Annotated in this window: 50 protein-coding genes (1 of these 50 running past the window's edge); 25 read left to right on the top strand and 25 right to left on the bottom strand. The window is 35.9% G+C overall.

Annotation, left to right across the window (positions count from 1 at the left end; genetic code table 11):
- The 6 genes from H6W53_RS12130 to H6W53_RS12105 form a co-directional block, all read right to left on the bottom strand.
- Positions 1–165: the beginning of a sugar 3,4-ketoisomerase gene (locus H6W53_RS12130; RefSeq protein ID WP_185207131.1), read on the bottom strand. It extends 237 nt beyond the left edge of the window; 165 of the gene's 402 nt are visible here — the first part of the coding sequence; the start codon lies at positions 163–165; its stop codon lies beyond the left edge, outside the window.
- Positions 166–238: 73 nt separating this feature from the next.
- Positions 239–1,495, bottom strand: a complete 1,257-nt coding sequence (locus H6W53_RS12125) for an ABC transporter ATP-binding protein (protein WP_185207130.1) — start codon at positions 1,493–1,495, stop codon at positions 239–241.
- Between the two features lie 17 nt (positions 1,496–1,512).
- The gene (locus H6W53_RS12120) at positions 1,513–2,361 is read right to left on the bottom strand and encodes an ABC transporter permease (RefSeq protein ID WP_185207128.1); all 849 of its coding nucleotides are present in this window, start codon (positions 2,359–2,361) and stop codon (positions 1,513–1,515) included.
- 176 nt (positions 2,362–2,537) lie between these two features.
- On the bottom strand, positions 2,538–3,401 hold the full coding sequence (gene rfbA / locus H6W53_RS12115; RefSeq protein WP_185207126.1) for a glucose-1-phosphate thymidylyltransferase RfbA: 864 nt from the start codon (positions 3,399–3,401) through the stop codon (positions 2,538–2,540).
- A gap of 21 nt (positions 3,402–3,422) precedes the next feature.
- Entirely contained in the window at positions 3,423–4,502 is a 1,080-nt protein-coding gene (rfbB, locus tag H6W53_RS12110) for a dTDP-glucose 4,6-dehydratase (RefSeq protein WP_185207124.1), read from the bottom strand.
- Positions 4,503–4,506: 4 nt separating this feature from the next.
- Entirely contained in the window at positions 4,507–5,820 is a 1,314-nt protein-coding gene (locus H6W53_RS12105; protein WP_185207122.1) for a UDP-glucose dehydrogenase family protein, read from the bottom strand.
- Between the two features lie 218 nt (positions 5,821–6,038).
- On the opposite strand from H6W53_RS12105, the gene rimP reads away from it, so the two are divergent.
- From rimP to infB, 3 genes are all read left to right on the top strand, one after another.
- The gene (rimP, locus tag H6W53_RS12100; protein WP_185207120.1) at positions 6,039–6,506 is read left to right on the top strand and encodes a ribosome assembly cofactor RimP; all 468 of its coding nucleotides are present in this window, start codon (positions 6,039–6,041) and stop codon (positions 6,504–6,506) included.
- Positions 6,507–6,521: 15 nt separating this feature from the next.
- The gene (nusA, locus tag H6W53_RS12095; RefSeq protein WP_076391760.1) at positions 6,522–7,757 is read left to right on the top strand and encodes a transcription termination factor NusA; all 1,236 of its coding nucleotides are present in this window, start codon (positions 6,522–6,524) and stop codon (positions 7,755–7,757) included.
- A gap of 79 nt (positions 7,758–7,836) precedes the next feature.
- Positions 7,837–10,857, top strand: coding sequence for a translation initiation factor IF-2 (infB, locus tag H6W53_RS12090; RefSeq protein ID WP_185207118.1), 3,021 nt, complete (start codon positions 7,837–7,839; stop codon positions 10,855–10,857).
- Between the two features lie 29 nt (positions 10,858–10,886).
- Here the strand turns inward: infB and H6W53_RS12085 are convergent, their stop codons facing one another.
- From H6W53_RS12085 to H6W53_RS12065, 5 genes are all read right to left on the bottom strand, one after another.
- Positions 10,887–11,396, bottom strand: coding sequence for a transposase (locus H6W53_RS12085; RefSeq protein WP_228457793.1), 510 nt, complete (start codon positions 11,394–11,396; stop codon positions 10,887–10,889).
- Positions 11,397–12,247: 851 nt separating this feature from the next.
- Positions 12,248–13,516 carry an ABC transporter permease gene (locus tag H6W53_RS12080; protein ID WP_185207116.1) on the bottom strand — a complete coding sequence of 423 codons (1,269 nt, stop codon included), beginning with the start codon at positions 13,514–13,516 and terminating at the stop codon, positions 12,248–12,250.
- A complete protein-coding gene (locus H6W53_RS12075) occupies positions 13,503–14,258 on the bottom strand; it encodes an ABC transporter ATP-binding protein (RefSeq protein ID WP_185207114.1) in 756 nt (251 codons plus the stop codon). Before H6W53_RS12075 ends, H6W53_RS12080 begins: the two co-directional genes overlap by 14 nt.
- Position 14,259: 1 nt before the next feature.
- Complete coding sequence (locus H6W53_RS12070; RefSeq protein ID WP_185207112.1) at positions 14,260–15,255, bottom strand: BtrH N-terminal domain-containing protein; 996 nt, start codon at positions 15,253–15,255, stop codon at positions 14,260–14,262.
- 106 nt (positions 15,256–15,361) lie between these two features.
- Positions 15,362–15,763, bottom strand: coding sequence for a hypothetical protein (locus tag H6W53_RS12065; protein ID WP_076396310.1), 402 nt, complete (start codon positions 15,761–15,763; stop codon positions 15,362–15,364).
- 194 nt (positions 15,764–15,957) lie between these two features.
- Here H6W53_RS12065 and H6W53_RS12060 point away from each other — a divergent pair, with 194 nt between their 5' ends.
- Positions 15,958–16,770, top strand: a complete 813-nt coding sequence (locus H6W53_RS12060) for a peptidoglycan-binding domain-containing protein (protein ID WP_185207110.1) — start codon at positions 15,958–15,960, stop codon at positions 16,768–16,770.
- A 57-nt stretch (positions 16,771–16,827) separates the two neighbouring features.
- On the opposite strand, the gene H6W53_RS12055 is transcribed toward H6W53_RS12060, so the two are convergent.
- The 6 genes from H6W53_RS12055 to H6W53_RS21525 form a co-directional block, all read right to left on the bottom strand.
- Complete coding sequence (locus tag H6W53_RS12055; RefSeq protein WP_116099676.1) at positions 16,828–17,271, bottom strand: ABC transporter permease; 444 nt, start codon at positions 17,269–17,271, stop codon at positions 16,828–16,830.
- Positions 17,272–17,339: 68 nt separating this feature from the next.
- The gene (locus H6W53_RS12050; RefSeq protein WP_185207108.1) at positions 17,340–17,771 is read right to left on the bottom strand and encodes a hypothetical protein; all 432 of its coding nucleotides are present in this window, start codon (positions 17,769–17,771) and stop codon (positions 17,340–17,342) included.
- Positions 17,771–18,910: a beta-ketoacyl-ACP synthase III gene (locus tag H6W53_RS12045; RefSeq protein ID WP_185207106.1), complete on the bottom strand. Its 1,140-nt coding sequence runs from the start codon at positions 18,908–18,910 to the stop codon at positions 17,771–17,773. Before H6W53_RS12045 ends, H6W53_RS12050 begins: the two co-directional genes overlap by 1 nt.
- Position 18,911: 1 nt before the next feature.
- A complete protein-coding gene (locus H6W53_RS12040; RefSeq protein ID WP_185207104.1) occupies positions 18,912–19,826 on the bottom strand; it encodes a dialkylrecorsinol condensing enzyme DarA in 915 nt (304 codons plus the stop codon).
- A gap of 40 nt (positions 19,827–19,866) precedes the next feature.
- Complete coding sequence (locus H6W53_RS21530; RefSeq protein WP_228457792.1) at positions 19,867–21,609, bottom strand: lysophospholipid acyltransferase family protein; 1,743 nt, start codon at positions 21,607–21,609, stop codon at positions 19,867–19,869.
- A 149-nt stretch (positions 21,610–21,758) separates the two neighbouring features.
- Entirely contained in the window at positions 21,759–23,522 is a 1,764-nt protein-coding gene (locus tag H6W53_RS21525; protein ID WP_228457791.1) for an MMPL family transporter, read from the bottom strand.
- Positions 23,523–23,714: 192 nt separating this feature from the next.
- Here H6W53_RS21525 and H6W53_RS12030 point away from each other — a divergent pair, with 192 nt between their 5' ends.
- From H6W53_RS12030 to topA, 5 genes are all read left to right on the top strand, one after another.
- Positions 23,715–24,722, top strand: a complete 1,008-nt coding sequence (locus H6W53_RS12030; RefSeq protein WP_185207102.1) for a hypothetical protein — start codon at positions 23,715–23,717, stop codon at positions 24,720–24,722.
- On the top strand, positions 24,719–25,858 hold the full coding sequence (locus H6W53_RS12025) for an EpsG family protein (protein WP_116099670.1): 1,140 nt from the start codon (positions 24,719–24,721) through the stop codon (positions 25,856–25,858). The genes H6W53_RS12030 and H6W53_RS12025 overlap by 4 nt, the downstream gene beginning before the upstream one ends.
- Positions 25,859–26,169: 311 nt before the next feature.
- Positions 26,170–29,640, top strand: a complete 3,471-nt coding sequence (locus tag H6W53_RS12020; protein ID WP_185207100.1) for a T9SS type A sorting domain-containing protein — start codon at positions 26,170–26,172, stop codon at positions 29,638–29,640.
- 137 nt (positions 29,641–29,777) lie between these two features.
- Complete coding sequence (locus tag H6W53_RS12015; RefSeq protein ID WP_185207098.1) at positions 29,778–30,926, top strand: hypothetical protein; 1,149 nt, start codon at positions 29,778–29,780, stop codon at positions 30,924–30,926.
- 51 nt (positions 30,927–30,977) lie between these two features.
- Positions 30,978–33,554: a type I DNA topoisomerase gene (gene topA / locus H6W53_RS12010; RefSeq protein WP_185207096.1), complete on the top strand. Its 2,577-nt coding sequence runs from the start codon at positions 30,978–30,980 to the stop codon at positions 33,552–33,554.
- A 165-nt stretch (positions 33,555–33,719) separates the two neighbouring features.
- Here the strand turns inward: topA and H6W53_RS12005 are convergent, their stop codons facing one another.
- The 7 genes from H6W53_RS12005 to H6W53_RS11975 are packed head-to-tail and all read right to left on the bottom strand — an operon-like array spanning position 33,720 to position 38,783.
- Positions 33,720–34,277, bottom strand: a complete 558-nt coding sequence (locus H6W53_RS12005; RefSeq protein WP_185207094.1) for a DUF6705 family protein — start codon at positions 34,275–34,277, stop codon at positions 33,720–33,722.
- A 37-nt stretch (positions 34,278–34,314) separates the two neighbouring features.
- Positions 34,315–34,869 carry a DUF6705 family protein gene (locus tag H6W53_RS12000; RefSeq protein WP_185207092.1) on the bottom strand — a complete coding sequence of 185 codons (555 nt, stop codon included), beginning with the start codon at positions 34,867–34,869 and terminating at the stop codon, positions 34,315–34,317.
- Positions 34,869–35,438 (bottom strand): DUF6705 family protein, encoded by a 570-nt coding sequence (locus H6W53_RS11995; protein WP_185207090.1) that lies wholly within the window; start codon positions 35,436–35,438, stop codon positions 34,869–34,871. The genes H6W53_RS12000 and H6W53_RS11995 overlap by 1 nt, the downstream gene beginning before the upstream one ends.
- Positions 35,439–35,475: 37 nt before the next feature.
- Entirely contained in the window at positions 35,476–36,033 is a 558-nt protein-coding gene (locus tag H6W53_RS11990) for a DUF6705 family protein (RefSeq protein ID WP_185207088.1), read from the bottom strand.
- A 37-nt stretch (positions 36,034–36,070) separates the two neighbouring features.
- Positions 36,071–36,619 (bottom strand): DUF6705 family protein, encoded by a 549-nt coding sequence (locus H6W53_RS11985; RefSeq protein ID WP_087708389.1) that lies wholly within the window; start codon positions 36,617–36,619, stop codon positions 36,071–36,073.
- Positions 36,619–37,185 (bottom strand): DUF6705 family protein, encoded by a 567-nt coding sequence (locus H6W53_RS11980; protein ID WP_185207086.1) that lies wholly within the window; start codon positions 37,183–37,185, stop codon positions 36,619–36,621. The genes H6W53_RS11985 and H6W53_RS11980 overlap by 1 nt, the downstream gene beginning before the upstream one ends.
- 14 nt (positions 37,186–37,199) lie before the next feature.
- Complete coding sequence (locus tag H6W53_RS11975) at positions 37,200–38,783, bottom strand: hypothetical protein (protein ID WP_185207084.1); 1,584 nt, start codon at positions 38,781–38,783, stop codon at positions 37,200–37,202.
- Positions 38,784–38,968: 185 nt separating this feature from the next.
- Between H6W53_RS11975 and H6W53_RS11970 the strand changes: the two genes are divergently transcribed.
- From H6W53_RS11970 to H6W53_RS11895, 16 genes are all read left to right on the top strand, one after another.
- Entirely contained in the window at positions 38,969–39,340 is a 372-nt protein-coding gene (locus H6W53_RS11970; protein WP_185207082.1) for a helix-turn-helix domain-containing protein, read from the top strand.
- A gap of 217 nt (positions 39,341–39,557) precedes the next feature.
- Positions 39,558–40,298 carry a DUF6261 family protein gene (locus H6W53_RS11965; protein WP_185207080.1) on the top strand — a complete coding sequence of 247 codons (741 nt, stop codon included), beginning with the start codon at positions 39,558–39,560 and terminating at the stop codon, positions 40,296–40,298.
- 141 nt (positions 40,299–40,439) lie between these two features.
- On the top strand, positions 40,440–42,281 hold the full coding sequence (locus H6W53_RS11960) for a DUF262 domain-containing protein (protein WP_185207078.1): 1,842 nt from the start codon (positions 40,440–40,442) through the stop codon (positions 42,279–42,281).
- A gap of 166 nt (positions 42,282–42,447) precedes the next feature.
- Positions 42,448–43,518: a formimidoylglutamase gene (locus H6W53_RS11955; protein WP_185207076.1), complete on the top strand. Its 1,071-nt coding sequence runs from the start codon at positions 42,448–42,450 to the stop codon at positions 43,516–43,518.
- A 3-nt stretch (positions 43,519–43,521) separates the two neighbouring features.
- On the top strand, positions 43,522–44,523 hold the full coding sequence (locus H6W53_RS11950; protein WP_185207074.1) for a glycosyltransferase family 2 protein: 1,002 nt from the start codon (positions 43,522–43,524) through the stop codon (positions 44,521–44,523).
- Between the two features lie 90 nt (positions 44,524–44,613).
- Positions 44,614–45,741: a glycosyltransferase family 4 protein gene (locus H6W53_RS11945; protein ID WP_087708475.1), complete on the top strand. Its 1,128-nt coding sequence runs from the start codon at positions 44,614–44,616 to the stop codon at positions 45,739–45,741.
- Positions 45,742–45,774: 33 nt separating this feature from the next.
- Positions 45,775–46,644 carry a polysaccharide biosynthesis/export family protein gene (locus H6W53_RS11940; protein ID WP_087708477.1) on the top strand — a complete coding sequence of 290 codons (870 nt, stop codon included), beginning with the start codon at positions 45,775–45,777 and terminating at the stop codon, positions 46,642–46,644.
- Positions 46,645–46,648: 4 nt separating this feature from the next.
- On the top strand, positions 46,649–49,144 hold the full coding sequence (locus tag H6W53_RS11935; protein WP_185207072.1) for an exopolysaccharide transport family protein: 2,496 nt from the start codon (positions 46,649–46,651) through the stop codon (positions 49,142–49,144).
- 213 nt (positions 49,145–49,357) lie between these two features.
- Positions 49,358–50,251 carry a DUF6089 family protein gene (locus H6W53_RS11930; protein ID WP_087708414.1) on the top strand — a complete coding sequence of 298 codons (894 nt, stop codon included), beginning with the start codon at positions 49,358–49,360 and terminating at the stop codon, positions 50,249–50,251.
- Position 50,252: 1 nt separating this feature from the next.
- Positions 50,253–51,002: an isoprenyl transferase gene (locus tag H6W53_RS11925; protein WP_108408827.1), complete on the top strand. Its 750-nt coding sequence runs from the start codon at positions 50,253–50,255 to the stop codon at positions 51,000–51,002.
- A gap of 28 nt (positions 51,003–51,030) precedes the next feature.
- Entirely contained in the window at positions 51,031–53,568 is a 2,538-nt protein-coding gene (bamA, locus tag H6W53_RS11920) for an outer membrane protein assembly factor BamA (RefSeq protein ID WP_087708418.1), read from the top strand.
- An 8-nt stretch (positions 53,569–53,576) separates the two neighbouring features.
- Complete coding sequence (locus H6W53_RS11915; protein ID WP_185207070.1) at positions 53,577–54,122, top strand: OmpH family outer membrane protein; 546 nt, start codon at positions 53,577–53,579, stop codon at positions 54,120–54,122.
- Positions 54,123–54,184: 62 nt separating this feature from the next.
- Positions 54,185–54,688, top strand: a complete 504-nt coding sequence (locus H6W53_RS11910) for an OmpH family outer membrane protein (RefSeq protein WP_087708419.1) — start codon at positions 54,185–54,187, stop codon at positions 54,686–54,688.
- A 72-nt stretch (positions 54,689–54,760) separates the two neighbouring features.
- Positions 54,761–55,246: an acyl-CoA thioesterase gene (locus tag H6W53_RS11905; RefSeq protein ID WP_087708421.1), complete on the top strand. Its 486-nt coding sequence runs from the start codon at positions 54,761–54,763 to the stop codon at positions 55,244–55,246.
- A complete protein-coding gene (gene rfbD / locus H6W53_RS11900) occupies positions 55,246–56,106 on the top strand; it encodes a dTDP-4-dehydrorhamnose reductase (protein ID WP_185207690.1) in 861 nt (286 codons plus the stop codon). The genes H6W53_RS11905 and rfbD overlap by 1 nt, the downstream gene beginning before the upstream one ends.
- A 10-nt stretch (positions 56,107–56,116) precedes the next feature.
- Positions 56,117–56,803 carry a hypothetical protein gene (locus H6W53_RS11895; protein WP_087708423.1) on the top strand — a complete coding sequence of 229 codons (687 nt, stop codon included), beginning with the start codon at positions 56,117–56,119 and terminating at the stop codon, positions 56,801–56,803.
- 15 nt (positions 56,804–56,818) lie between these two features.
- Here H6W53_RS11895 and H6W53_RS11890 read toward each other — a convergent pair whose 3' ends face one another.
- Positions 56,819–57,067: a hypothetical protein gene (locus H6W53_RS11890; protein WP_185207068.1), complete on the bottom strand. Its 249-nt coding sequence runs from the start codon at positions 57,065–57,067 to the stop codon at positions 56,819–56,821.
- Positions 57,068–57,671: the final 604 nt, after the last annotated feature.

Raw genomic sequence — 57,671 nt, 5'->3', positions numbered from 1 at the left:
CTCTTTGTGTGCATGACCACCACGAATAACGTCCTGCGGCGTGTAATACGTCCAGTAAACTCTCTTTATTTCAAAAGGAACGTTTTTTTGTTCTTCAGCTACAGTAATATAACCCAGATCCTGAGAACCTATTTTAGAAAAATGTATAATATGAGGACTATCCATTAATGATGAATATTGTTTAATGATTCTTGTAAATGTATAAAATTATTAGCAATGATTATTTTTTTGGATCTTTTTAGATTTTTTCAACTTTATGGGTAATGCGCGGAAATAAAATACCAGGCGATTTGATGATTTCTCCAAACTGATTCTGCATTCCATTAACTTCAAAGCCGAATAACTGAGTTCTAAAAGCAATATCTTCTCTGTTAACACCCCAAAAGAAATCGAAATAATAAGAATCTTCGTTTATGGTGTAGGGAGGAATCTCAAAACTAATGGTATAATCTCCTTTTTCTGAGTTTTTATTATTGCTGATCATCAAGCCTGTACTCATCACGGTAATATCATGACTGTTTTTCAGAAAAAATGAAAGATCAATATCTACATTTTCAAGTTTAGACATAAAAGTAACCGTAATTTTAATTCCTGATTTAATATTAATAATGTCTCCGTTAATAGGTTTTGCTTCGTAAGATTTCACCAAAATCTTATCATTTTCAAGTCTTGTGTTATCTTCAGAAAAATTGTAAAAAGATCTGATATCACTATTCTTCTGATATTCAATAATACATCGGTTAATATCATCCCGTGCGATAATGCTTCCTTTCTCAAGTAAAATACCCGTATTGCATAGTTCTTTTATGGCTGTAATATTATGGCTTACAAAAAGAATTGTTCTTCCTTCTCCTTTTGTAACATCCCCCATTTTGCCCAGACATTTTTTTTGAAATTCTGCGTCACCGACAGCCAAAACTTCATCTACAATTAAAATTTCCGATTCGAGATGTGCAGCAACTGCGAAAGCCAAACGCACATACATCCCTGAAGAATATCTTTTGACAGGAGTATCTATATATCTTTCAACTCCTGAAAAATCAACTATCTCATCAAACTTTCTTGTAATTTCTTTTCTTGTCATCCCAAGAATAGCTCCGTTGAGATAGACGTTTTCGCGGCCTGTCATTTCGGGATGAAAACCGGTTCCTACTTCTAGAAGAGAGGCAATTCTGCCATTGGTGTAAATTTTTCCGGTTGTTGGCTTTGTTACTTTACTCAATAATTTCAGCAGTGTAGATTTTCCTGCACCATTTCTTCCGATAATTCCTACGGCATCACCCTGTTCAATTTCAAAATTGATATCTCGGAGAGACCATACATATTCTGAAATTCCTTTTTGAGTTCTGTCGTTGGCTTCACCAATCTTTAAATACGGGTCTTCTTTTCCTCTTACTTTATGCCAGAAACGATTAAGATCATGAGATAAAGTTCCTGTTCCGACTTGCCCAAGGCGATATTGCTTTGATATATTTTCTGCTTTTAAAGCCAGCATATTTTGTGTTTTTAATATTATACGGTATCCATAAATGTTTTTTCCACCTTATTAAAAGTAACCAGCCCGATTGTAAATAGTATAAAAATAATAATCGTGCTGACTCCAAGCATTAAAGGAGAAAAGTCGCCTACACCAAGCCAGCCATATTTGAAACATTCAAAAATACCTGTAAGCGGATTGTAGTAGGAAATTTTTTTGAAAGGTCCGAATAATGCTGATGCCGGATAGATCACGGGTGTAGCGTACATAAATAAACTCACCCCAAACCCCAAAAGCATTCCGAGATCTTTATATTTAGTAGTAAGTGAAGAAAACAGCATTCCTGCACCCAATGCAAAAATAGCCATTAAGGCGATCAGAAAAGGCGTTGCCAACATCCATAGGTTAGGATGAATTTCATCTTTAGATAAATAATAACACCAAGCAATGATAAAAAGTAAAAACTGTACGCCGAAACGCATAAGATTTGAGATCACAATAGATAATGGAGTAACCAATCTTGGAAAATATACTTTTCCGAAAATACTGGCATTGCCCACAAAAGTTGAGGATGTTCCTAAAAGGCAGGATGAAAAATAATTCCAAAGGGTAACTCCTGCAAGATAAAATAAAAGTGGAGGAGCTCCGTCAGTCGGGAGGTTAGCTATTTTTCCAAAAATAACCAAATAAACAATTGTCGTTAAAATTGGATTTATGAAAAACCAGATTGGTCCTAAAATGGTTTGCTTGAAACTGGAAACAAAGTCTCTTTTTACAAACATATAGACCAAATCCTTGTACCGCCATACTTCTTTAAGCTTCAAGTCGAATAAAGAATCCTGGGTTTCAATAGTTTCTGTCCACTTTTGCTGTGGGTCATTCATCTGTGTAAAATTTTAATGCAAATTTAGATTATTTAATTCATTCATTGTTTTCTTTATTGTGAATAAATATTCATTTAAAGTAACAAAATATCAACTAATATATTAATATTTGCTGTTATGAACAAAAAACTATCAGCTATAAAGCCAATAGTTTTAAAATGTATTAATTTAGCCGATTATTTACTGACTAATTTTTTCAAATATTCTCCATAACCGCTTTTTCCGTATTTGGTTGCGGTTTCGAGTAATTTTTCTTCGTTGATGAAATTGTTTCTGAAAGCAATCTCTTCAATACAGCCGATTTTGAAGCCCTGTCTCTTTTCGATTACTCTTACAAATTCAGAAGCATCGTTTAAAGAATCAAAAGTTCCTGTATCCAGCCATGCTGTACCTCTGTCGAGAACGCCAACTTCCAGTTTTCCTTTTTGAAGGTATACGTTATTTACATCAGTGATTTCCAGTTCTCCTCTCGCGGAGGGCTGAATATTTTTGGCAATTTCGACCACTTCGTTATCGTAAAAATATAACCCGGGAACAGCATAATTTGATTTCGGCTGTAAAGGTTTTTCTTCTATTGAAACGGCTTTAAGATTATCGTCAAATTCTACAACGCCATATCTTTCAGGATCTGAAACGTGATACGCGAAAACAACACCTCCATCCGGATTGGTCTTGTTTTTAAGCAAAGTTCCCATTTCTGAACCGTAAAAAATATTATCACCCAAAACCAAGGCGGCCGCATCATTTCCAATGAACTGATCTCCCAGAATAAAAGCCTGTGCAAGACCATCGGGACTTGGCTGAACCACATATTCTATATTGCATCCGATCTGAGAGCCGTCTCCTAATAATTTTACAAAGCCTTCCTGATCGTGTGGCGTTGTTATAATTAAAATATCTTTAATTCCTGCTAATAGCAATGTAGAAAGAGGATAATAAATCATCGGTTTGTCGTAAACAGGCATTAACTGCTTGCTGACAGCGATGGTAAGAGGGTAGAGTCTGGTTCCGGAACCTCCGGCTAAAATGATACCTTTCATCGGTTAATCTGTGTTTAATTTTTAATGATACTGTTTTTCGTAGTATTTCTGGTAATCTCCGCTCGTTACGTGTTCCAGCCATTCTTTATTTTCAAGATACCAGTCAATGGTTTTTGCCAAACCTTCTTCGAAAGTTACAGACGGTTTCCATCCGAGATCAGAATTAAGTTTTGTAGCGTCAATAGCGTAACGCTTATCGTGACCCGGTCTGTCTTTTACAAAAGTGATTAATTTTTCAGAGTAGCCTTCTTCTCTACCTAATTTAGCATCCATTTGCCTGATTAACTCTTTCACTAAATCAATATTCTGCCACTCATTAAAGCCTCCGATATTGTATGTTTCTCCTGTTTTAGCTTCATTGAAGATCTGATGAATTCCTTTGGCATGATCGATGACGAATAACCAGTCTCTTGTATATTTCCCGTCACCGTAAATAGGCAAAGGTTTTTCGTTGATGATATTTGAAATACAAAGAGGAATCAGTTTTTCCGGAAAATGATTCGGACCGTAATTGTTTGAGCAGTTTGAAATAATAAACGGCATTCCGTACGTATTTCCGTAAGCTCTTACCAAATGATCTGAAGCCGCTTTTGAAGCCGAATACGGAGATTGCGGATCATAAGCTGTGGTTTCTAAGAAAAATCCTGTTTCGCCTAAACTTCCATATACTTCGTCTGTGGAAACGTGGTAGAAAAGATTCGTTCTCTTCTCATCCGGAAATCTTCCATGCGTATGATCCGGATTTAACGTCCAGAATTCTTTGCAAAGATTCAGAAGGTTAGCGGTTCCGTTGACGTTGGTATTAATAAATGCCATCGGATCTGTAATGCTTCGGTCTACATGACTTTCAGCCGCTAAATGCACAACAGCATCTGGATTGTACTTTTCAAAGACTTTTCTAAGTTCTTCAGGTTTTGTAATGTCGGCTTTTTCGAAAACGTAATTGGGTTCGTTTTCGATGTCCTTCAGGTTTTCCAGATTTCCTGCGTACGTAAGTGCATCAAGGTTGATGATCTTTGTTTCAGGATTATTTTTTACAAATTCTCTTACCACGTGCGAACCGATAAAGCCGGCTCCGCCTGTGATGATTATATTTTTCATCTGATTAATTTAAAACTGTTTTACGTCCTATACTTTTATAATAAAAACCATTCTGCTCAGGAATTTCCAGCGGATACATATTTCGTCCGTCGAAAATTACCCTATTATTCATTCTTTTTGCCATCATTTCGAAATTCGGATTTTTGAATTCCGGCCATTCTGTGGCGATAAACAAAGCATCTGCATTGTCCAGAGCTTCGTACATATTTTTTGCGTACTGAATTTTGTCGCCTAATATTTTTTTTACGTTGTTTTCTGCAACCGAATCATAAGCAACAATCTTTGCTCCTTTTTCCAGAAGTAACGCAATGTTGTCTAAAGAAGAAGCCTCACGAATATCGTCGGTATTCGCTTTGAAGGCTAATCCCCACATTGCGATCGTTTTTCCTTCGATATTTCCTCCGAAATACTTTTCAATCTCCGAAACAAGGATTACTTTTTGGGCAATATTTACATTTTCTGTCGCTTCTAAAATCTGAAAATTAAAATCTTCCTGCTTTCCGGATTTTATCAATGCTTTCACATCCTTTGGAAAACAGCTTCCTCCATATCCGATGCCCGGGAATAAAAACCGATGCCCAATTCTGTCGTCACTTCCCATTCCAAGCCTCACTTTGTCTACATCAGCGCCTACTTTTTCACAGTAATTGGCAATTTCATTCATGAACGTAATTTTTACTGCCAAGAATGAGTTAGCTGCATATTTTGTAAGTTCAGAAGATTTTTCGTCCATAAAAATAATAGGAACTCCGGTGTTGGTAAATGGCTGATAAATTTTAGCCATAATTTCCTGTGCTTTTTCAGAACTTGCTCCTACAACTACCCTTGCCGGGTTCATAGAATCCTCTACGGCAAAACCTTCCCTTAAAAATTCAGGATTGGAAACCACATCAAAAGGAATCTGGGTTTTTGAAACGATAACTTCACGAACTTTATCGGCTGTTCCTACGGGAACGGTACTTTTATTAACAATAACTTTGTATTCCGTCATCATTTCGCCAATATCGTTCGCCACTTTCAGCACATAAGAAAGATCTGCAGACCCGTCTTCTCCAGGCGGAGTAGGCAAGGCTAAATAAATAACTTCGCTTTTATCCAAAGCTTCTTTTAAATTGGTAGTGAAAAATAATCTTTCAGCCTGTATGTTTCTCAGGAACATTTCTTCAAGATTCGGCTCATAGATGGGAACTACGCCGTTTTTCATACCTTCTACTTTTTTTTCATCAATATCTACACAGTATACTGAATTGCCAAGCTCTGCCAGAGTGGTTCCTGTAACCAGTCCTACATAACCTGTTCCTACAATAGTAATATTCAAAATGTATGTTTTTAAAAAATTCAACCACAAAAATACTAAAAATACCATCACGCCCATCTTTAATTTCCGGTAAATGAGCAATACATATCCTGTTGATAATAAGATGTTTTGCTTTTTTAATAAAAATTCGTATATTTGCAGTGGATTTACGGAAAAAATGGGAAGGCCTTCGCAAGAAAGCCTTTTTTCGTACCGTACATCAGGATTTTATATATTTTATGGAGTTTAGAAAAAGAATTGAAGAATTATTACATGAATTCCTCGAGACCAGAAAAGATTTATTCCTAATCGATTTAAAGATTTCTGCGGGGGATGACATCACCGTGATTTTGGATGGTGACAACGGTGTTTCTTTACAGGACTGCCTTGATGCAAGCCGCGCGATTGAATTTAATATGGATCGGGAAGAGCATGATTTCAGCTTACAGGTAATGTCTGCGGGATTAAGCGAGCCTTTGGCAACTCCGAGACAGTTTGCAAAAAATATCGGAAGAGAAATTGAGATTTTACTGAATGACTCTACCAAAACGGAAGGCGAACTGGCAAAAGTAGATGAAGAAAAAATCACACTCATCCTGCGTTACCGCAAGCCGAAAGACATCGGTAAAGGAAAAGTGGATGTGGAGGAGGAAAAAGAAATTCCGTACTCTGAGATTAAGAAAGCATTAGTAACAATTAAATTTTAAAAGAAAAAAGAATAAATGGACAATATAGCGTTGATTGAATCCTTCGGTGATTTTAAAGACGAAAAAGGGATCAGTAAGATTGATCTTATGGCAATTATTGAAGATTCTCTGAAGACACTTTTGAGAAAAAGATATGATTCGGATGATCATTTTGATGTGATTGTAAACCCTGATAAAGGAGATTTTCAGATATTTTTAAATAAAACGATCGTGGAGGACGAAATGTCTGAAGATGATGATCTGGAAATCGAGATCTCTGAAGCTAAGAAAATTGACCCTACTTTTGAAGTGGGAGAAGATTTTACGATGGAAATTCCTGTTGCACAGTTGGGAAGAAGAAATATTCTTACCCTGAAGCAGATCTTGGCTACAAAATTGCAGGAGCACAACAATGCGATGTTGTACGAGCAGTTTAAAGACAGAATCGGGGAAATTGTAGTAGGAGAGATCCACCATATCCGTCATAAGCACGTGATTTTGCTGGATGATGAGGGGAACGAATTCATTTTGCCTAAAGAAAATCAGATCCCATCCGATTTCTTTAAAAAAGGTGAGAATATCAGAGCTATTGTTGAAACAGTAGATTTCAAAGGTTCAAAACCGCAGATTATTATTTCCAGAACTGCACCTAAATTCTTAGAAAAACTATTAGAGCTGGAAATCCCTGAAATTCAGGACGGAACTATTATGCTTAAGAAAGTAGTAAGGATTCCTGGAGAAAAGGCGAAGATTGCAGTAGATGCTTACGACGACAGAATAGATCCGGTAGGAGCTTGTGTAGGGGTAAAAGGATCCAGAATTCATGGAGTGGTAAGAGAGTTGAGAAATGAGAACATCGATGTTATTCAGTGGTCTAAAAACCCTGAGATTTTGGTGAAGAGAGCTTTAGGAAATGTTACCATCAATAAAATTGACATCAACGAGGAGCAGGAATATGCTTTAGTATACACTCCGGTTGAAGAGATTTCTAAGGTAATCGGAAAACAGGGTCAGAATATCAGACTTGCTTCTTGGTTGACAGGTTATGAGATTGATGTACATAGAGAGTCCAGCGAAGATGATGATGTTGAACTTACAGAGTTTAACGATGATATCGAACAGTGGATTTTGGATGAGTTTAAAAAAGTAGGTCTTACTACTGCAAAATCAGTTTTAGATAAAGAAACTGTAAGCTTACTGAATATGGTCGACCTTGAAGAGGAAACGATTGAAGAAGTGAAACGTATTCTGAGAGAAGAATTCGAAGATTAAGATTTGTAAATAAATTTTAATAAACAGTAAAAAAGAAATACTTTAATTTTAAGAATTAAAAAAATAGTAAATAATATAGATGCCAAAAATTAGATTAAATAAAGCGGTTAAGGAATTCAATATTTCGATGTCCAGATTAGTAGAATTTTTACAAGCTAAGGGTATCGAGGTTGAAAGCAATCCTAACGCTCAATTAGAAGAAGCGGCATATTCTGCATTGGAGGCTGAGTTTGCCAAGGACGGCGAGCAACGTAAAGCTTCCCATGAGGTGGTGATCACGAAAGTTCCGGAAGAAAAGCTGGAAATTGAAGAAAAGAAAACCCCTGAAGTAATAAGAGCTAAAGCTAACAAACCGGAAACTAAAATTTTAGGTAAAATAGATTTAGAGCCTAAAAAGCCTGAAGTTGAAGAATTTCCGGCTCCAAAACCACAACCTGTGGTGGAAGAGAAAAAAGAAGAAGTTGCACCTGCTCCTGAAGTAAAAGCAACTCCTGAAAAGCAGGAATTTAAAGTTCTTGATAAAATAGATCTTTCCCAGATCGAATCCAGAAACAGACCTGTGAAAAAAGATAAACCAAAAGCGGAAGAGAAAAAAGAAGAAGAAAAACCTGTGGCTAAACCTACAGAAACTGTGAAGGAAGCTGCGCAGCCTGTTGTTGCTGAAAAACCGGTTGCAAAACCAGTTGAAGAAAAACCGGCTGAACCTGCAAAAGCAGAAGAGGAATCTCAGGAACCACAAAAAATTGAAACGGTTTATCAAAAACTTGATGGCCCTAAAATCGTTGGAGAAAAAATCGATTTAACTCAGTTTGCGCCTAAACAGGGAGCGGGAGCTAAAAAGAAAAGAAAAAGAATTGAGAAGCCGGGCGGAGGAAATCAGCAGGGTGGAAACAATAACCAACAAGGAGGAAACAATCAAGGACAAGGAAACCGTCCTCAAGGACAGGGAGGTCAAGGTGGAAACCGTTTTGGAAATAACCAGGGCGGACAAGGAAACCGACCTCAAGGTCAGGGTGGACAAGGAAACCGTCCTCAAGGACAGGGAGGTCAAGGTGGAAACCGTTTTGGAAATAACCAAGGCGGGCAAGGAAACCGTCCTCAAGGTCAGGGTGGACAAGGTGGAAACAGAGGTGGATTCAACAGAGGTGGACAAGGAGGTAACAGACCGGGTCAAAGAACGATGCCTGTTGAGTTAACTGACGAACAAGTTAAAAACCAGATCAAGGAAACCCTTGAAAAATTAACCAATAAAGGAGGTAAATCTAAATCTGCAAAACACAGAAAAGATAAAAGAAACTTCCGTAGAGAACAGGACGAGCGTCAGCAGGAAATTGATGCGGCAGACAGAACATTAAAAGTAACCGAATTCATCACGGTTGGTGAATTGGCAAGTTTGATGAACGTGTCTCCTACAGAAGTAATTTCTGCTTGTTTCTCATTAGGTGTAATGGTTACCATGAACCAAAGACTTGAAGCAGATACATTATTATTAGTAGCTGATGAATTTGGTTATAAAATAGAATTCTCTGATGCAGATCTTGAAGATTCAGATTCTGAAGATGAAATTGATAACGAAGAAGATCTTCTTCCAAGAGCTCCGATCGTTACGGTCATGGGTCACGTAGACCACGGTAAAACTTCATTACTGGATTACATCAGAAAAACCAATGTAATTGCTGGTGAATCAGGAGGAATTACTCAGCACATCGGTGCTTACAATGTGAAACTTGAAAACGGACAAAGAATTACATTCTTAGATACGCCGGGTCACGAAGCCTTTACAGCGATGAGAGCGAGAGGTGCACAGGTTACCGATATTGCAATTATCGTAATTGCTGCGGATGATGATGTAATGCCTCAGACAAAAGAAGCGATCTCTCACGCACAGGCTGCAGGAGTTCCGATGATTATTGCAATCAATAAGGTTGATAAGCCGAATGCGAATCCTGATAACATCCGTCAGCAGCTTTCCGGAATGAATATTTTGGTAGAAGAATGGGGAGGAAATGTTCAGGCGCAGGAAATTTCAGCTAAATTTGGTAACAATGTCGATGTATTGCTTGAAAAAGTTTTATTACAGGCTGAATTACTTGAATTAAAGGCAAATCCTGATCGTGCTGCAAACGGAGTAGTTATTGAAGCTTCTCTGGATAAAGGTAGAGGTTATGTAGCAACTATGTTGGTACAAACCGGAACTTTAAGAGTTGGTGATTATGTGGTAGCTGGTAAAAACCATGGTAAAGTAAAAGCTTTGCTTGACGAAAGAGGTAAAAATCTTTCAGAAGCAGGTCCTTCAATCCCGGCAACTATTTTAGGTCTGGACGGAGCGCCAACAGCTGGAGACAAATTCCGTGTTTACGCTGATGAAAGTGAAGGTAAGGCGATTGCCAACAAGAGAGAGCAGCTTCAGAGAGAGCTTTCCATCAGAACCAAAAAACATACGACGCTTGAAGAATTGGGTAGACGTATTGCTTTAGGAGAATTCAAGGAATTGAATATTATCCTAAAAGGTGACGTGGATGGTTCGGTAGAAGCACTTTCTGATCAGTTACAGAGATTATCAACAGAAGAGATCAGCGTGAAAATCCTTCACTCAGGTGTTGGACAGATCACAGAATCTGATATCAACTTAGCGGCAGCATCTGATGCAATTATTATCGGATTCAACGTAAGAGCCGGAGCCAATGCAAAAGATCTTGCAGACCGTGAAGAAATTGAGATCAGAACCTATTCTGTAATCTACAAAGCGATTGATGAGGTAAAAGAAGCAATGGAAGGGATGCTTTCTCCTGAAATTCAGGAGCAGGTTATCGGTAATGTTGAGATTCGTGAAGTATTCAAAATTTCTAAAGTGGGAACCATTGCAGGTTGTATGGTTCTTACCGGAAAAGTTACCAGACAGTCTAAGGTACGTTTGCTAAGAGATGGTATCGTGAAATTCGATGGTGAACTTGAAAGTTTAAAACGTTTCAAAGATGATGTAAAAGAAGTAACAAAAGGTTACGAATGCGGATTGAACCTGAAAGGCTACAATGATATTGAACAGGGCGACATTCTTGAAGTTTATGAAGAAGTTGCTGTGAAGAAGAAGTTGAAGTAAAAAAGTAAGATAAAAATGGCTGGAATTTTTCAGCCATTTTTTTTAGGTAATGTACTGAAAAATAGTTGGTGAAATTCAGGATATATTTTAACGTGTTTTCGAAGTTCCTGACCGGCAATGTGTTTAGGAAACTTTGTGAGCCAGATCAGGCACATTCTCTGAATATGAACCAGACATCTCTGAGTAATGATGTCTCCGTCAGATTTATTTATGGCTTTCAAAACGCTTTTATGTCCATCTGTAGTAATGCTTTCCAGTTTTACGCCCAATCGTAAAAGATTGTTTAAATCTTCCCTGATTTCTTCATAATGTTCTCCATCGGTAAAACGGATAAGCTGTGTATATCCATCAAAATCATCCTGATAAGCAATTAAACAGAACTGAGCAAAATAAGTTGCATCCATTCTTAAATTCACCTTTTTCCGTTTGATGATCTTTAAGGTAGGAGACTGCTCTAAAATGGTATAAAATGTTCTCTGCAAAGTATCTTTCGAATAACCGCTGTCTCTGCAAAGCGTTTTGTAGGTCTGCCTTTCCAATACCCATTTTTTGAACCAGATAAAACGATTCGGGTAATGTGGTCAAAAATAGTTGGTGTTTTTGTCAGAAATAATTCGTAATATTTGGCAGTTGATTGGAAGAGGAAATGAGCAATGCTGAAGAGCAACTCATCAGCAATACAATCAACGCTGTAAACAATAGTTTAGAGGATGGCTTTGCCATCCTTTTTTGCAAATTATTGGAACAGCACTATGGCTTAAAAACCTTTTACGAACGACGCTTACTGTTTTGCTTTCCCAAAAAAATCACATCCATACTTTTTGAAACTCCAACAACGATATTTTTTGAATTTTCAGCTACAAAAAAAGTTTATTGAAACAAAGTTCAATAAACTTACTGTATCATTAGTAATAATAAGCGTTGCGAAGAATTTCACCAACTATTTTTGACCATTAAACCTTAATTCGTTGTTCCGTTCTGTTTTGAGTAAATAAAATCTCACAATTTTTACATTTAAATCTTTGTTTTCCCCAACGAATTACCTCTAGGCTTGAACAAAACCAACAACGTTTTTTTGCCATTTTTCAGCCAAAGAAAAAGTTTTATGAAACACGTTTCATAAAACTTCCTCCAAACAGCCTAACAATGAGGTTTTGATAGGATTCTACCAACTATTTTTCAGTATTATGCCTTTTTTTATAATGAGTCTGCTATATTAATGGAAACATCGGAAAACATGGTCAAATTATCTGCTATAAAACTTTTATTGAACAAAATTTAAATAGGCTCTTAAATCTTCCTAATAGTTAAAATTATTTAGAAATAAACAAAGTTCATTTAGTTTAAGAAAATTAAGATTAAAAATATCTTTTATAATTAATGTCAGTATTTACACTGCATTCTGTTTTCTTTCATAAAATAATGAAATTGCGACCATTGCTATATAAAATAGAAAAAGGAAAATGATTTCTTTCGCAACTCCTACAATTCCGCTGTTTCTTAAAATAATATCATAATAAGCATTTAATCCCCAGTTCATCGGAGAGAATTTGGCGATGGTCTGCATAAATTCAGGCATTAAAAATACGGGAACCCAGATTCCGCCGACTGCTGCTAAAACCACCACCGAAGTCGCACCAAACGGAGCAGACTGTTCCTGCGTATTGGCAACCGTTCCTAAAAGTACACCAAATCCGATGGCTGCCAAACCTGCAAAAATGGTCACGACAATAAGCGGAAACATTTTTCCGGTAACGTCAAATTGCGGAAGATCCATGTATGGGAAAAGATAAATTCCCACTGCAACCATTAGCAAAAATTGGATCACACAGATGATGAGATAGGTAAATGTTTTTCCTAAAATATGAACGAAATACGGAGTAGGGCTGATTCTCGCTCTTACACTTGTTCCCTGGCTTTTTTCTTTCACAAGGTTAATAGACAAAGGAACGACAATGAAGAATATCGCAAACAGCGCCCAAGCCGGAACGTTATGCTGAACGGAATTCGGCATGATGTCTGTTTTTCCTTTTTTCGGAGTGATTTCTTTAAAGCTGATTAAATTTTTAGTTTTTCCGAGATCTTCTGTAGTTCCCAACTGATCCTGAAAGGCTTTGTAGATCTTTTTGTTCTCAATTTCAAAAACCATTTTGTTGACGGCAGTCATCACATTGTTTTTGAACCCGATATTGGTTGCCGGATCAAAGTACAGATGAATATCATCAGATTTAACGGGACTTTCCTTCACAGATGTCGAGTCATTCTCAAGCCCAAATGAACTGACGATTGCCTGAACTTTAGATTCTACATTGGAATTGATATTCTTCGTTAAATTTTTAGGAATAACGATGGCCATCTGATAATCTCCTCCGAAAACGGCTTTTTCGGCAGATTCTTCCGTAAAATTGGTAAGAAGCTCGAAGGTTTTACCATTCTCGAATTCTTTTTTGATGTTTTGTGAAATCTCAGATTTGTCGTTATCAATAAAAATAATCGGAATTTTTGTGCCTTCGAGATTTTTAAAGGTAGAATCCTGAATTAAAGTAATGGTGATAATCAGCAGCAAAGGCATCACAAAAATGATGACAATTCCTCCGATATCTCTTTTCAGCAAAAGAATCTCCTTGATGAAACTCCGCCACAATTTATACAACAACATCTCGTAATTCTTTTCCGGTTAATGATATAAAAACGTCTTCTAAATTTTCTGCATTGGAAATCTTACTGATTAATTCTTCAGGTGTTCCGACAGCATGGATTTTACCATGATCGATGATGGCAATTTTGGTACAGAATTCTTCCGCTTCCGAAAGGTGATGGGAAGTGTAGATAATGCACGTTCCTTTTTTATTTAAATCCAAAAGATAATCGATAATCGCTTTTTTAGACTGAACATCCACACCAACAGTAGGTTCATCCAAAAATAAAACTTTCGGGTTGTGAAGAGTTCCTGCAATCAGATTACAGCGGCGCTTCATTCCTCCGGAAAACTGTTCTACTTTTTTGTCTGCAAATTTCGATAAACCCATGATTTCCAGAGATTCAGTGATCGAATTCTTTAAATTTTTGTGACTCAACCCATAAAGGCTTCCGAAAAACATTAAATTTTCTCTTGCTGTTAAAGTCGGGTACAAAGCATATTCCTGAGGAACAATTCCAATGATTTGTCTCAGTCTGAAACCGTTTTTCTGGGGCGAAAGTCCGTCAATTGTAAAATGTCCGGAAGTCGGTTTTATCAATCCGGAAAGCATGGAAATCAACGTTGTCTTTCCGGCTCCGTTAGGTCCGAGAATTCCGTAGATTTCGTTTTTGGCAATACTCAGCGAAATATCGTTTACAGAAAAGTCTTCTGCATTTTTATATTTTTTGTAGAGATTTTTTATTTCTATGAAGTGTTCCACGTTATATTGCTTTTCTAAGTTTTTTATAAAAAGCTTCTTCCAGATCGGCAATGTGAAGCATTGATTTTGATAATTGGTTATAAATATCGCTTTTAGAGTTTCTGTTTTTGTACACTCTTGCAATATCCACGGCAAAATCTCTCCACAGATCACCAATTGCCGTAATTTCTTTAGAAAGTTCTCTTAATTCATCATTTTTAAGAATAACGGCTGCTTCCTGTAGAAATGCACCGTAAATAAACCTGAATCCGCCACCGCCGGTTCCGATTTCTTCCTGCATTCTGATCAGTTGTCCCAGATAATGATTGGTGGTTTTTGTACCTTTTTTAGCTGCCCATTTCGGAATGCTTCTTGCAACCCATCTCATGGCTTTCACCCCGATAATAGGAACCGGAGCCAGCATATTTTTACAGGTATCTTTGATTCCTTTTTTGATGGCTTCTTCCAGATTTACATGATCCGGAATGTGAGTAGGGTAATACATATGACCTTTCGGCGGAAGTGCTCCTTTGGCGTATCTCACTTTTTCCAGTTCGGCTTCAGTAAGGGTTGTGGTGTAATCCATCACAGGATCGCTGATCAGGAATTTTCCGTCTTCTTTTCCGTAAACCACGAGATTGTGAGCATTGAAATGGAATTTATATTCTTCGGGAAAATAAGTAAGGTTAAAAACACCGACCTGCAAACCTGTCGGAATATTATTGTTGAGATTTCTTTCCAAAGCTTTTTGTGCTTCGGCAGGATTGGAGAATTTTTCTCTTTTGATCTTAATTCCAAGTCTTTTTGCGGCTTTGCTGAAAATGGCTCCCGGCATCGGACGATAGCTGAAACCCGGTGCAAAATTAACTTTCAGGAAAGGTAAATACACGAAAAATAATCCGGAACCGATTCCGAAGATCATAGGCTCGCTGAGCTTCAGTCCTTTATTCAATAATAAATTGGAGGCAACACCGTTTTCGCAATGGGCAGTCTGGTGATGTTCAAAATTAAGTTCCATTCGTTTCTTGTCTTTTTATCGAGGGGAAATGCTTGATTTTCATGTTGTAGAGTTTCTCTTTCTGTCAGAATAACAGTCGGAGGAATTTTCTCTTTTAATCAATTGTCTACCCTTTGAAATTTTTTAGTTCATCCACCGAAATACCGAAAGCATCGGCATATTTTTTCAGTACGGAATCGCTTAGTGTTTTAAATATTTTTGGTTTTCCGTGTCTTTTTACACGCCACTGCCACATTCCGACATAGGCTGCAAGAACCTGCAGATCCATTTTATTCAGCTCCATGAAATAGACAATCGGGCTTGCTGTATTGTTAGCAACATTTTGTCTTGCTTCTTCAATTCTTTCATTAATTAAAGCTAAAGATTCGTCCAAAGCAGCTTTTTTAGCTTCCCAGCCGGTACTGTTTGCGGTGGTGTAGTTGTTATTTTCATCTGTAACGTACAAAACCTCAGTCATATTCGCTGACTTTAAGTTGCTTTCGTCTTGTGGAAGGTCTTGTTTTTTCATCTGAAATTAATATTGAAAGATGGTTTAAATAGTTCGCTAAGATAATAAAAATGTGCAACATAGTATCATTTGTTTTTAGAGGGTCTTACAGGTGTTTACTGGTTATAAATCACCCCAAATCGTTATTTCTCTGTTTTATTTTCGAGCTTACATTTGTTATGATCTTAAGAAATAATAACCATAAAATCTATATCATGATAAAAAAACATTTTTTAAAAGAAATTGAAATTTCAGGAACGCAGTCAAGAGGAGCTGAAAATTCCTCAAAAGAAGTATCGAAGATACAAAGCTGGCTTAATCTTTACGCTTTTTTAAATCCTTCAAAAGGAACTTCAACCGGGATTGATGGTGATTTCGGACCGGCTACAGAAAAAGCGGTGAAGAATTACCAAAAGGCAAACGGACTTACTGAAAATGGCATTGTAACTCAGGAGCTTTTCCGGAAAATGGCAGATCCTATGATTAAAGCTTTTACCCAGCCTGTTGAGGGAACAGGATTAAGGGAATTGGTCGTGAATGCCGCAAAACAGCATCTTGTTGCCGGATCACGGGAACTTACCATAAAAGGGGAAGGAAACAGAGGTCCTTGGGTAAGAGCTTATATGGATGGGAGCGAGGGAAAGGATCAGCTTTGGTGTATGGGATTTGTGCAGACGATTTTAGATCAGGCAACAAGTCAGATAGGAGGCAGTTTTACCAATATTGTGAAAAGAAGCTTCAGTTGCGATACGGTAGCTGGTGAAGCGCAGAAAAGAGACAATTTTATTGGTTATACTTTGGTGAGAAATCGTGTATATCATGTTCAGCCGGGTGATATTTTTCTTTTGCAGAGCAGTACAAACAGCCACGACTGGGTTCATACAGGAATTGTTGTTGAAAGTAACGGAGATGTTTTTGAAACCATCGAAGGAAATACCAATGCAGACGGAAGTGAAAACGGCTATGGCGTATTGCGGAGAACCAGAAATTTTATGAAATCTAAACTGGATATCATCAGAATTGATTAATCAGGAGAGGGATTAAAAACAAAGAAGCTGATCTTTTGGAACAGCTTCTTTGTTTATTTATGATTTCACTTCCTGAATAAATAGAGTAATTTCAGCTCTTATCAGCAGTTCATCATCATTGAATGTCTCACAAAAAATCTGACAGATATTTTCAAACTGTGAAACCAATGAGGCTTTTGAAATAATTTTGTTGCCGACTTTGGGCAAAGTAAATATTTCAATTTTCTTGATGTTGGTAATGAAGCCAATTACTTTTGTTTCTGTTTCCGGATTTTCAAAAAAGCTCTGTCCTAAAATTGAGGAGCAGGTTTGAGCTGCATTTTCTATGAGTCCAGCTTCAACGAATACATTATCGTGAGCAAAAATATTGTCTTCTTTTATTTCAAAGGAAGTAATCACTTTTTCTTTCGTCAATTCCAGAATGTAATCTGTCATCAGCATCGGTTCGCGATGCGGGAGAAAGTTGTGGATATTGATGATGTTTTCTTCCTTAATTTTCATTGAAATTTCTATTTTATTTTACCAGACCTCATAGGTTTCAAAAACCTATGAGGTCTATCTAAGTATAATTACATTACAACCGTTTTCATTTGAGATTTTGCAATAACCTCATCGTTCAGCTTGGTTACAATATCGACTAAAGTTACGCCCATCATTTCATTGATGATGGAAACTTCGGAAGTCAAGGTATCGCCCAATTTAGGTAAAGTATACGCTTCAAAGGTTTTAATGGCTCCGATATATCCTGTGGGAGCTTCTTTTCCTAAAAGGTAAAATTTATAACCGGTGTGTAAAGCTACACTCTGTGCCTGATGTTCTATCAAACCTGAAGCCTGAAAAATTCCGTTCTGAACAAAAATATTGTCTTCTTTAATTTCAAAACCTGAAATCAGGTGGCTTTCGGAATATTCTGAAATGCTGTTCACCATAACGAAAGGAAATCTTTGCGGAATTAAGCTTTCCACAAAGTCCTGATCGGAGGTTGGTAGTCTGTTTTCCATTAGCAAACCGTTAGCAAAGCACAGGAATAAGCAAATCTTCCGCTTTCAGGAACACAAAGCAATACTTTTTCTCCTTTTTTCAGCTTTCCGGAATTCATTAATTCTTCTAAAGCGATGAAGATAGAACCTGCTCCGATGTTTCCTACTTCAGAAAGGTTGTAATACCATTTTTCCCAAGGGAAATCCAATCCTACATTGGCAAATTCTTCTTTAAGCCCTTCTTTAAAGTATCCTGAAGAAATATGCGCCAAAACATGGTCGACTGATTCCGGATCAAGTTCATGCTTATCAAAAGATGATCTTAAGCTTTCAGCACCTTTTACCAGAATATATTTATCTAAAATTTTCGTGTCTTGTTTCAATGCAAAAATAGACTGTTTCAGCCATTCGTCGGACGGGTAATCTGCCCATGATTTCAGGCTTCCGTCTTCCTGCTTTTCGCATCCTGCGTACATACAGGCTTCGATCTCGTGTGCGTAAGAATAGAAATCAATCCATTCTACTTTAAGATTCGTAGCGTTTTCTCTTGGTTTGTTTTCAAGTAAAAAAGCGCCTGCTCCGTCGGAAAGCATCCATCTTAAAAATTCTCTTTTGAAAGCAATGATGGGTCTTTCTTCCAGTAAAGCCAGATTTTCTGCTTCATGGTTGAATTTATCCGCCGTCATCCATGCAGACATTCTCTCGGAACCTGCGCAGACTGCTTTATCCTGAACTCCTGCTTTTACAGAAAGGAATCCGTAGTTCAAAGCATTCATTCCGGAGTTGCACAATCCGGTTGCGGTATTTATTTCGATAGATTTTCCGATGTTCAGTTCACCGTGTACCATGGATGCGTGAGAAGGCTGAAGCTGATCCGGAGAAGTAGTTCCCACAGACAATAGTTTCATGTCTTCCTTTTTGAAGTTTTCATCAAAAAGTCCTTCAATGGCTTTTGCCGTAATCTGGGCATTGGTATGTGTAGGATTTCCTTCTTTATCTAACGCGTAGTATCTTGTCGTAATTTTGTTATTTCTTAAAATAAGAGCTTTCGCTTTAGATTTTGCACCGTTTATATAACCAAGATACGTTTCCATTTCATCATTAGAAACCGGCTCATTGGGTAGGTATTTTGATGCTTTTGTTATAAATACGTCGTACATTCTATTTTAAATTAATTCCTTGTAAATATTCTCTTTGTTTCTTTCTTTTAAACCAGAAAACAGGTGTTGTTAATAAGTGTAAAACCAATACGATAGGTGAAATGATCCATATCGCAGCCATCAAATATACCTTAAAGAATTTAATAAGCAATAGTCGTTTTTCTTTTTTCTTCATGATAAGGTTTGACCAGATGGTGAAAATTTTGTTTCCCACTTTCTCTACCCTTACCAGAAAAGCGCGGATTTCCACCGCTCCGTTTTTCACCAGATCAGGCTGTAAAGTATCCAGATCATTTCTGCTGAAATGTTTTTCAATAATTTCCCCGTATTTTACAGAACCTTTTATTTCTTCATCCGAAACTCCTGCTGCAGGAAGAATTCCCGATTTTTCTTTTTTTCCGGTGGTCATCCAGCGAAGAATCGTAAGAACACTGGTGTAATTGTCGTGTCGGTCTACCAAAGCGATGTTTCCTAATAATTTCGCATTCAGTTTTTTTAAATATACTTTCAGTTTTTCCTGAGAATACATCCACATATTTCTCGTTGCCGAAACGGTAACAACCGGAGTGTCTTTCAGGATATTTTCTGCAAAACCACTTTTCAGGAATGAAATGATCGGGATGGACGGCGTTAAATACCAAACCTGATAACCAAAGATAATCAAATCAAACTTTTTGTTAACCACTTCTTCCGGCGGCGGCAGAATTTCACTCGGGATCTGCAGGTAAGATTCCGGAAAGGTGTTGAAGAATACATCATTCGGCCACGGAAAAGGGAAGTCTTTTTTCAGCGTAATGTTGTAGTACGTAACATTGTACTCCTCCTTTTTGGCTTCAAAAGGGCGGGCAATATTTTTTACAATATCGGTAAGCTGTCCGGTTTGTGAATAATATATAACGAGTATATCTTTTTGCATGGGTTCTCCTTAATCGTTTACAAAAATATGCTTTTCATATTTATTTTTCAGAACGAAATACTTTTAAAGCTTCTGAACTGAATTTCAGTGTATAATTATTATTTTCCGGTAACGTATTTTTCACATTCATAAAAATGATGGTTTCAGGAAGATTTTCCATTCGGTCTGCTTTGAAGTTTTTATCCGAAACCAGAAGAACGTCTATCTTTTTATCAATTTCCGTACTGTTTTTTATGTATTTAATTTTCCTTCTTTTTACCAAATAAATCTGTTCGGCGATTTGTCTTTTTTCTTCATCTTTCATTAAACTGAAGATTTTTCGGCTCGCCTGCTGAAGCGTGAGTAAAACATCTTTCTGCCCGAAATCATCTGCAATATGCAGAATATTGGCATCTTTCGGGATATGTTTATTCAGTTCAAAATAAACCGATTTATTTTTGTTAAAATCTTCTTTTACTTCCTGTACGACTTCGTTATCTTTATACAGATAGCTCAGGAAGAGTTTTTTCTTAAAATAATTTTCATCCTCCAGCTCACTTCGTAACTTCGCAAACTGTTCCCTGAAAAAAGCATTGATCTTTTTTGTTCTTTCGGAATAATTTTTCCCGAAGCGTTCATCATTTTTATCAATTCTGTCGCCCACTTTTACAGTAATTGAACCGTCATAGATAATAAAGTCTCCTTTCGGCTGTACTTCAGAGTTTCCATGAATGTAAACCGGAACCACATCCAGTCCGAATTCTTCTGCGATATAAAAAGCTCCTTTGTGAAATCTTTTGATATCGTTGGTATAAGACCGTTCTGCTTCCGGAAAAACAACCAGAGAATAACCCTGATCTACTTTTTCTCTCAGCTTTTCCATTCCGTTTTCAATACCCTGAGAAACGGGATAAAATCCTAATGCTCTCACAATCTTTCCGAAAACAGGAGAGTTGTACACCCAGTCATTCACCAGATAAATGATTTTATGTGTTATCATGGCTAGAGCCAATGTATCCAGAAACGAAGTGTGATTGGCTATAATGACTGCGGGTCTGCTGAAATCTTCATTCGGGTTTTTAATGAGCTTTTTCTTTACAAATGGATTCGTATAAAGGACAGAAGTTAAAAACTTCGCTAAAATTAATTTAATAAAGTTCAGCGTTTTGCCTTTTGATTGCTTCACAAAGATGCTTCCGATGGCGGAAAACAGCAATCCTCCTAATCCGTAATACAGAAAAGACAATACTGCATTGAAAAATAACCTGAAGGTAACCGGAGAAAGTCCTTTTTTAGCCCTGTTCGTAATCAGCAAACGGAACCAGAACGGATATAAGGTTGAGGTGATGATGATCACGGAGAACATCCCGATTAAAGCCACCAAAGCTAATGAATGCAAAGCAGGATGTTTGGCGAAAATTAATGAACCGATGGATAAAATGGTCGTGAAAACCGCCAGAATAATGGATGTTCTGTAGGTAGGAAGCTCGTTTTTTCCGGTAGTGTGCTCTTTCTGCATTGCCTGGGTAAGGAAAATACTGAAATCGTCGCCGACTCCGAAAACCAGAGTACAGACAACGGTGCTGAAAATATTCAGTTCCAGACCTAAAAAGTAAAGAATTCCCGCTGTAACCACTCCCGTTAAAACAATCGGAAACATCGTAAGAACCGTTAATTCAAAATTACGGAAAAACACAATAATCGTTAAAATAATTGCCAAAAGGGAATAATTGATTAACGTGTTAAAATCATTTTTTAGCAAACCTAAAAAGTTTTCGTTCATCTGTTGACGGTCGATTGCCAAAGCATCATGCTTTTTTTCAACGTCTTTAATGAAGGCATCTCTTTTCTTTTCGTCTACTTTTACGACATTGGAAACTGTGTAAAAATTGTTTTCCTGACTCAGAAATTCAGAGATCTGAAGGGCTTTTACTTTTTCGTAGTCTTTTAAAGTTAACGTGAGTAGTTTTTATTTAAATTTTCATTGAACTGATCAAAGGCGGAACTGTTAAATCCGAATTGATTTCCGTTTTTAATTAATTCAGAAACGGTTTGATTCTTTTTATTTTCATCCCAGAATTTTTTCCAGTTTTCAATTCTTTGCTGCTGATCTTTTTCAGAAAGAACCACATTCCCGAGAGAATTGTAGCTTAAAATTTTTCCTTCTTTTTTTTCTTTTTCTAAAAATTGGCTCAGCTCAGAATTTCTCGATAAAGCCTGTTCTTCGGAATCGCCGTAAGAAATCGTGTAGATGGATTTTGACGTAATATCGGATAACTTCTGAAGTTTTGCTTCGCTTATTTTTAAATCTTTCGGAATATAATTCAGATCGCCAATGTCTTCGTTAAAACCTACTTTCCTGAATCCGAAAAGACACGCAATGATAATAACCGAACATATAATAATTAAAGGTTTGTTTTTCTCATACGGATACGAACCGATTTTATCGATGAAATTTGCATTGACTGCTTTTTCTTTTTTCTTCGGATGATACAATTGCGGAATGATAATTAAAGCCGTAACGGAAGATAAAATAACCGTTATGGCAGCGAAAAGTCCCAGATCTTTCAATGCTTCCGAACGTACAAAAACAAGGCATAAAAAAGAAACCGCCGTTGTTGCGCTGCTTAAAACAATTGGCTGGGTAATTTCTTTGTAAAGCTCTTCAATATTGTTGTTATGCTTGTAATGCGTCAGAATGTGAAGGGCGTAATCAATGGTGATTCCTATCAAAATGGCTCCCACGCTCAGAGAAATTGCCGAAATTTTATCTTTAATGAAGTATAAAATCAAAAGAGCGAGTAAAACCGAAAAAACCGTCGGAAGAAATACAATAATCGGCGTAAAAACATTCCTGAAATAATAAATAAGAATCAGAAGAAGCACAGTCATTGAAATAATAACCGTATTCTGAATGTCTTTTTTGATCTGCTGTGCATTCGCAACCGCAATAACAGGCGAACCGAAATAGCTGATTTCTGTTTTTCCTCTGAATTTTGCGTTGAGGTTTTCTTTGATGGTATTTAACTGATTAACAAATGCTTCGTTGTTTTTGGTGTCGTTGCTTTTGTTTTTGGGATCGATGAAAAGCAGCAGGTTTTTTCCGTCTTTGGTTACGATATAATTGTCTTCCAGCTTAAAATCTTTGCTGATGTTTAAAGCGTTGAGTTTTTTGATTCCCAGAAAAGTAATTCCGAGCGGATCTTTTTTAATGAATTCTTTGGTAACAAGACTGGTGGGCGAAACCAGAGAAACGTAGTTGTTTTCTACCTGTTTGGCAATGCTGTCTTTCTGAAGTTTTCTCTCAATTTCTTTGTAATCGTTTTCATTCAGAAATAAAGGCAGATTCTGATTGACGAAATCAAAGGTTTCCGAAATTTCACTGTCATTTACTTTCCCCTGAACCGAACCGATGTATTTTTGCAGGGGTTCAATTTCATGTAAAAAAGCATCGGCAGTCTCCGAAAGCTGAAAATTTTCTTCCTTGGATCTGTTTTCGATAATCACAATGATCTTGTCTGAAAAATTAAGCTGTTTCAGAACTTTTGCGGTAAGATCAGATTTTTCGTTTTTAGGAATGATCTGATTGATGTCTTCCTCAAAATTGATCTTCGATGCGAAAAACAAGCATAAAACGGCAATTCCGACCGAAAAAAATACGGACAGAAGTTTGTTTTTAGAGATCAGATAATATAAAAATATGAAAAAACGATGCATTACATTATAAAAATCAGGTTTGCAAATTTAAATTTTTCGGGGGGAGTTCAAAATTTTTTATCATAAGTTTTATCTGAAAATCAATAAAATATTTAGTAAAAATGAAAAAAAAATATACTTTTGCAAAAGTTCCCAACTGATGAAGCCTGTTTTAAAACAAAAATTGACTAAGTCTTAAACTTAGGTTTTGATATGTTTAAACTATTTGATGAAAAAATAAACGGATTTTTATTTATTATAATCTTTCCTTTCCTTCTCTTTTTCATGTCCTATTACGGATTTGAGACTTCTTATGTTGTAGGAATTAAAACCTGGGAAAAAGCGCCGGATTTTATGTTTTCGTCTGTGTATGCATACCGTGTAATCCCGAATTACCTGAGTGTTCATGTAACTGAAATAATGACTTTTGTGGTGGATAACTATCTTCCTTTTGCAAGAAGTTTTCTTTTGAAGCAGGGTTCGCTGTTTTATCACAGTACATTTTTAATTAATGTTTTCTTTTTTCTGCTGACCTCATTTGTTCTGAATAAAATTTTAGAACTAAAACCGATAGAAATTCTATCAAACCGGAAAATCAGAAGAATGGTTCATCTTATTGCGGTATTTTTTATCGTTATTCTTCAGTATGTTCCAACCAATTGCGATTGTATTGCTTTGTTTTTCTATGTTTTAGGGATGTTTTTAATACTAAAATATTTACAGCATAAAAAACCTACGGATTTATTGGGATTAAGCATCGTTATATTTATTTCGACTTTCGTGCGGGAAACTGCCTGTCTTAATATCGCTTTCTTTGCAGCGGTTTTTATTGATTTTGAGAATCTGAAGAACAGGAATTTCACTTTCATAAAAGAAACTTTTTTGCTGGTGATTGCGTTTGTGCTTCCATATATTGCTTTGAGGCTTGTTATTCCGCAGAAAGCTTCTTTTGTGGAGGGAATTTATTTAGTTAAGAATTTTACAAGTCCGTATAATCTTGCCGGACTTTTATTCGGAATTTTAGGGATTTATTTCAGTTATGGTTTTTCTGATGAGACCGGAAAAACAATGATGAAAAAATATTTGTTTTTTGCGCTGCCGTATCTTTTAATGATTACTTTAGTAGGGCTTTTCTGGGAAACCAGATTGTTTATGCCTTTGCTGATTACGGGAATCGTGACGGCTTCTTATCAGTTTAAAAATAGTTTACCGGAAAGATGAGTTTACTGCATCCATATTATATTATTGCCATTATCTATATGCTGATTTTCAGCTATCAGGAAGTTTTTCATGGTAAAGTTGAAAAAAAATGGCTTTGGTTCTTGGGGATCTATCTCATGATTATTGCAGGGCTTCGCGATCAGGTCGGTCCGGATTATGGGAGTTACCGTGGAATTTACGTGTATTCCGACACTAAGGATTATATCTCGCTCATTATGAAAGGTTTCGGAATGAAGGGGCCTCAACCGATCGAAGTGGAATGGCTTTATGTACTCATTAATAAAATTTTACTGAATGTTTTTAATGCACCGTTTTATATTCTCACCTTTGTAATAGCTATTCTTGCGATTTATTTTAAGGTAGAATATACAGATGATAATACGTTTTATCCCTTTACCTTTATGCTTTTCATGTTCATTCCCGGATTTTTTATCGGGGAAAGCGGACAGATCCGGCAGAATCTCGCTTCGTTTATCGCCTATTTCGGAATAAAATATATTAAAGAAAGGAAACTTCTTGCTTATCTTCTCTGTATTTATCTTGCAGCAGGAGTTCATACCGTTTGTTATGTATTTGTCCCGATGTACTGGTTGGTAAGAATACCGCTGAACAGATTTGTAATGCTTTTTATGATTATTACTTCTGTCTTCCTGTCACCATTTGAAGTCTATCGTGTTTTTGGAGATTTTATGACGGATATTGCCGCAGACAGTACACTTTCTATTGGTTTTAACGGATATATGGATGAAACGGTGCAAAGATTGAACGGAGCCATCGGAATTCCTGAAGTAATGATGGCAATCCTCACCTTCTTCCTTTTTGCTTTTGATGAAAAAATGAAAGAAAAATTTCCTTACTACGAATACCATCGTGCGTATGTTGTAATCGGGGTTTGTTTTTATTTCATTTTCAGGGATAATCCTATTTTCTCTTCGCGCCTTGCGGGAGCTTTTATTGGTTTTGCCTATATTATTATTCCGAATGCGATGTATGTGGTTTCTTCGAACTCGAAAAAGATGATCTATTCTTTTATCATTGCTCTTACTGTTTTCAACTTTGTTGTGTTCTCAAGCTTTAAAAATATTGTGAACGGAAGATTTACGTGGGATTTGTATGAGAATCATTTATTGCCTTAAAAGAGCTTATAACAACCATCAATAAATGAAGACAATACTGAAGAGTGTTGTCTTTTTTATTTCAATATCTCTCAAATTATCAGGGTATTAAAATTAATTCGATGCATAATTTATTGTAAAAAGATTAGAGAAAATAATGTATTTTCGCAGAACCTGAGTTTGAAAATGATATATTGACATCTATAATGATTAATTGTGGAGTATTGTTTTATTAATTCCTTTTATTGTGAAGTTATTTATAAAATAAATCGATTTTCTTTAACAAGGGTTTAAATGTTGTATTGTGTTAACAACAGCATAAAATCAAGGACATGAAAAAATCGTTTACCAATTTCGCAGCACTTTTAAGTTGCCTGTTTGCGCATGAAATATACGCCAAAGAAAGTTTTAAGATAAATAAGTCTGATGATTGGGCAACATCAGAAAAAATACATTCCGGACACTCAGATTCATTGGTGGAATCATTGCATAAAGACCGTTTTCCCCATGCTCATAACGGAAAGTTATTAGCTCCGGACTGGACGAAAGCTCCCAACAGTTATATTTTTGATCCCAGCCAAAACAGCAACGGTATTTACATTCCCGTTAGAAAAGCATATGCGATGTGGGCGAAGGATAGATTATTGGGAGGTGCAGGAATTCCTGCCGGTAAAGTAACCGCAGATGTTCTTTGGGAAGATGTTCACGGCTTAATAAAATCTGATGTTGGTTACCGGCTTGAAGTTACAGATTTCGGCGAAAATGCCAAAATTAAAGTTCCTGTAAACAAATCTAAAAAAGGAAATGCGGTCATTGCTTTCAGGGTAGACGGAGAAGTCTACTGGTCGTGGCACGTTTGGGTAACGGATGATCCTTCCAACGGCTCCACTTATAAAAGTTACTCCAATGTGAAAAGACAAAAAGCAGACGGAACTATTGAAGCTATTCCCGATGAAGAATGGGGATGGATGGATAGAAATCTCGGTGCTGTAAGCAGTTCCATTACAGCAAACGACTGGAACAGAAACGGAGGACTGCTTTATCAGTGGGGAAGAAAAGATCCCATTCCGCCATTGGTTTACAGAGGAAATGATTTCTATGAAGTTTCAGGCTCAATAGGAAGAATTAGACACCGCGGCGCAAAAAACTTCACCGGAGCTGCTAATTTCGATAATTTAAGAAAATTTGTCCTGCTTTCCAACGCTACGGTTTCCAATAACCTGAAACTTTCGGTAAAAAATCCTTTAAGTTTAATCTATGTAAATAAAGACGACAATTCTGGCATTGCTTATTATAACAACAATGCAAATCTGATGGTAAACTGGTTTGGGAAAATGCCGGGCTTGAATGACAGTCAGCTTCCGGAACTTAATTTCTGGTCAGATAACTCTCAAGGAAAAGTTACTTCAGGATATAATGCTGATGCCGCAGCGCAGCCTTACCGTAACAAATCTTCCTATGATCCATGTCCGAACGGATGGCGCGTTCCATCCGCATTAGTTGCCAATCTGGCTTCTCCTACTTATGTTGATGATATTCGGGTAGATTTTTCTCCGTTTGGCGTAAGAACAAATATGTCTAAAAATGTTTTTGAAGCCAATAATTATCATAAAATAAAGCCTACGGATTCAGGGACGCCAAGTTTTATGACCAATTTTAAGCTGTATCCTAATTTCGGTTTTGATCTTTCGAATGCAGGAGGTTTAAATATGGGAATTTTTCCCGGTACAGGAGCTATTGTTCTGAATGCGCATCAAGGACAGTTTACGGATCAGCATCAGACAACGCTGTGGACGGCAACTATGGCGAGACATTTTGATACAACGCCTTCTGTAGGAGCCAGAACATTGTTTTTAATTCCGGACAAAATGCAGCCGGATATTCCTGATTCCGGTTATCCTGACGTGAAGGGGAGATACTGGTATTTTCCGCTTGCCGGAAATTCTACAACGGATGCCGCAGGCTGCAGATGTATAAAAGATCCTCTGTATGTCGTAAACGAATATGATTTCCCTACAGAATATATTGTTTCCGAAACCGAATATCGGGAAGGAATCAACAATCCGAATACGTATCAGGTCGTAAAAAATACTTCGGCTTTTACCGTGGAAATTCCTGTAAGCAAGGCATTTTCTGTACAAAGTCAGCTTCTGAATAACAAAGATATTTTAAACTCAGTTAATTTTAATAATCTTAAAGCCAATGTTCTGTGGACAACCAATACAGGTTTAGTGAATAATGTTACCATTGTTAATCCTTCACCGGCTTCTCTGGGAGCAATTTCTTCCTCTAAAATTGCAGTTACCATTAATCCTAACCAAAGCGGAAATGCGGTCGTTACTTTACATAACGGAAGCATCACAAATCCTGTGTATTGGTCTTGGCATATCTGGGTAACCGATACAGCTATTGGTTCTTATAATTATACAACCGAACTTCCTATAACTTCTGTAACGAACTATGTGAATTATGTCCCGAAGGCAGATAATGTTTTTCAGACAGAATTTATGGACAGAAATCTTGGCGCGACCGATGCCTTTCCTGTTGTAGCGAATCCGTTAACGCCAACTGCAGCAGAACTGGCAAAAATTAAAGCTTCCACAGGACTGCATTATCAGTGGGGAAGAAAAGATCCGTTGCCGATCTTTCAGTATGCAGACGACAGAACGTCTCATCCTGTTTATCTTGGAAATACCGCAAACGGAGTTTTAACCTACACAACACTTTCTGCGGCTTCCTACAACGATCTCGCCGGAAATTATATTGTACCTTACAACACCTACACCAATTCGGCAAACGCCAATGTTTCGGCTGCTGATAAAATTTCAGATAAAGTTTCAAAAGTATTGTCGTATTCTGTTAAAAATCCTTTGGTTTATATGATTCCGAGTGCATTTGCACCTTATAACAGCACAACTCCGGTTTACACAAACGGAACCGACTGGCTTGCCAATGAGCCGAATCTTGCACCTGAACGATGGGGAAGAGGAGGCAAAAAATCTCCGTTTGATCCTTGTCCGGAAGGATGGAGAATTCCTGATCTTACCGGAGTCATGATATCAACAGGGCAGGATTTCGGGTTTACGCCTTGGTATAAAAAAGATAAGAATGCAGCCACTTCATACAGCATCATTACAGATTATCTGGGACAGAGAGTGCGAAGAAGTGCTTCGGCGAGTTATACCATCGGATATATGTTTAATGATTCGTCTTACAAAACCGGGAACTATCCGAATTCCGGATCGCGTGGTTTCAGAAGTGTAACGGCAAACCAAACGGCAACAGGAACTTATAATTTCATCAATTATCAGTATCCCGGAGTGTGGACTGCTGCTTTGAATTCAAATTATATCGGAAGACCGGTTAATATTTTATTTGATGCCGCTTCTACCGCCAACCGAATGATCGCTTTTCATGATAACAACGATCCGTATTTCGGGATGAGCTGCCGTTGTGTAAAAATTAAATATGATGCCGAAGGAAATGAAGAAGGGGTAATTCCTAAGCTTCAGATTACATCTTTACCGGCTTCAAAACCTTCTGCACTTTTAAGTAAGAATGATGTTCAGGCAATGAAGGAAGATAAAATTTCATTCTTTCCGAATCCTGTAAAAGAGGAACTGTACATCAAAACACCGGATAACCGAGAAGGATATTATTATCAGATTTACAATATGTCCGGACAACTGGTAAAATCCGGAAAATTCGAAGGCGGGAAAACCAATCTCTCGTTATTGATTACCGGAACCTATTTGCTGAGAATCAACGATTCAAAAGAAATTGTAAAAATCATTAAGGAATAATTGATATAAAATAGCAACCCGAAGAGAAATAAAACCGTAATTAAGTTAAAATCATTATTTTTGAGTCTTAAATAATGAAAACAAACTGAAAGCTGTTTTGTTTCTCTTTTTTTGTTCCAAATTTTTCAAAACACATTATGAGGCTAGAAAAAGTCGTATCGAATTTCAATATTAAAATTGGTATCTATTTTTTAATTGCAGTTACGGCTGTTTATACGCTTGTATTTACTTATTATTACAATTTTAAGGACGACGGATATATTCTTGGAGACTGGCTCATCAATTATCAGGATGGAGGATTTAAAAGGAGAGGTCTTTCCGGAAGTTTCTTTTTCCTGTTGCAGGATCTTACAGGATTGCGGTTAAATTATCTGGTCTATTTCGTACAATTTTTACTTATTTCCGGATTTTTCTGGCTGTATACCAAACTCATCCGGTATAAAGCAACCGATTTGCTTTATTTTTCACTTTTAGTGTCTTCCATTGGTTTTGTGGGGCTTTTAAACACGGTAACCTATGTCGGAAAAAAAGAATTTATTGTTTTTCTTTTATTTGCATGGTTTACCTACCTATTAGATAACGATAAACTGTCGAAGAACAAAGAATATTTTTTCTGTATTGCACTTTTCATAACGACCTTTCTGCACGAAGTTGTTTTATTTTACGTCCCGTACTTTGCGATTGCTTTATATCTGAAAACAGGAAAATTTGAATTTAAAAGATATCTCAAATATTTTCTCTCCGTCGGAATTCCTACGCTTTTAATCCTGGCTTTTGGTAAAAATGTAAACGAAGGAAGATCTCTTCAGATTCTTTGTGAAAGAGGAGTTCATCCTACCTACGGAATTTTTTACTGGAACATCAATGAAAGAGATTATATCAGACAGCACAGTAATGAATATATACTGTATTTTCTGAGTTTAGCACTAAGTATTTTTCATATAGGCTATTATTTAAAATTTCTAAACAACCGAAAGATTTTATCTATATTATTAATCGGAGCCTTTTTGTTTTCATTTCCCCTGTTTTATCTTGCTATTGATTGGGGAAGATGGATGTATATTCATATGATGTTGATGATCGTCCTTTTCGCTTTGCTGTTAAGGAAGGAGCACAGTATTTATGCTTTCGAACCGATTGTTATTAACCGTAAATTTTACATCACGCTTTTCATTATTATTTTCTCATTATTATATAGAGTAGAGATGTCCGGAAAGGGCTTTACTTTCGAAGGAATTATCTACAGAGTCTTCGTTGCGCCGCTTGAATTATTAAATAAAATGTAATTCAAAAAAACTATCTAATAAAAAAACTTTACTTTTGCAAAAATTTCTGGAATGTCGAAAAATTTAGTAATCGTTGAGTCACCGGCAAAAGCAAAAACTATTCAAAAGTATTTAGGTAAGGATTTCGAGGTAAAATCAAGCTTCGGACACATTCGGGATTTGCCTAAAAAAGGAATGGGGATTGATCTGTCGACCTTCAGTCCGGATTACGAAGTTTCTGCCGACAAAAAGAAATTGGTAACCGAACTGAAAGCTGCCGTAAAAAAAGCCGAAATGGTTTGGCTGGCTTCCGATGAGGACCGTGAAGGAGAAGCTATCGCATGGCATTTGGCAGAAGAACTGAAACTGAAGCCCGAAAACAGAAAAAGAATTGTTTTCCATGAGATTACCAAAAATGCCATTCTGAAATCTATTGAAAACCCGAGAGATATTGATCAGAATCTGGTAAACGCTCAACAGGCAAGAAGAGTTCTCGACAGGATCGTAGGTTTTGAAATGTCTCCTGTACTTTGGAAAAAAGTAAAACCGGGATTATCTGCGGGAAGAGTACAGTCCGTTGCCGTAAGATTAATTGTGGAAAGAGAAAAAGAAATCCGTGAGTTTGTGCCAAAAGCAAGTTTCAAACTGGACGGAATTTTCTTAAATAAAACAAAGCAGGAAATTTCTGCGAAGCTTAAAAAGGATTTTGATAAAGAAGAAGAGGCTGAAAAATTCCTTGAACAGGCAAAAACCACCGAGTTTAAAGTTTTAAATGTTGAAACAAAACCCGGAACACGTTCAGCTTCTGCACCTTTTACCACTTCTACATTACAGCAGGAAGCTTCTTCAAGATTAGGATATAATGTAACCAACACGATGCGTCTTGCACAGAGACTATACGAAGAAGGATACATTACCTATATGAGAACCGACTCGGTAAACCTTTCTCAGGAAGCGATTGAAGGCGCAAAAAAACAAATTGTCTCAGAATACGGAGCGGAATATTCTGCACCGAGAAACTATACCACAAAGTCCGCTTCTGCACAGGAAGCTCACGAAGCGATCCGTCCTACAGATTTCGCTGTGAAAACAGTGGGAGATGCCCAGTTGAACAGATTATACCAGTTAATCTACAGAAGAACACTCGCTTCTCAGATGGCAAATGCTAAAATTGAGAAAACGGTAATTGAAATCGGTAACACAAAACTTCCGCAGCATTTCGAAGCACAGGGTGAAGTCATTATTTTCGATGGTTTCCTGAAAGCTTACGGAATTGTAAAAGCAGAGGAGGATGACGAAGAAAACAACGAAAAATTGCTTCCTAAAGTAACCGTAGGAGAAGTTTTAGACTATAAAAAAATAACGGCAACCGAAAAATTCACAAGACCGAGCGCAAGATATACCGAAGCCGGACTGGTAAAAAAACTGGAAGAATTGGGAATCGGTCGTCCATCGACGTATGCACCGACCATTCAGACCATCCAGAACCGTGAATATGTGGATAAAAGAGAAATTGAACCGCAGACAAGAGAGGTGGTGAAAATTTCTTTGGCAAATGATACCATTAAAAAAGAAGTCCTTGACGAAAAATTCGGAGGGGATAAAAATAAATTCGTTCCAACTGACACGGGTGAAGTGGTAAGTAATTTCTTGACGGATAACTTTAAAGAAATCTTAGATTACGGCTTTACAGCAAGAGTAGAAGAAAGTTTCGACGAAATTGCAAACGGTGACCAGAAATGGAAAGAGATGATGACGGATTTCTACTCAAAATTCCATCCGAGAATTGAAGATGTGGAAGAAAATGCAGACCGTGCAACCGGAGACCGACTTCTGGGAGTAGATCCGAAAACAGGGAAAAATGTTCACGCAAGAATCGGAAGATTCGGGGCAATGATCCAGATCGGGGAAACAGACGATGAAGAAAAACCGATCTTCGCCTCGTTAATGGCAGGACAGAATATCGCAACCATTACTTTTGAAGAAGCACTGGAACTGTTCAAACTTCCATTTGATTTAAATGAAGTGGACGGACAGCCGGTTTCTGTGGGAGTCGGAAGATTCGGACCTTATGTGAAGTGGGGCGAAACGTTCATCAGCATTCCGAAAGGAGAAGATCCGCTTTCTGTAGATCAGAAACGTGCAGAAGAGATCATCAACGAAAAGAAAATCGCAGATGCACCGATTGCAACCTATAAAGGTGAACCGGTAACGAAAGGAAGCGGAAGATTCGGACCTTTCATCAAGTACAAAGACATTTTTGTAAACGTTCCGAAGAGATACGATTTTGAAAACCTTTCTCAAAGCGACATCAATGAATTAATTGATGCCAAACTCGAAAAAGAAGCCAACCGATACATCCAACAATGGGAAAAAGAAAAGATCTCCATTGAAAACGGAAGATGGGGGCCGTTTGTTAAATTCGGAAAGGCAATGTTCAAGATTCCGAGAAAGGCAGATGATACCAAATATGAAGGAGAAGAGTTAAAAGAAATTTCTCTTGATGAGGTTAAAAAATGGATTACCGATCAGGATCCGAAAGCTTTTGCAGAGAAAAAGAAACCTGCGGCAAAGAAAGCTACAACCGCAAAGAAAACAACCACTACTAAAAAGGCAACTACAACAAAGAAGCCTGCCGCAAAAAAGTAGAAGGATTGTAAAAATAGAGAAAGCACAGATTTGGGTCTGTGCTTTTTGTTTGAAGTCGTATTGTTGATATTATTATCTCCTTTCATAAAAGTAAAGGATGTGGATCTTTTAGAAAGAGCACACACTTTTACAGACTTTGGTTAACAGCCTCCGAAGAGGCTTTTATTACTGTTTGGTGAAAATTAGATTATCTGTTTCAGGCAAATAAACTGTTTTGTCTGCATTAGCAGGACAATCATCTCCCACGGAAGTACTGTTAGGACTGTAATCCCAGGATATTTGGATAGAATTAAGTTTTTTTAAAGTTACTTTGCCCCATCCAACTCCGCAATTAGTACCAGTATAATATAATATTACAGAATTTTCATATGGTCTCGTATTTATACTATATAATTTGTTAGTTTGAACAGTTTGGTTTTGCGTGTCTTGTAAAGTTACACCTAAACTATTTTTAACAATATATTTTATAATTAATGCATCCATATAATATGTTTTTCCTGTACTTTTCTCTAATTTATTTTCTTGTTTTGTAATATGTAATGTTATTTCATTTCCTTCAAAATTTGTTTTATAAATTCCTACATATGGGTCTAATTCATGATTTAAATCTTTTAGATAAGCTCCTTGCGGGACATTTTCGAAAAAAGTATTTAATGGATATTGTTGCCCTTTACAAGAAACAATTAAAAATGCCATAAGTAGTATTGATAATAGTTTTTTCATAATATGTTTGGTTAAAAAGCCTCCGAAGAGGCTTTTATTACTGTTTTGTGAAAATTAGATTATCTGTTTCGGGCAAATAAACTGTTTTGTCTGCATTAGCAGGACAATCATCTCCCACGGAAGTACTGTTAGGATTGTAATCCCAGGATATTTGAGTTGGGTTAAGTTTTTTAAGTTTAACAATTCCCCATCCAACTCCACAATTTGTCCCACTATAATTTAAATCAACTGAGTTTTGAGAAACCCTTATTTTTGTACTGTGTAATTTATTATTACTATCATTATTGTTTTGAGTGTCTTGTAGAATTAATCCATTGGTGTTTTTTATTATATATTTTATTATTAGTGCATCACGATAAAATTGTTTACTAACTCGTTTCTCCAATTTATTTTCTTCCTTTGTTATATATAATGTAATTTCATTACCTTCAAAGTTCGCTTTATAGATTCCTATATAGGGATTTAATTCGTTATTTAAATCTTTTACCAGTGCATTGTTAGGAATATCATCTAACGCTGTATTCATTGGCAATATTTGTTGTGATTTACAAGAAACTACAGCAAATGTTATTAAAAACAAAACACTTTTCATTATTGTTTTGTGAAAATTAGATTATCTGTTTCAGGCAAATAAACTGTTTTGTCTGCATTAGCAGGACAATCATCTCCCACGGAAGTACTGTTAGGATTGTAATCCCAGGATATTTGGGTAGAATTAAGTTTTTTTAAAGTTACTTTGCCCCAACCAACTCCGCAATTAGTACCTCCATAATGAAATATTACTAAATTATTACTTGGCTGAGTTCCTATACTGAAAATTGTAAATTTTATCTGATCAGGTTGGAAATTCATGTTTTTTGTATCCTGTAATACTGTCCCTGATGAATTTTTAACAATATATTTTATTGATAATACATCTTGATAGTATTTTTTTGAATATAAATCAAAGAATTTGTATATATCCTTTGTTATATATAGTGTTATTTCATTACCTTCAAAATTAGCTTTATATATTCCTATATAAGGGTTTAATTCATTATTTAAATCTTTTAGATATGCATTGTTAGGTACCTCCTCATAATTTGTATTTAAAGGATATTGCTGTCCTTTACAAGAAACAATTAAAAATGTCATGAGTAGGATTGATAATATTTTTTTCATGATGTGTTTGGATAAAAAGCCTCCGAAGAGGCTTTTATTACTGTTTTGTGAATATTAGATTATCAGTTTCTGGCAAATAAACTGTTTTGTCTGCATTAGCAGGACAATCATTACCTAAAGCTCCACTATTTGGTTGATAGTCCCACAGCATTTGATTATTGTTAACTTTTTTTAATACAATTCTACCCCAACCTATACCACAATTAGTTCCACTATAGTAGAAAATAACTTTATTTTCGTACGGTCGTGTTGCAATACTATATAATTCAATATTTGGTACATTATAATTCTGGGTATCTTGCAAAATTACACCTGAACTATTCTTGACTATATACTTTATTACTAAGGCATCTAAATAATATGTTTTTCCAGTGCTTTTTTCTAATTTATTTTCTTGTTTTGTAATATATAGTGTTATCTCATTTCCTTCAAAATTAGATTTATAAATTCCTATATATGGATCTAATTCATGATTTAAATCTTTTACATAGGAACCTTCAGGAATGTTTCTAAGAATTGTATTTAGTGGCAAAGTTTGTCCTCTAGAAGAAACAATTACAAATGACATAAGTAGGATTGATAATAGTTTTTTCATAATATGTTTGGTTAAAAAGCCTCCGAAGAGGCTTTTATTACTGTTTTGTGAAAATTAGATTATCCGTTTCAGGCAAATAAACTGTTTTATCAGCAGTAGAAGGACAATCATCTCTCAAAGAGGTACTGTTAGGACTGTAATCCCAGGATATTTGAGTCGTGCTAAGCTTTTTTATAGTCACTTTACCCCAACCAACTCCGCAATTAGTTCCGTAATAATATAATACGACAGAATTTTCAGTAGGTCTTGTACCAATACTATATAGTTGATTGGAAGAGCTATTTTGATTACTCTGTAAAATTAACCCACTGACATTTTTTACAATATATTTTACAACTAAAGCATCACGATAAAATTGTTTACTAACTCGTTTCTCCAATTTATTTTCTTCCTTTGTTATAAATAATGTAATTTCATTACCCTCGAAGTTCGCTTTATAGGTTCCTATATAGGGATTTAATTCGTTATTTAAATCTTTTACCTGTGCATTGTTAGGAATATTATCTAATGCTGTATTTATTGGCAATATTTGTTGTGATTTACAAGAAACCACAGCAAAAATTATTAAAAGTAAAACACTTTTCATTATTGTTTTGTGAATATTAGATTATCAGTTTCTGGCAAATAAACTGTTTTATCAGCAGTAAGAGGACAATTATCACTTATCGAAGTACTATCAGGTCTATATTCCCAAGATATTTGGGTTGCACTTATTTTCTTTAAGAAAACATCTCCCCAACCTATACCACAATTAGTTCCACTGTAGTAGAAAATAATTTTATTTTCATATGGTCGTGTTGCAATACTATATAATTCAATATTTGGCACATTAGAATTTTGAGTATCCTGCAAGATTACACCTGAATTATTTCTCACTATATACTTTATTACTAAGGCATCTAAATAATATGTTTTTCCAGTACTTTTCTCTAATTTATTTTCTTGTTTTGTAATATATAGTGTTATCTCATTTCCTTCAAAATTAGATTTATAAATTCCTATATATGGATCTAATTCATGATTTAAATCTTTTACATAGGAACCTTGAGGAATGTTTCTAAGAATTGTATTTAGTGGCAAAGTTTGTGACTTACATGATACAATAAAAGACAAAATGCATATTGCAATATAATTTTTATTAAATGTATTCATATTTTTTTATTTAATTATGGACAAGGAATTGGAGTTGTATGTAATCCATCAGGATTTAAATTTATATTATTAACAGTACCGTTATCTTCTATCCTTTGCAAAATTACTTTATTAGTTAATCCCATTTTATTTATTGTATCAAAGAAAAGAACTTCCAATCCTTCATTTGTTATTTTCCCGGTACTATCTATATATGTACTTCCATATGGACCATATAGATCTGTAAGATCTGCGTGTAACTTTCTATAATCTTTGTTAAAATTATCTAAATCTAATTGTGAAAAACTTTTCAAAGCATCATCGTAGGTACCATCGAATCTTATAATATAATGGTACGTTTTAAAACCCGAAGGACAGCCTGAACAAGTTTTTTTCACGATCATACCAAAATAAGCATTCTTATGTTCTCCGGCAGGCTGCGCTCTTGCAAATGCCAACAAATTATTATCGATATCCGGAGGTGAATGCATAGGTATACCCGCAGGGGTATGATTGTGATACCCTCCCTGATATCCTGCTTTAACCCCCAAATCCACCTCGTGTTTTCCTCCACTTATAATGCCTGTAACGGTACCATCTTTTTTAACTTTAAAGCCTATTTCTCCTTTTGTTAATGATTTCTTTTTAAGACTGTCTAATTTAGTCTGAACCTCCGGATTATTCAGTAAATTTTTTGTTTTTTCGCAGGGATCATCAAGATCAGGAATATCCGTATTTCCTCCTCCACATCCGGGAGCCAGTCTGTAAAATACCGTGTTCAAAGAGCATGGGTCTTTTGGCGGTTGTGGCCCGGGAGTTCCTCCTCCGCCACCGCCACCGCCGCCACCAGGCGATCCTGTAGTGCCCGGAAAACCTTCGTCCGGAATATAGATCATAATGGTGCTGCATGATGTGGAATAGCACGCTGCACAGTGATCACAATTTTTCCAGCTTTCATGGTTTTTACAAGACCAGTAGCTTCCACAGCTTTCTATAAAAAGCATTTTAGAGGTACTTTCTTGCGCCTGATGTCCTGCTGCAAGATCTTTTAACCAGATCCGCCCGTAGTTGGTATCATATTTTTTTCCTGAAAACAAATCTTTAGGAATTCCTGTAAACTGTTCTGTACCAAATGTTTTATTATCCATATACATAAATGTATAAAATAATCTTTCGCGGAGTTCGTGGTCTACATTTTCATTGTACACAATATCTTCCAGAAGCTTGTTATCATAATCTATTACTCCTGTTACGCTATTTTCTTGGTCTAAAGTTGCAAAAAGTACAGAACTCATCGTCTCATTATCGTGTGAAAGCGGTATCATGAGTCCTGTTGCGTTATCGGTATCTACTACCTGCATCTTATTCCAGACCGGCATTCCCTGCTGATCCGGCATGGTAGAAAGGAAGTTTTTTTCGCGGTTATAGGCTTCCAGAATTGCCACATAATCTATTCCCGATTTCGCATTGATACCTCCGCTTTTGGAATGCTTAAAAAAATCTCTGTTGTTTCTTTGTGGATTTTTCTCTGCCTGTACGAAATCTTCATTTCTGCAAGACCACAAGATTACGAGAAGAGCTATCAGAAAAGACAGCCGGAGAATAATTTTTCTCTTCATAGTCATTTTGTTTTTTAGTGGGTTAAATATAATTCTTTTTATTAATAAGATGCATTTTTTTGTTTTGGTTGCACCAGATGTATTAAAAAAAAATTCGATCTATATATGAACAGGAACAAAACTATTATTTATTTTAAGCGGACATCATAAGAATTTTTATATTTTTGATAAAAATTCTTTTAGATATGAGTATAGGAACCAAAGTAAGACAGTACAGGGAAGCGAAAAACTGGTCGCAGGAAGATCTTGCCATGCGTCTTGATACCACGCAGACCACGATCTCGAATATTGAGTCTGACAAAAATATTCCCAACTCTTTACTGCTGAATAAAATTGCTCAGGAACTGGAAGTTAATATTAATGATCTCCTTAATGATGCATCTACAATTATTACTGATAATGAACTTCATGACCAATCAGCAATAAATCAATACAATCCTGTCTTTAATATTCAGTCTCCTGAAATGCTGGAAGCGATCCTGAAAAATCAGGAGCAGATAGCCAAACTTATCGATTCACAAAATAAATTGATAGAAAAACTGTTAAAAGAAAAATAGGGAGAAGTGTTCTCGGGCAGAGATTACTAAAACCCAAACAGGTTCTTAGTTTCTCGGGACGAGAAAATTCAGCCTATAAGAGAGGCACTCCGTCTCGCTCCGAGAAAGTGTAAACCCAAACGGTTTGGCTTCGTCTCGGGCAGAGAAAGTATAAACCCAAAAATAAAGACACAAATTATACAGCAGATAAGAAAAAATTAATTCAAAAAAATACACAATGGAAAAATTAAAACTTACTTCGGTACACATCCCGTCGTTACACCATGCAGAATTTGGGCAGTTCATCGTTCGTTTCTTTGAAGATTTTGCCCAGACGTCCTTAGACGCCGGTACAGACGGAGACTTTAAAACTCTGTTTGATAAAATACAGAATCAGCTCCCTGCCTACAACAGCGCACTGGACCAGATACGCGCGAGTGAAGAAACCGAGAAAATTGCTGGTGCAGATAAAGTAAGAGACAAAGATGTACAGGCTCTTAAAGATTCTTTAAAACCTTACAGAAACGCAAAAACAGAAGCCGAAAAAGATGCTTATACTTCCCTGAAGCTTTTACTGGATCAGTACAAAGGAGTAGAAGATGCCGCTTATGAAGAAGAAACCAATAAGCTGAATCTGCTGGTTGCAAAACTTCAGTCTCCCGAGTATAGCTCCCATGTAGCCACATTGGGGATTGTAAAATTTGTAAATCATGTCGCAGATTCCAACACCGCTTTTAATGATCTGTTTTCTCACCGCTCTTATCAGACATCACAAAAGCAGGTGTATGACGTAAAGGCACTGCGAAAAAGCTTAACAGATGATTACAGACAGATGACAGACTATATCTCTGTAATGGCAAACTTAAAAGCAGACCCTTTTTATAAGGATGTTCTGGCGGTTGTTAATAATTCGAGAAAATATTTCTCTGACGTTCTTGCCAAAAGAAAAGGTAAGCCGTCTCCATCCCCTGAAAAATAAATATTTAAAATAGAGAAAGCACAGATTTGGGTCTGTGCTTTTTGTTTTTCTATGAATTCAATCTATTTTAATATTAAAAAATAAATAACAAATCATTTTTTATATTTTTGCCATACTAAATTTTTTTACTAATAACCTTATATGGATACAAATACACTAATTACGGGCAAAAAATATATAAAAGATATTTTCAGTCCAGAACAATTTTATAATATTCCAGAATACCAAAGACCTTATGTCTGGGGTATTGATCAAATAGAAAATTTTCTAGATGATATAAGCAATGCCTTTGAAAATAATAAAGAAAAAGAATATTTTCTTGGCTGTATGATATGGAATACTAGAGAAAATAATCTAAGTGGCATTAAATATCAATTTCAAGATATATTAGATGGGCAACAGAGATTTTTAACTTTATTCTTATTACACTCAGTAATTAGAAATTTGTCTACAAATACAAATCTCAAAAAAAATGTTCAGAATAGATTAATTCAGGAAGCTGATATATTTAATAATATCCCCGCAAGACATAGAATTGAGTTTGATATTAGGGATGATAAAGAATTCATAGACCGTTTTCTAATAAGCGAAATAGAGCTGACAGTAGAAATACTCGATGATGTCATTAATGATCATGAAAAGAGTACTTCGGTAAGAAATTTAGCGAATGGCATAAAAATAATGCTAAATTGGTTCAATAATAAACTACACAGTGACCAAGAAAAGTTTCAAGATTTTTTAACTGAGTTTTATAAATATTTGTCTACTAAAGTCCTGGCACTGTATTTAGCAACCCCGAATAATTTGGATGATGCTTATAATTTATTTACAGTTTTAAATAGTCGTGGCTTACAACTTCAGGTTAGTGATATCTTAAGAGCTCAAAATTTAAGAGTTATTACAGATAGTAAAGTAAGAAGGCAATATGCAAATAAATGGTCTGATTTTGAAAATAAGATTAATCTTCCATATAAGTCATTTGATGAATTTTTGTGGGCAATTGTTTTTATTAAAATGAAATATAGGAGTGATGATAATCAAAGTCTTACAAAAGCTTTTGATTTTATGTTTAAAAGGCAAATGTTATCAAAGGGAGCCGAAACTCTTGATTTGGTAGAAAAATATATAAAACACTACATTGCAATAAATAATTCAAGTATATTAACAAAAGAGTCTGCAAATTTATTTTCAAATATTAATTTTATACTTTCTTCTGTGTATGGTTCTCAATATTTAACTCCTGTAATGCATTTTAGAGAGGTTTTTGGTGATAATAATATAGTTGAGTTTCTCATAAAAATTGATAATCTTTATTCTTTAGGTTGGTTACTAGGAAGAAGGCAATCAATGACTAGAACCTTTATTATAATTAAAAGGATTGATTATTTTGGTGAAAAACTTAAAAATAAAGAGATTAGCAATGAGGAGGCAAGTAAATTAATGGTCAATGATGATTGTCTTAAATATGATTTTTTTGATGAATCTGTTAGCTCTGAGAAACCATTAAATATTGAAGATTTAGAAAATAACTTAAGAAATGAAAAGTGGGGAAGCTACATTGGAACTAAAGTTAACAAAACTAGATATTTATTATTAAAATTGGATTTATTAGTTGGTAGTAGATATAATCAACTTCAATATAATAAAAATTCTTCTTCAATCGAACATTTAATGCCTCAAAAAATAGAAAATACTCTATGGTCTATTGATCAGGATTTTCATAAAGAATGGTTACATAAGATAGGGAATCTTGTGTTAATTGATAGAAATAAGAATGCAGCATTAAGTAACAAAGAATACGAGGTTAAAAAAGAGAAATATAAGGGGGCTGTTGAAGCTCGAGCAAATACTAATTATGTAATAATTAATAATGATGTATGGAATAAGGATTCAATCATCTCAAACCAAGAGAGAGTTGTAAAAATTATAATGGACTATTACAAGGGTAATTCACTTAAAACATTTCTTGAATTGCAAAAATAATTATAATTAAAAGTTTAAATATGCTCTAATTTAGATATTATTTAGAGCATATTTTGATTTGTTAAAAGATGAACGGTCGAAGTTATTGACTAAAATTGGCTTCTGATTTTACGTTTAAAAAGTAATTTTATTTTAATACTTTTGATTCAATAAAATTATAAAAAGCATGAATTTTGAAGATTTTATCATATCCCCAAGAAATTTCAGGACAGAAAACTGGCAAATCGGGGCGGGAATTACGAAGGAAATAAAGGAAGACAGTATTGTGCTTCTTTTCGTTTCGGATTACAGAGGCGCGAACGGTGATGCGGAAGTTCAGGATTTTTCAGGGATCAGGAACGAGTTTTACAAACTGTCGCAACTCGATTTTGAAATTCCTATTGTGGATCTTGGAGACCTTGTTTCAGGAAAATCTGTTCAGGATTCTCACTATATTCTGCAGGAAGTATTGTCGGCTTGTCATTACAAAAGAGCCATTCCGGTAATTGTGGGCGGTTCCAATGATTTTGCGTTTTCGCTTTTTTCGGCGCTTAACTTCCATACCAAAAGCATCAATTATACCCAGATCAGCAATATTATTTCGCTCAAACAGGGCGAAATGATTAACGAACATACCTTTTTAAGCAAGATTTTCGGAGCGAAAACTTTTTCCATTAAAAATTACCATCATCTAGGCTACCAAAAACATCTCAATGAAGCAGATTCGGTAAGATTAATCAAAGAAGTTGAGTTTGATATTATCCGACTTGCCGAAATGATGAATTCCACAGAAAAAACAGAGCCGTTCTTCAGGAAAGCGGATCTGGTGACAGTAAACTGTGATGCCATCGAAAGTTTCAGCGAACCTTTTTCCATAAATCCGCAGGTAAACGGACTGAACCGGAGAGAAGTCTGCGCGTATATGAAGGAAATCGGCCTAAGTGAAAATTTAAAATCGGTCGGGATTTTTAATTATAATATTTATTCCGAAAACCAACTGAATCATCAGCTTTTAGCACAAATGATCTGGTATCTCATCGAAGGAATCAATATTCAGCGGTCACACCCGAAAGAAAGACATTATGAAATGTTTTATGTTTTGGTAGACGACAGACAATATGCCTTCAAACGCGATACATTCAGTAATCTTTGGTATTTCGGAGAGGATGAAAATATAGAAAACTGCGTTCCCTGCTCCCGAAAAGATTTTGATGATGCCAAAAAAGGCTGGCTGAATGCACGACTGACGAAAATATAATGTATGAAAATTGTTCCCTCAAAAGTTTCTGTTATTGTTCCCGTCTATAACGTTGAAAATTATCTCGCAAAATGTCTGGATTCATTAGTTAATCAGACCTATCAGAATATCGAAATTCTGGTCATCAACGACGGCAGCAAAGATAATTCAGAAAAGATTATTCAGGAATATGCTCAGAAATATCCCGAAAAAATAAAACCATTTACCAAAGAAAACGGTGGGCTGAGTGATGCCCGGAATTTCGGAATCGACCGTGCAACGGGAGATTATCTCGGATTTGTAGACAGTGACGATTATGTGATGCCTTCCATGTTTGAAGAAATGGCTTATCTTGCGGAAAAACACCAGTCGAAAATGGTGATCTGTAATATTCAAAAGGTTGATCAAAACGGAAATATTACACAAAGACTCACCCAGATTCCCAATATGCCTGAAAACATTGATCTCGAAAAGAACCTTTCTGTTTTTTCCGATCTCAGCTATTTTGCGTGCAATAAATTGTTTAAAAAAGAACTTTTTCGGGAAAAGAGATTTAAAAAAGGAGTTCATTTCGAAGATATTCAGCTTATTCCGCAGCTTTTGCTGGAGTGTGACACGATTTCACAAACCCAGAATTTCCATTATCAGTATCTGGAACGTACCGATTCTATTACCAAAACCCACACAGAAAAAGGACTTGATATTCTGAAAGCCGTAACGGATGTAGAAAAAGTTTACGCCGTTTCGAAATACCGTGACAGGAAAGAGGAACTTAAAAATTTTCAGATTTTTGAAGGGGTCTATTCTTTTCTGGCTTATCTTGCTTTTGTAAAAGATGAGAAGGTTTTTTATAACATGTCGGAAAAATTAGAGATATTTATAAAAGATAGAAGGCTGAAATTGAAAGATATATTGAATTATAATCGTTTTGATAAGAATTATCTGCTATCTTTGCCACTGAAAAAAAAGATATTTTATCTGCTGTTTTTTGCAGGACAGAAAAAGCTGATAAGAAAATTAGTGTAAACACAAATGTAAGTACTGTGTTGCGTTGCTCATGAGCCGACAGAAGGTTTTTAAGTCGCTGAACCTTCTAAGTACTTGAATAGAAGAAAAATGAAGAATTTTGAATTGTTCTTAAACCAGTCGGGGATTCCTATTTTTTATGTAAAAGTAGGCTTTGGTTTTTTGTTCTCTTTTTTAATTACCTATTTCTCCGTTCCTACGATTATCAAGATTTCCCGAAGGAAAAATTTAATGGACGAACCGGGAATAAGAAGTTCCCACCTTCGAAAAATTCCTAATCTTGGAGGAATTGCCATTTTCTACTCCATCGGAATCTGTTCGTCTATTTTTGCGTACGAACTCTTTGATCTGTATAAATTCTTGTTTGCCTCGCTTGTAATCCTTCTTTATATAGGGGTGATGGATGATATTGTGGTGATGAGGGCTTATAAAAAGCTGGTCGCACAGATTGTGGTTTCGGCGTTTATAGTCATTGGTTCAGACATAAGGATCAGAAGTCTTTTCGGGATTTTTGGGATCTATGAGATGAGCTATTTTATAAGTGTTCTGTTTAGTATTGTTACTTTCATCATCCTCATCAACGCATTTAATCTCATCGACGGAATTGATGGTCTTGCAGGAGGATATTCTGTAATATGCAGTGCCCTTTTCGGAATCAGTTATTACAGATTGGGAGAATATAATTATCCTCTGGTTGTTTTATCTGCCATTATCATCGGCGCCGTTCTGGCATTTCTGTATTATAATTTATCGAATTACAGAACCAATAAAATATTTATGGGCGATACGGGTTCTATGCTTTTAGGATTTCTTCTTGCCTTTACTTCTATTTGTTTTATTGATATTTTTATCGACAAAAAACTTCCCGGAGTTCCAAGATATCATCTTCAGTCTGCTCCGGTAGTAGCGGTAGCGATATTAATTCTGCCCATTGTGGACACCCTGAATGTTATCATTGTAAGATTAATTAATAAAAAATCGCCATTTGATGCAGATAAAAACCATATCCATCATAAATTGCTGAAGCTTAATCTTACACACAGAAGATCAAGTTTTTATATCGTTGTGTATTACCTTTTTATTGTAACAGTAGCTTATTATTTCAGACATATAAATGTAAATCTTCTATTACTGATTATACTTTTCCTGGGTTTTTTAGGAGCTTATATTCCAGATTTTATTTATCTTTTGAAGAATAATAAAAAGACTATCAATTAAATCTTTACTTTTGCAAACAACTTGAAAAATATGATGAAGAATTGTAAGCATTTATTACTTTTAGCCCTGCCGCTTTTAATCACCACCTCTTGTATCACTACAAAAGATGTACGATATATGCAGCCCAGTGAAAGCCTTGTTATTAACGAAGAAGGTTTGATCCCTTATAACATTCCGGTTTACAGAATTACGAAGAACGATATTTTGAACCTTAATATTGTGACAACTCCTAAAGGAGATGCTGCCCAGTTTTATTCTTCCATGAATACTTCCGGATCTGCCACAGCGCCTTCTACAAATACGATTGCTACGGGAGGAGGAATGATGTCTTCCGGTGGAGGAAATACCGGAGGAAATGTGGTTTTCTATTTTAATGGTCTTAAAGTAGATGCCAACGGAGATATTAATGTTTTCGGTATAGGATTTATAAAAGCAGAAGGAAGAACCATTGCAGAAATCAGCAGTGAAATTCAGGATAAGGTTAATGAAAATTTTCAGGAGGGTAAATCTGAAGTACGTTTAAACACCAACGGAATTACATTCTATGTTTTAGGAGATGTGGAAACAACGGGAGTTACCGGAGAAAAAGTAGTTCATAAAAATACACTTACCATTACGGAAGCTTTAGCAATCAGTGGTGGATTAAACAGGACGGTTGATCGTAAAAACATCGTAATTCACAGAAAATTGCCGGAAGGAATTAAAAAAGCGATCATCGATCTTACCCGTGAAGATGTAATGAATTCTCCATATTACTACGTACAAAACGGAGATGAAATCTATCTGAATACAAGAGCGAAAAGTCTGAACGGATTGGGCAAAGATCCTATCCAGACCTTAACAACAGGAGTTTCAGTGATTACCACTGCATTGTCGATCTATCTACTTCTAAAAAACCTTTAATATTATGATTCCAGGAAAAGAAACAAAGGTAGAAAAAGCAGATTCGCAGAAAGATAAACACGGAAGTTTCGCTTTATTCGATATTGAACACTTTTTACGCAGAGTGCTGAGAAACTGGTACTGGTTTGTATTAATGTTTTTTATTGGCTACGGAATTGCATGGATGTACAGTAAATATTATGCCCAGAATATTTATGCCTCCAATTTATCTTTAAGTATTTCCAATAATACTTCAAGCTACTTTACACCAAGCCAGTCTATTAACTTCATCTGGGGACAGGGAGGAAATCAGGATGGAGTTTACCTTAAAAAAATGCTTCTATCCAGAACCCACAATGAATTTCTGATTAAAGAACTTGATCTTTTTGTAAATTATTCTACAAAAGGAGTTATCAAATCAACCTATCTGGATAAAGACGACTCTCCTGTTTTTTTACAGATCGACAGAAAGCACGGTCAACAGGTAAATTATCCAATCACTCTGGTTCCAAAAGGAGGAGACTCCTATGAAGTGGTTTTGCCGGAAGAAGGACAATCGCTCAATCTGTATAGTTTTGAATCTGAAAGTTATACAACCATTAATCCGTTTGAAAGACCTGCCAATAAAATTATTCGTGTAGGAGATTGGTATACCTCACCTAATCTGAGATTCAGGCTGTTAAAAAATCCTGTAAAACCGAAAATTAAATTAACCAATATTATTGTCAACTTAAATACTGTTAACCAGACCGTTAATGATATTGTTTCTACTATTAGTGTGGAATTTGATAAGGAGATTAATACGATTATGATAATCAGCAAGACCGGTTATAATCTTAACAGTACGGTGAACTTCCTTAATATGTCTGTAAAACAGCTTCAGAAAAAAAGACAGGCAGATAAAGTTTTGGTAGATCAGAATACCAATGTTTATTTAAAGGAAAATCTGGATAATATCAGAAAAAAATTAGACTCGAGTGCTAATGTTCTGAATTACATGAAAACAACAGAAAAGCTGTACGACATAAAAGACAGGGATGAAAAGTCTTTAACAGAAATAAAAGATCTTGAAGCAAAGAAGGCAGATATTGAAAGTAAAATAAGCTCTCTGAATCAGATTAAAAACAGCTTGGAAAGCCAGAATTTCGAAAAAATGATCAGTACCAATGCGGCTGGTTTTCAGGACGGACTTTTCAGCGCTTCTGTTGCAGAGCTGAAAGCTTTATATCTTAAAAGAAGAGAAATGGCTTTAATCTACAAGCCCAATTCTGAACCCATGAGAGAAATCAACAGGTTGATCAATGAAGCAAAAGTCAGCTCAAATGGTGCTTTAAGAAATTATTATACAGCTTATTACACAGAAATTAATAAAATTAACCAGAAAGTAGGAGATGCAAACTCCGAATTGGCAACATATCCTGAAAAGCAGAGAAAATATTTGGATGCGGAGAGAGGATATAACATGATTGAAGCTACTTATAACAGTTTACTGACAAGACAGAATGATACTCAGCTAAGAATGGCAGCAAACCAATCGGACATCAGCGTAATCGACCCTGCTAAAAATGTAGGACAGCCGCCGATAGGTCCTAATGTAAAGGCAACAAAAGCGGCAATTATCGGAGGACTTCTTGCTTTGCCGTTACTGTTTATTCTGCTGGGTGAGATATTGGACAGCAAGATCAGAAACATTAAAGAATTGCTTAATGCAACTAAAATTCCGCTTCTTGGAGTTATCGGAAACAACAGTCATGAGAATATGCTTACTGTTCTGGATCAGCCAAAATCTTCCGTTTCGGAAGCATTCAGAGGGGTTAGAGCCAATGTAAGATTCTTATCCGGAGAAGGTGGAGGCAGCAAAGTAATTTTGGTAACTTCCTCTGTTGGAGGTGAAGGAAAAACCTATGTTTCTATCAATCTGGCTTCTGTTCTGGGGTTAAGTGATAAGAAAACCATCCTTTTGGGAATGGACTTAAGAAAGCCGAAGATTTTCGGAGACTTTAAGATTGATAATAAATTCGGAATTTCAAACTATCTTACAGGAGAAGTGGAAATGAGCCAGATTATCAACAAAACAAGAATTCCGAACCTTGATGTGGCAACTTCGGGACCTATTCCTCCGAATCCGTCCGAGTTATTAATGAGTGATAAAAATATCAAGTTCATTGAAGACCTTAAAGAGATGTATGATTTTATAATCATCGATTCTCCTCCGGTAGGTCTTGTTGCAGATTCTTACGAGCTGATGAAACACTCAGATGCCAATATTTATGTAGTTCGACACGAGTATACGGAGAAATATATGCTGAAAATGATCACGGAAAAGTATCATGGCGGAGAAATTTGGCACTTAGGTCTTGTGTATAACGACTACAATACAAAGCAGGGTTATGGTTACGGATACGGCTATGGATACGGTTATGGATATGGTTATGGATATTTTGATGAAGACAAAAATTACAAAGAACCAATGCTGATAAGAATTAGAAATAAAGTACAGTCATTATTCAATAAAAAATAATACATTTAAGCCCTCATTTAATGGGGGTTTATTATATCATGATAATTTTCATTCTATTAAAAAAAGAATAAATTTGCTAGTTTGTCGTTTACTTTATAACAAATTATGTTTTTTTGTTTATTTTTAACTAAACATTAAGATTATCATTAATATAAAAAAGTTTTATATTTGCAAAAATTAAATTTTAAAATAACCATAAATCCATATTCTTTTATGAATAGAAAATTATTGTTTAGCTTCCTTGCCGCTCTAGGAACTGTGGTAAGTGTTAAAGCACAAAGAAACGAACTTGGAGTTCGTCTAGGTATGAGTAACCTAGTTGGGGATATAGGGAGAACGAATTATATTTTACAAAAGCCATTGGATTTAAGTAAAGCGTCAGATTGGGGTGTTCCTTTTTATGGTGGAATTTTATACAGATTTAATTTTAATCCTCACCAGACTGTAAGATTGGATCTTGGATATAATCAGATCCAGTTCAACGATAAGGTGGCGAAAGAAGAATATAGAAAAAACAGAAACTCATTCGGGAAAAATAATGTTTACGAAGCAAGCTTAGTCTTTGAATATAATTTCTTCCCGGTAAACAACGAGCAGAAAAGTATGGTAAGCCCATATATTTTCGGTGGGGTAGGAGCTTTAATGTTCGATGCGCCCAAAGCTACGTTAGTTAATGATTTCAGAAGAGATGCAGATGGTGTGGCGCAGGCTCCAATTAATGAGCTGGATTTTACAACAACTCCGGTGTATTCTACAGGAACCAAAACCACAATGCATATTCCTTTTGGAGTAGGTTTAAAATATAAATTTAATTATAACTGGGCAATTTTTGCAGAAGCTACATTCAGATATACGCTTACGGATCAGTTGGATTACAGCAAAATTCAAAGCAAGGATGTAGTGGCTACATATAACGGAGATATTCTGAGCCCCGTTACAGGCGGATCTCTTTTGCAGACAGATGCTTATTATGTAGTGTCTAAAGAAAGAGAAGCTGCAATTATAGGAGAAAGGAACGTTGGAGACTTTAAGTCTAAAGACTGGATAAATACCGTGAGTCTTGGGCTTACTTATTCGTTTGGAAGACCTCCATGTTATTGTGATTAATATGTCGTTGATAAAAGATAAAATAGATCCTGAGAATTTACCACAGCATGTGGCTATCATCATGGATGGTAACGGAAGATGGGCAAAATCTCGTGGCGAAGAAAGAACTTTTGGTCACAAGAATGCCATTGATGCGGTAAGAAATGCCATAAATGCGTGTAATGAGATACATATTCCGTATTTAACTCTTTATACCTTTTCTTCGGAAAACTGGAACCGTCCGGCAGAGGAAGTAAATACTTTAATGAATTTACTTGTAGAAACCTTATTGCTTGAAGCGGAAGAAATTTTCAGCAAAGGGTTAAGAATGCACGTTATTGGAAATCTCGAAAAACTTCCCTCACTAGTAAAAGATCAGCTTTTACGTGTGGTGGAACTTACAAAAGAAAACACAAAAGGCAATTTGGTACTGGCAATCAGCTATGGTTCGCAGCATGAAATACTAAATGCCGTTAAAAGCATCAGCGAAGATGTAAAGGAAGGAAAGGTAGACATTGAAGACATCGATGAAAAATTATTCGAAAGTCACCTCTACACAAAAGATTTTCCACCCGTAGATCTTTTAATAAGAACCAGCGGTGAGATCAGAATCAGTAATTTTCTCCTTTGGCAGATCGCCTATGCAGAACTGCAGTTTTTAAACGTTCTGTGGCCGGATTTTTCAAAAGATATTTTCTTTCAGTGTATTGTAGATTATCAAAACAAAGAAAGAAGATTCGGTAAAACCGGAGAACAGATAAAAATTCAGTAAAATTTAAGAAAAGAAAGACTACGATAAAATGAAGTTTAGACTATTACCCATCATTATGTTTGTTGCTTCTGCACATTTTTATGGACAGGTAACTCCACAGGACAGCACACAGGTGAGCAAATCTGTACAAGCAGAAAACCAAGCAGGGACGTACACCTTAAAAGACATCGTTGTAGATGGGGTTAAAAAATATACGCCGGCTCAGATCCTGAGATTTACAGGTCTGGTAAAAGGAGAATCAGTAGATATTCCGGGGCAGAAAATCAGCAATGCGGTAAAAAAACTTTGGGACACTCAATCTTTTTCTGAAGTAGAAGTGTATGTACAAAGTATTGAAGGCGAAACCGTTATTCTGAAATTTTATCTGCAGGATCTGAAGGATCTTGGAGAGGTTAAATTTACGGGTAAAGGAATCGGAAAGTCCAAAAATGAAAAAATGGCTAAAGACAATAATCTGAAGCCGGGAACAAAAATTACACAGAACTTAGTTTCAAGTCTTAAAACAAACGTTCCTAAAGATTTCATTAAAAAAGGATATGCAGATGCTAAAATTTCCATTCAGGAAAAAGTAAATGCAGGAGATCCTAATTTAGTAGACTGGACGATTAATGTAGATAAAGGCAAAAGAATCAAGATCGATCATATTGAATTCGAAGGAAATCAGTATGTATCCGACAGAAAACTTAGAAAAAAAGCCTTTAAAGAAACAAAACAAAAAAGATTCGGTATTGGCGGAATCCTGAAATCTTCAAAATTCATTGAAGATAAATATCAGGAAGACAAGCAAAACCTAATCAGCTATTATAACTCTTTAGGATACAGAGATGCTGCCATTGTTTCGGATTCTGTTTGGAGAAACAAAAGAAACAATTACGAGATCAACGTAAAACTTAAGGAAGGAAAACAGTATTACATCGGAGATATTACATTCACCGGAAATACCGTTTATTCTACAGACTATTTACAAAGACTTTTAGGATATAAAAAAGGAGATATCTACGATGCGGTAGGCTTCAATAAAAAGGTAGGAGAAGACGGAGGTAAAGAAGATGATTCGGATATCAAATCAAGCTACATGAACAACGGTTACCTTTTCTCAAACGTTACACCGGTTGAAAAATCTGTAGACGGAGATAAAATCAATCTTGAAATCCGTATCAACGAAGGTGAAAAAGCTACATGGAATAAAGTAACATGGGAAGGAAACACAACCACTCATGACCACGTTATTCTTAGAGCTTTAAGAACAAAGCCGGGAAATTTATTCGCTAAAAGTGATATCAAAAGAACATATTTCGATTTAGCCGGAATGCAGTTTTTTGATCCTCAACAGGTTGGGCAGGATATCCAACCAAATCAGCAGGATAATACGGTAGATATCAACTGGAAACTGGTGGAGAAAGGTTCATCTCAGGTTCAGTTACAGGCAGGTTACGGAGGTAACAGCTTCATCGGAACTTTAGGATTAACATTCAATAACTTCTCGTTAAAGAATTTCCTTAAATTCAAAGACTTTAAGCCGGTTCCTCAAGGTGACGGGCAAACGTTATCACTTCAGGCACAGGCAGGACAATATTTTCAGAATTACGGAATTTCATTTACAGAGCCTTGGTTGTTCGGAACAAGACCAACTGCACTTTCTGTAAGTTTAAATAACTCAAGAGTAAAATATTCTGATGTTTACGGAAATGCTCAGAAACTGAATATTTTCTCAGCTTCAGTAGGTTTGAACAGATATTTGAGATGGCCGGATGATTATTTCTCATTGTATACAGGTCTTCAGTACCAGAAGTATGACTTTAAGAACTATCCGTTCCAGTTTGGAGATGCTACAGAATATTATGGTTCTGCCAACAACTTAAGTATCAACTTAGGATTAAGCAGAAACTCAGCAGGTATCGACCCAATTTTCCCGACAGTTGGTTCTAATATAGACTTATCGGTAAAATTTACGCTGCCATATTCAGCATTCAACAATAAAGATTACTCTACTTTAAGTCCTACAGAGAAATACAAGTGGATGGAATTCTATAAAGTGAAGTTCAAAGCAGATGTTTATAACGAGATTATAGGTAAATTGGTATTGAGATCTTCTGCGGAAATGGGCTTCATGGACGGATATAACTCTAAATTGGGAGCACCGCCGTTTGAAAGATTCTATGTAGGAGGTACAGGTTTATTCGGAGGTAGATATGATGGTAGAGAATTAATTCCGTTAAGAGGTTATGAAAATGCTTCTACGTACGGAGGAACTTCTGAAGATATTACTCCAACAGGAGGAGGTACTATTTATAACAGATTTACGTTAGAATTAAGATACCCGATTTCATTGAACCAGACTGCAAAAATTTATGCATTAACGTTTGCGGAAGGAGGTAACGTTTGGAATTCTTGGGGAAATTATAATCCATTCCAGTTGAAAAGATCAGTGGGTGTTGGTGTAAGAGTATATATGGGAGCATTTGGTTTAATTGGATTTGATTTCGCTTACGGATTCGACAAAACAGTTTCAGGAACTGAGCCTTCTGGATGGAAGACACACTTCTTGATGAACCAATCATTATAATCCACCCTATGAAAAATTTTAGAATTGTTTTATCATTTGTTTTATTCCTGCTTTTCGGTTTAAGCAATGCACAGAAAGTAGGCGTTGTAGATACCGAATACATCCTGAATAAAATGCCTCAATATAAAGAAGCCGAAGCAAGACTGAATGCACAGATTGATACATGGCAGTCCGAACTTCAGAACCTTCAGTCTGAATACGAAAGAAAAAGATCTGCTTTTGAAAGTGAAAAAGTTCTTTTGATAGGCGATCAGCTTAAATTGAGAGAAAAAGAAGTAATGGATCTGGAAAAAAACATCAAAACAACAACGAGTTTACGTTTTGGTGCCACCGGAGAAATAAAGAAACTGAGAACAAATCTGGTTCAGCCTTTTCAGGATCAGATCTGGGAAGCTATCAAAACAATGTCTGAAAAGAACGGTTTGGCGATAGTTTTAGATAAAACAAGCAATAATGTTATTTTTCTTCAGAAAAGATCCGACTATTCGGATAAAGTTTTAGCAATCTTATTAAAAGATGCTGAACCCAAAGAAAAAAGCAAAACAAAAAAATAAAAGTTTAACTTTTATTACATTTACAAATCTAAAAACAAAATTAAATTATTTATTTACCAGTTATGAAAAAATTAAGTGTATTATTTGCAGCGGTAATGATGGTTGTATCGGTAGGTATGGCAAAAGCTCAAAAAATTGCAACTTTAGATGTTATAGGAATTCTTAACGCAATGCCTGAAAAGAAAAAAGCAGATGCGGATCTTAAAACTTTCTTAGATACTAAACAAGCAGAAATCAAGAAAAAAGCAGATGCAGGACAGGCTAAATTAAAGCAGTATTCTGAAGAAGCTCCAAAGAAAACAGCTGAAGAAAACAAAGCAAGAGAAGCAGAATTGGCAAAAATGCAGGAAGAAATCCAGCAGATGAACGATAAAGCTCAGAAAGATTTCGTGGCTAAGCAGGATCTTGCTTACGAACCAATCGAGAAAAAACTGAACGAGGCTGTGTCTAAAGTAGCAAAAGCTAACGGTTATGACTATATAATGGATGCAAATTCTTCTGCATTCGTATTCAAAGGAGGACCAGATGCAACAGCTGCAGTGAAAAAAGAATTGAATATTCAGTAATTTTTTAGAAATTAATAAATATTTATAAACATGAACCATCTCACTTCGAGGTGGTTTTTTTATTTTTGCGGAATGGAAAAAGAAGTATCAACCACGGTAAAGGTCAGATTCAGCGACTGTGATCCCATTGGTCATTTAAACAACGTGAAATATCTGGACTACATGTTCAACGCCAGAGAAGATCACGTAGAAACATTTTATGGTTTCACGTATGAGGAATACACCAAAATGACGGGATGCACGTGGATTGCAATTCAGAATGAAATAGCGTATTTAAAGGAAGTGCGGTATAATACCTCGGTTGTTATCAGCAGCAAAACCATTGAAGTGGCAGACAGAACGGCAAAAGTGGAAATCCTGATGAAAAGTTTAGACGAGAAAACAATTCATGCCGTATTGTGGGTTACGGTAATCTACTTTAATGTTAAAACAAGAAAATCCGAAGTACATCCCGAAGAAATTAAAGAAACATTCAATAAGTTTTATGTAGATTTGGAACAGAAAGATTTCCAGTCGAGAGTTAAATATTTAAGATCACAAAACGCAAGAAACTCATGATGAAAAAAATTTTAGTAGTAGGAGGAAACGGGCAGCTAGGAAACTGCATCAGAAAAATTGCTCCGGATTTTGAGCTGGATTATGAATTCATTTTTACAGATTCACAGACTTTAGATATCACCAACGAAGATCAGATCAATACTGTTTTTACAGAAAATAAACCGGATTACTGCATCAACGCTTCAGCTTATACAGCGGTAGATCTTGCAGAAAGTGAAAAAGAAAAGGCTTTTGCTGTAAATGCAGAAGGAGTGGCTTCCCTTGCACAGGCGTGTAAAGATGCTAAAACTATTTTCATCCATGTTTCTACAGATTATGTCTTTGATGGAGAAACCAATTTAAGTTATTCCGAAGACGATTTCACAAGTCCGATCGGAGTGTACGGCGAATCCAAATTAAAAGGAGAAGAACTTGCACTGGAAATTAATCCGAAAACCATTATTTTAAGAACTTCATGGCTGTATTCCGAGTTCAATAAAAATTTTGTGAAAACAATGCTCAGTCTTTTTTCTCAGAAAGACGAATTGGGAATTGTGGCAGATCAGTTCGGGCAGCCTACCAATGCGAACGATTTAGCAGAAGCTATCATGGAGATCATCGAAGCTAAAGAAAAAAAATACGGTGTTTTTCACTTTTCAAATTATCCCGAAACCACTTGGTTTGAATTTGCAAAAAAGATTGCTGAATTTTCTAAATCTTCAGTTAAATTAAATCCTTTAACTACCGAGCAATATCCTACGCCGGCAAAAAGACCCAAAAGAAGTACAATGTGTCTGGATAAAATTGAAGAAACGTATAAAATAGAACCCAAATACTGGGAAAATAGTCTCGAAGAATGCGTTACCATTCTTACACAATAATATATATAGAATGAAAAATCTCATCATAGTTGCTTTCGCTTTTCTTACCCAGCTTTGCAGCGCACAGAATGTGTACCTTACGAAAGTTCAAAAAACGAAAGAGAATACCGATAAATTCCTGTACAAAATTAATGAAGAAATAAAAGATGCCGAATATTTGGGCGAAGTCGAAGTTCAGGGATTCTGGAAATACGACGATGAAGTTTTTTCATTAGTGTATAAGAAGGCAAAAGAAATCGGAGCCAATGCATTTTCATGGAAGCCTTTTGAAAATATCGATGGAACTCCCCAGAATTTCAATCCTTCCAATTACAGATTAAATCTTTATTTTCTTCCAAAAGATCAATTCAAAGATCAGACAGGATATATGTACATTTTCGCTTCTTCAGAAAAAGATCAGAAAATTGCGATCAATAAAACCGATTATATGCTTTCACCAAGATCATACTTAAAACTGAAAACGATTCCGGGTGAAGTATATACAATTTCCACAAAGAAGCTATTAGGCTCAACCATCAAAATTCAGCCTAAAGACAATAGTTCTAATCAGTATTTTCAGATTTCGGCTACAAAAATAAAATCAGACGAAAGCGGAGTAGGCGGACTTAATCTAAAAAGTGGTGATATCATCGGTCTCGAAAAATCCTACGGAGAATTTTTAAGCACCATATATAATAAAGAAAAGCAGAGTAATTAAACTCTGCTTTTTCATTTATAAATAATTTTCTTGCCTCCTCAAAAAACTTTTCTTCTTCATCTTTTTTCTCAGCCCACAAACTCCTTTCTCTCCAACACTTCCACCCTCAAACCCTCCATTTTCCCATTCAATCCAATAGAATTTTTCTTCAGAACTCAATATTTCCGTCTTTTTCCATGATTTCACTGCCCGTTCAACGGTTTTTCCAGAACTAAAAATATCAAATCGATTAATGTGGAAAACTGTGAATACCCATATAAACATAAATAAACCAGTGTTTTATGATATAAAGTTACCCACAATAAGTATTCTGATATAAATATTATGTTAAATATATTTGGTAGAAGAAGGTTAAAGTCTCTATCTTTGCCCCACTGAAAACGAGAGTTGATCAGTAAGCGCAGAAGAGCTTTTAGACAAGCATATAATTTACGATTCCTGAAAAGAGGCGATGCGTCTTTTTTAAGAGATTCTGATATTTTCCTTCATTATTTTAAAATAAAAAAAACTTAAAATAAAACTTGCGGGAATAAAAAAGATCAGTATCTTTGCAGTCCCTAAACAGGGAAGCGCAGGAGTAGAAGATTGAGGTTTAGAGAGGAGTTAAGGTTACAGAAAAAAAACTTTAAAATTTTCTTTCAAAACATTTGGTCAGAATAAAATAAGTTATTACTTTTGCACTCGTAAATACGAAACGAAAACGACAGATACTGAGTTTTGTAGGAAGTGGAAGAAATGAAGATCATTGACATACAATATAACAACCAAGTAAGGAAAAACTAAAGCGTTAAAAAACTTTGAGTGAGTCAGACAAACATACAATGGAGAGTTTGATCCTGGCTCAGGATGAACGCTAGCGGGAGGCCTA

It is taken from the genome of Chryseobacterium sp. C3 (genome assembly GCF_014218905.1).
GTDB lineage: Bacteria > Bacteroidota > Bacteroidia > Flavobacteriales > Weeksellaceae > Chryseobacterium > Chryseobacterium mucoviscidosis.
This window is presented reverse-complemented; position numbering and strand designations above follow the sequence as displayed.

Excerpts from the sequence above, each read along its gene's own strand:
- H6W53_RS11935 (WP_185207072.1), top strand. The coding sequence starts at position 46,649 with ATGATTCCAGGAAAAGAAACAAAGGTAGAAAAAGCAGATTCGCAGAAA.
- H6W53_RS12045 (WP_185207106.1), bottom strand. The coding sequence starts at position 18,910 with ATGTACGACGTATTTATAACAAAAGCATCAAAATACCTACCCAATGAG.
- H6W53_RS11960 (WP_185207078.1), top strand. The coding sequence starts at position 40,440 with ATGGATACAAATACACTAATTACGGGCAAAAAATATATAAAAGATATT.
- H6W53_RS11950 (WP_185207074.1), top strand. The coding sequence starts at position 43,522 with ATGAAAATTGTTCCCTCAAAAGTTTCTGTTATTGTTCCCGTCTATAAC.
- rimP (WP_185207120.1), top strand. The coding sequence starts at position 6,039 with ATGGAGTTTAGAAAAAGAATTGAAGAATTATTACATGAATTCCTCGAG.
- H6W53_RS12065 (WP_076396310.1), bottom strand. The coding sequence starts at position 15,763 with ATGAAAAAACAAGACCTTCCACAAGACGAAAGCAACTTAAAGTCAGCG.
- H6W53_RS11890 (WP_185207068.1), bottom strand. The coding sequence starts at position 57,067 with ATGTTTATATGGGTATTCACAGTTTTCCACATTAATCGATTTGATATT.
- H6W53_RS11930 (WP_087708414.1), top strand. The coding sequence starts at position 49,358 with ATGAATAGAAAATTATTGTTTAGCTTCCTTGCCGCTCTAGGAACTGTG.
- H6W53_RS11955 (WP_185207076.1), top strand. The coding sequence starts at position 42,448 with ATGAATTTTGAAGATTTTATCATATCCCCAAGAAATTTCAGGACAGAA.
- H6W53_RS12060 (WP_185207110.1), top strand. The coding sequence starts at position 15,958 with ATGATAAAAAAACATTTTTTAAAAGAAATTGAAATTTCAGGAACGCAG.
- H6W53_RS12055 (WP_116099676.1), bottom strand. The coding sequence starts at position 17,271 with ATGAAAATTAAGGAAGAAAACATCATCAATATCCACAACTTTCTCCCG.
- H6W53_RS12040 (WP_185207104.1), bottom strand. The coding sequence starts at position 19,826 with ATGCAAAAAGATATACTCGTTATATATTATTCACAAACCGGACAGCTT.
- H6W53_RS11895 (WP_087708423.1), top strand. The coding sequence starts at position 56,117 with ATGAAAAATCTCATCATAGTTGCTTTCGCTTTTCTTACCCAGCTTTGC.
- H6W53_RS11995 (WP_185207090.1), bottom strand. The coding sequence starts at position 35,438 with ATGAAAAAAATATTATCAATCCTACTCATGACATTTTTAATTGTTTCT.
- rfbD (WP_185207690.1), top strand. The coding sequence starts at position 55,246 with ATGAAAAAAATTTTAGTAGTAGGAGGAAACGGGCAGCTAGGAAACTGC.
- H6W53_RS12120 (WP_185207128.1), bottom strand. The coding sequence starts at position 2,361 with ATGAATGACCCACAGCAAAAGTGGACAGAAACTATTGAAACCCAGGAT.
- H6W53_RS11965 (WP_185207080.1), top strand. The coding sequence starts at position 39,558 with ATGGAAAAATTAAAACTTACTTCGGTACACATCCCGTCGTTACACCAT.
- nusA (WP_076391760.1), top strand. The coding sequence starts at position 6,522 with ATGGACAATATAGCGTTGATTGAATCCTTCGGTGATTTTAAAGACGAA.
- infB (WP_185207118.1), top strand. The coding sequence starts at position 7,837 with ATGCCAAAAATTAGATTAAATAAAGCGGTTAAGGAATTCAATATTTCG.
- H6W53_RS11970 (WP_185207082.1), top strand. The coding sequence starts at position 38,969 with ATGAGTATAGGAACCAAAGTAAGACAGTACAGGGAAGCGAAAAACTGG.
- H6W53_RS11945 (WP_087708475.1), top strand. The coding sequence starts at position 44,614 with ATGAAGAATTTTGAATTGTTCTTAAACCAGTCGGGGATTCCTATTTTT.
- H6W53_RS12125 (WP_185207130.1), bottom strand. The coding sequence starts at position 1,495 with ATGCTGGCTTTAAAAGCAGAAAATATATCAAAGCAATATCGCCTTGGG.
- H6W53_RS12000 (WP_185207092.1), bottom strand. The coding sequence starts at position 34,869 with ATGAAAAGTGTTTTGTTTTTAATAACATTTGCTGTAGTTTCTTGTAAA.
- H6W53_RS12015 (WP_185207098.1), top strand. The coding sequence starts at position 29,778 with ATGAGGCTAGAAAAAGTCGTATCGAATTTCAATATTAAAATTGGTATC.
- H6W53_RS12020 (WP_185207100.1), top strand. The coding sequence starts at position 26,170 with ATGAAAAAATCGTTTACCAATTTCGCAGCACTTTTAAGTTGCCTGTTT.
- H6W53_RS12030 (WP_185207102.1), top strand. The coding sequence starts at position 23,715 with ATGTTTAAACTATTTGATGAAAAAATAAACGGATTTTTATTTATTATA.
- H6W53_RS12025 (WP_116099670.1), top strand. The coding sequence starts at position 24,719 with ATGAGTTTACTGCATCCATATTATATTATTGCCATTATCTATATGCTG.
- H6W53_RS21525 (WP_228457791.1), bottom strand. The coding sequence starts at position 23,522 with ATGCATCGTTTTTTCATATTTTTATATTATCTGATCTCTAAAAACAAA.
- H6W53_RS11975 (WP_185207084.1), bottom strand. The coding sequence starts at position 38,783 with ATGAAGAGAAAAATTATTCTCCGGCTGTCTTTTCTGATAGCTCTTCTC.
- H6W53_RS12050 (WP_185207108.1), bottom strand. The coding sequence starts at position 17,771 with ATGGAAAACAGACTACCAACCTCCGATCAGGACTTTGTGGAAAGCTTA.
- H6W53_RS11990 (WP_185207088.1), bottom strand. The coding sequence starts at position 36,033 with ATGAAAAAACTATTATCAATCCTACTTATGTCATTTGTAATTGTTTCT.
- H6W53_RS11985 (WP_087708389.1), bottom strand. The coding sequence starts at position 36,619 with ATGAAAAGTGTTTTACTTTTAATAATTTTTGCTGTGGTTTCTTGTAAA.
- H6W53_RS12005 (WP_185207094.1), bottom strand. The coding sequence starts at position 34,277 with ATGAAAAAACTATTATCAATACTACTTATGGCATTTTTAATTGTTTCT.
- H6W53_RS11940 (WP_087708477.1), top strand. The coding sequence starts at position 45,775 with ATGAAGAATTGTAAGCATTTATTACTTTTAGCCCTGCCGCTTTTAATC.
- bamA (WP_087708418.1), top strand. The coding sequence starts at position 51,031 with ATGAAGTTTAGACTATTACCCATCATTATGTTTGTTGCTTCTGCACAT.
- rfbB (WP_185207124.1), bottom strand. The coding sequence starts at position 4,502 with ATGAAAAATATAATCATCACAGGCGGAGCCGGCTTTATCGGTTCGCAC.
- H6W53_RS12080 (WP_185207116.1), bottom strand. The coding sequence starts at position 13,516 with ATGTTGTTGTATAAATTGTGGCGGAGTTTCATCAAGGAGATTCTTTTG.
- H6W53_RS11905 (WP_087708421.1), top strand. The coding sequence starts at position 54,761 with ATGGAAAAAGAAGTATCAACCACGGTAAAGGTCAGATTCAGCGACTGT.
- H6W53_RS11910 (WP_087708419.1), top strand. The coding sequence starts at position 54,185 with ATGAAAAAATTAAGTGTATTATTTGCAGCGGTAATGATGGTTGTATCG.
- rfbA (WP_185207126.1), bottom strand. The coding sequence starts at position 3,401 with ATGAAAGGTATCATTTTAGCCGGAGGTTCCGGAACCAGACTCTACCCT.
- H6W53_RS12070 (WP_185207112.1), bottom strand. The coding sequence starts at position 15,255 with ATGGAACTTAATTTTGAACATCACCAGACTGCCCATTGCGAAAACGGT.
- topA (WP_185207096.1), top strand. The coding sequence starts at position 30,978 with ATGTCGAAAAATTTAGTAATCGTTGAGTCACCGGCAAAAGCAAAAACT.
- H6W53_RS11980 (WP_185207086.1), bottom strand. The coding sequence starts at position 37,185 with ATGAATACATTTAATAAAAATTATATTGCAATATGCATTTTGTCTTTT.
- H6W53_RS11925 (WP_108408827.1), top strand. The coding sequence starts at position 50,253 with ATGTCGTTGATAAAAGATAAAATAGATCCTGAGAATTTACCACAGCAT.
- H6W53_RS11915 (WP_185207070.1), top strand. The coding sequence starts at position 53,577 with ATGAAAAATTTTAGAATTGTTTTATCATTTGTTTTATTCCTGCTTTTC.